62 protein-coding genes and 1 CRISPR repeat array (1 of these 63 running past the window's edge) are annotated in these 57,671 nt (G+C 44.3%); of the genes, 6 read left to right on the top strand and 56 right to left on the bottom strand.

The window, feature by feature from the left end; all coding sequences use genetic code 11:
- Positions 1-42: 42 nt before the first annotated feature.
- From ACYQ0Y_RS09445 to ACYQ0Y_RS09415, 7 genes are all read right to left on the bottom strand, one after another.
- Complete coding sequence (locus ACYQ0Y_RS09445) at positions 43-339, bottom strand: hypothetical protein (RefSeq protein ID WP_407884159.1); 297 nt, start codon at positions 337-339, stop codon at positions 43-45.
- Complete coding sequence (locus ACYQ0Y_RS09440) at positions 336-1,700, bottom strand: vWA domain-containing protein (protein WP_407884161.1); 1,365 nt, start codon at positions 1,698-1,700, stop codon at positions 336-338. The genes ACYQ0Y_RS09445 and ACYQ0Y_RS09440 overlap by 4 nt, the downstream gene beginning before the upstream one ends.
- Positions 1,701-1,709: 9 nt before the next feature.
- The gene (locus tag ACYQ0Y_RS09435; RefSeq protein ID WP_407884163.1) at positions 1,710-2,867 is read right to left on the bottom strand and encodes an AAA family ATPase; all 1,158 of its coding nucleotides are present in this window, start codon (positions 2,865-2,867) and stop codon (positions 1,710-1,712) included.
- A 167-nt stretch (positions 2,868-3,034) separates the two neighbouring features.
- A complete protein-coding gene (cydC, locus tag ACYQ0Y_RS09430; RefSeq protein ID WP_407884165.1) occupies positions 3,035-4,783 on the bottom strand; it encodes a thiol reductant ABC exporter subunit CydC in 1,749 nt (582 codons plus the stop codon).
- A complete protein-coding gene (gene cydD, locus ACYQ0Y_RS09425; protein WP_407884167.1) occupies positions 4,780-6,525 on the bottom strand; it encodes a thiol reductant ABC exporter subunit CydD in 1,746 nt (581 codons plus the stop codon). Before cydD ends, cydC begins: the two co-directional genes overlap by 4 nt.
- Before the next feature lie 48 nt (positions 6,526-6,573).
- Complete coding sequence (gene cydB, locus ACYQ0Y_RS09420; RefSeq protein ID WP_407884169.1) at positions 6,574-7,572, bottom strand: cytochrome d ubiquinol oxidase subunit II; 999 nt, start codon at positions 7,570-7,572, stop codon at positions 6,574-6,576.
- Positions 7,565-9,040 carry a cytochrome ubiquinol oxidase subunit I gene (locus tag ACYQ0Y_RS09415; RefSeq protein WP_407884171.1) on the bottom strand — a complete coding sequence of 492 codons (1,476 nt, stop codon included), beginning with the start codon at positions 9,038-9,040 and terminating at the stop codon, positions 7,565-7,567. The genes cydB and ACYQ0Y_RS09415 overlap by 8 nt, the downstream gene beginning before the upstream one ends.
- A gap of 388 nt (positions 9,041-9,428) precedes the next feature.
- On the opposite strand from ACYQ0Y_RS09415, the gene ACYQ0Y_RS09410 reads away from it, so the two are divergent.
- A complete protein-coding gene (locus ACYQ0Y_RS09410) occupies positions 9,429-10,382 on the top strand; it encodes an NAD(P)-dependent oxidoreductase (RefSeq protein ID WP_407884172.1) in 954 nt (317 codons plus the stop codon).
- 79 nt (positions 10,383-10,461) lie between these two features.
- Here the strand turns inward: ACYQ0Y_RS09410 and ACYQ0Y_RS09405 are convergent, their stop codons facing one another.
- The 44 genes from ACYQ0Y_RS09405 to rpsJ all read right to left on the bottom strand — a co-directional run bounded on the left by ACYQ0Y_RS09405 (position 10,462) and on the right by rpsJ (position 42,506).
- The gene (locus tag ACYQ0Y_RS09405) at positions 10,462-11,226 is read right to left on the bottom strand and encodes a hypothetical protein (RefSeq protein WP_407884174.1); all 765 of its coding nucleotides are present in this window, start codon (positions 11,224-11,226) and stop codon (positions 10,462-10,464) included.
- A gap of 129 nt (positions 11,227-11,355) precedes the next feature.
- Complete coding sequence (locus tag ACYQ0Y_RS09400) at positions 11,356-12,381, bottom strand: YncE family protein (RefSeq protein ID WP_407884176.1); 1,026 nt, start codon at positions 12,379-12,381, stop codon at positions 11,356-11,358.
- Between the two features lie 514 nt (positions 12,382-12,895).
- Complete coding sequence (locus ACYQ0Y_RS09395; RefSeq protein ID WP_407884178.1) at positions 12,896-13,816, bottom strand: restriction endonuclease; 921 nt, start codon at positions 13,814-13,816, stop codon at positions 12,896-12,898.
- Positions 13,817-14,090: 274 nt separating this feature from the next.
- Complete coding sequence (locus ACYQ0Y_RS09390) at positions 14,091-14,774, bottom strand: Fic family protein (RefSeq protein ID WP_407884180.1); 684 nt, start codon at positions 14,772-14,774, stop codon at positions 14,091-14,093.
- A gap of 239 nt (positions 14,775-15,013) precedes the next feature.
- Positions 15,014-16,765: a CRISPR direct-repeat array (repeat unit 36 nt; unit sequence GTTCTTCATCCCATTAATCTGACATACATCTGAAGC).
- Positions 16,766-16,801: 36 nt separating this feature from the next.
- The gene (csn2, locus tag ACYQ0Y_RS09385; protein ID WP_407884182.1) at positions 16,802-17,461 is read right to left on the bottom strand and encodes a type II-A CRISPR-associated protein Csn2; all 660 of its coding nucleotides are present in this window, start codon (positions 17,459-17,461) and stop codon (positions 16,802-16,804) included.
- Positions 17,461-17,769, bottom strand: coding sequence for a CRISPR-associated endonuclease Cas2 (gene cas2, locus ACYQ0Y_RS09380; protein WP_407884184.1), 309 nt, complete (start codon positions 17,767-17,769; stop codon positions 17,461-17,463). The genes csn2 and cas2 overlap by 1 nt, the downstream gene beginning before the upstream one ends.
- Positions 17,766-18,635: a type II CRISPR-associated endonuclease Cas1 gene (gene cas1 / locus ACYQ0Y_RS09375; RefSeq protein WP_407884186.1), complete on the bottom strand. Its 870-nt coding sequence runs from the start codon at positions 18,633-18,635 to the stop codon at positions 17,766-17,768. The genes cas2 and cas1 overlap by 4 nt, the downstream gene beginning before the upstream one ends.
- 192 nt (positions 18,636-18,827) lie before the next feature.
- Complete coding sequence (cas9, locus tag ACYQ0Y_RS09370; RefSeq protein WP_407884188.1) at positions 18,828-23,051, bottom strand: type II CRISPR RNA-guided endonuclease Cas9; 4,224 nt, start codon at positions 23,049-23,051, stop codon at positions 18,828-18,830.
- Positions 23,052-23,213: 162 nt separating this feature from the next.
- The gene (gene rpsI / locus ACYQ0Y_RS09365) at positions 23,214-23,606 is read right to left on the bottom strand and encodes a 30S ribosomal protein S9 (RefSeq protein WP_407884190.1); all 393 of its coding nucleotides are present in this window, start codon (positions 23,604-23,606) and stop codon (positions 23,214-23,216) included.
- A gap of 13 nt (positions 23,607-23,619) precedes the next feature.
- Entirely contained in the window at positions 23,620-24,063 is a 444-nt protein-coding gene (gene rplM / locus ACYQ0Y_RS09360; protein WP_407884192.1) for a 50S ribosomal protein L13, read from the bottom strand.
- A 128-nt stretch (positions 24,064-24,191) separates the two neighbouring features.
- Positions 24,192-24,968 carry a tRNA pseudouridine(38-40) synthase TruA gene (gene truA, locus ACYQ0Y_RS09355; protein WP_407884194.1) on the bottom strand — a complete coding sequence of 259 codons (777 nt, stop codon included), beginning with the start codon at positions 24,966-24,968 and terminating at the stop codon, positions 24,192-24,194.
- A gap of 24 nt (positions 24,969-24,992) precedes the next feature.
- Complete coding sequence (locus tag ACYQ0Y_RS09350) at positions 24,993-25,796, bottom strand: energy-coupling factor transporter transmembrane component T family protein (RefSeq protein ID WP_407884196.1); 804 nt, start codon at positions 25,794-25,796, stop codon at positions 24,993-24,995.
- Positions 25,796-26,659, bottom strand: a complete 864-nt coding sequence (locus ACYQ0Y_RS09345) for an energy-coupling factor ABC transporter ATP-binding protein (RefSeq protein WP_407884198.1) — start codon at positions 26,657-26,659, stop codon at positions 25,796-25,798. The genes ACYQ0Y_RS09350 and ACYQ0Y_RS09345 overlap by 1 nt, the downstream gene beginning before the upstream one ends.
- Positions 26,635-27,474: an energy-coupling factor ABC transporter ATP-binding protein gene (locus ACYQ0Y_RS09340; protein ID WP_407884200.1), complete on the bottom strand. Its 840-nt coding sequence runs from the start codon at positions 27,472-27,474 to the stop codon at positions 26,635-26,637. The genes ACYQ0Y_RS09345 and ACYQ0Y_RS09340 overlap by 25 nt, the downstream gene beginning before the upstream one ends.
- 9 nt (positions 27,475-27,483) lie before the next feature.
- Positions 27,484-27,996, bottom strand: a complete 513-nt coding sequence (locus ACYQ0Y_RS09335) for a hypothetical protein (RefSeq protein ID WP_407884202.1) — start codon at positions 27,994-27,996, stop codon at positions 27,484-27,486.
- A gap of 274 nt (positions 27,997-28,270) precedes the next feature.
- Positions 28,271-28,654: a 50S ribosomal protein L17 gene (gene rplQ / locus ACYQ0Y_RS09330; RefSeq protein WP_407884204.1), complete on the bottom strand. Its 384-nt coding sequence runs from the start codon at positions 28,652-28,654 to the stop codon at positions 28,271-28,273.
- A gap of 30 nt (positions 28,655-28,684) precedes the next feature.
- Positions 28,685-29,629 (bottom strand): DNA-directed RNA polymerase subunit alpha, encoded by a 945-nt coding sequence (locus ACYQ0Y_RS09325; protein ID WP_407884206.1) that lies wholly within the window; start codon positions 29,627-29,629, stop codon positions 28,685-28,687.
- Positions 29,630-29,706: 77 nt separating this feature from the next.
- The gene (gene rpsK, locus ACYQ0Y_RS09320; RefSeq protein ID WP_407884208.1) at positions 29,707-30,096 is read right to left on the bottom strand and encodes a 30S ribosomal protein S11; all 390 of its coding nucleotides are present in this window, start codon (positions 30,094-30,096) and stop codon (positions 29,707-29,709) included.
- Positions 30,097-30,128: 32 nt separating this feature from the next.
- Positions 30,129-30,494, bottom strand: coding sequence for a 30S ribosomal protein S13 (gene rpsM / locus ACYQ0Y_RS09315; protein ID WP_407884210.1), 366 nt, complete (start codon positions 30,492-30,494; stop codon positions 30,129-30,131).
- 24 nt (positions 30,495-30,518) lie between these two features.
- A complete protein-coding gene (gene rpmJ, locus ACYQ0Y_RS09310; protein WP_081495882.1) occupies positions 30,519-30,638 on the bottom strand; it encodes a 50S ribosomal protein L36 in 120 nt (39 codons plus the stop codon).
- Positions 30,639-30,668: 30 nt separating this feature from the next.
- Positions 30,669-30,884 carry a translation initiation factor IF-1 gene (infA, locus tag ACYQ0Y_RS09305; protein WP_017262672.1) on the bottom strand — a complete coding sequence of 72 codons (216 nt, stop codon included), beginning with the start codon at positions 30,882-30,884 and terminating at the stop codon, positions 30,669-30,671.
- 183 nt (positions 30,885-31,067) lie between these two features.
- Positions 31,068-31,736 carry an adenylate kinase gene (locus ACYQ0Y_RS09300; RefSeq protein WP_407884212.1) on the bottom strand — a complete coding sequence of 223 codons (669 nt, stop codon included), beginning with the start codon at positions 31,734-31,736 and terminating at the stop codon, positions 31,068-31,070.
- Between the two features lie 2 nt (positions 31,737-31,738).
- A complete protein-coding gene (gene secY / locus ACYQ0Y_RS09295) occupies positions 31,739-33,079 on the bottom strand; it encodes a preprotein translocase subunit SecY (RefSeq protein WP_407884214.1) in 1,341 nt (446 codons plus the stop codon).
- Positions 33,080-33,514, bottom strand: coding sequence for a 50S ribosomal protein L15 (gene rplO / locus ACYQ0Y_RS09290; RefSeq protein WP_407884216.1), 435 nt, complete (start codon positions 33,512-33,514; stop codon positions 33,080-33,082).
- A 32-nt stretch (positions 33,515-33,546) separates the two neighbouring features.
- Positions 33,547-33,732: a 50S ribosomal protein L30 gene (gene rpmD / locus ACYQ0Y_RS09285; RefSeq protein ID WP_407884218.1), complete on the bottom strand. Its 186-nt coding sequence runs from the start codon at positions 33,730-33,732 to the stop codon at positions 33,547-33,549.
- 14 nt (positions 33,733-33,746) lie between these two features.
- Positions 33,747-34,247, bottom strand: a complete 501-nt coding sequence (rpsE, locus tag ACYQ0Y_RS09280) for a 30S ribosomal protein S5 (protein ID WP_407884220.1) — start codon at positions 34,245-34,247, stop codon at positions 33,747-33,749.
- An 18-nt stretch (positions 34,248-34,265) separates the two neighbouring features.
- Positions 34,266-34,622: a 50S ribosomal protein L18 gene (rplR, locus tag ACYQ0Y_RS09275; protein ID WP_407884222.1), complete on the bottom strand. Its 357-nt coding sequence runs from the start codon at positions 34,620-34,622 to the stop codon at positions 34,266-34,268.
- An 82-nt stretch (positions 34,623-34,704) separates the two neighbouring features.
- The gene (gene rplF, locus ACYQ0Y_RS09270; RefSeq protein ID WP_407884224.1) at positions 34,705-35,241 is read right to left on the bottom strand and encodes a 50S ribosomal protein L6; all 537 of its coding nucleotides are present in this window, start codon (positions 35,239-35,241) and stop codon (positions 34,705-34,707) included.
- Positions 35,242-35,270: 29 nt separating this feature from the next.
- Positions 35,271-35,669 (bottom strand): 30S ribosomal protein S8, encoded by a 399-nt coding sequence (gene rpsH, locus ACYQ0Y_RS09265; protein ID WP_407884226.1) that lies wholly within the window; start codon positions 35,667-35,669, stop codon positions 35,271-35,273.
- Between the two features lie 88 nt (positions 35,670-35,757).
- Positions 35,758-35,943 carry a type Z 30S ribosomal protein S14 gene (locus ACYQ0Y_RS09260; RefSeq protein WP_407884228.1) on the bottom strand — a complete coding sequence of 62 codons (186 nt, stop codon included), beginning with the start codon at positions 35,941-35,943 and terminating at the stop codon, positions 35,758-35,760.
- Between the two features lie 17 nt (positions 35,944-35,960).
- The gene (rplE, locus tag ACYQ0Y_RS09255) at positions 35,961-36,503 is read right to left on the bottom strand and encodes a 50S ribosomal protein L5 (RefSeq protein WP_407884230.1); all 543 of its coding nucleotides are present in this window, start codon (positions 36,501-36,503) and stop codon (positions 35,961-35,963) included.
- A gap of 27 nt (positions 36,504-36,530) precedes the next feature.
- Positions 36,531-36,839, bottom strand: a complete 309-nt coding sequence (gene rplX, locus ACYQ0Y_RS09250; protein WP_407884232.1) for a 50S ribosomal protein L24 — start codon at positions 36,837-36,839, stop codon at positions 36,531-36,533.
- Positions 36,840-36,888: 49 nt separating this feature from the next.
- Entirely contained in the window at positions 36,889-37,257 is a 369-nt protein-coding gene (gene rplN / locus ACYQ0Y_RS09245) for a 50S ribosomal protein L14 (protein WP_017262660.1), read from the bottom strand.
- A 47-nt stretch (positions 37,258-37,304) separates the two neighbouring features.
- The gene (rpsQ, locus tag ACYQ0Y_RS09240; protein WP_407884234.1) at positions 37,305-37,568 is read right to left on the bottom strand and encodes a 30S ribosomal protein S17; all 264 of its coding nucleotides are present in this window, start codon (positions 37,566-37,568) and stop codon (positions 37,305-37,307) included.
- A gap of 27 nt (positions 37,569-37,595) precedes the next feature.
- Positions 37,596-37,796 (bottom strand): 50S ribosomal protein L29, encoded by a 201-nt coding sequence (gene rpmC / locus ACYQ0Y_RS09235; protein WP_407884236.1) that lies wholly within the window; start codon positions 37,794-37,796, stop codon positions 37,596-37,598.
- A gap of 2 nt (positions 37,797-37,798) precedes the next feature.
- Positions 37,799-38,221, bottom strand: a complete 423-nt coding sequence (gene rplP / locus ACYQ0Y_RS09230; protein ID WP_407884238.1) for a 50S ribosomal protein L16 — start codon at positions 38,219-38,221, stop codon at positions 37,799-37,801.
- Positions 38,222-38,223: 2 nt separating this feature from the next.
- Positions 38,224-38,886 carry a 30S ribosomal protein S3 gene (rpsC, locus tag ACYQ0Y_RS09225; RefSeq protein WP_407884240.1) on the bottom strand — a complete coding sequence of 221 codons (663 nt, stop codon included), beginning with the start codon at positions 38,884-38,886 and terminating at the stop codon, positions 38,224-38,226.
- 12 nt (positions 38,887-38,898) lie between these two features.
- Positions 38,899-39,246 (bottom strand): 50S ribosomal protein L22, encoded by a 348-nt coding sequence (gene rplV, locus ACYQ0Y_RS09220; protein WP_407884242.1) that lies wholly within the window; start codon positions 39,244-39,246, stop codon positions 38,899-38,901.
- Between the two features lie 16 nt (positions 39,247-39,262).
- Positions 39,263-39,541 (bottom strand): 30S ribosomal protein S19, encoded by a 279-nt coding sequence (gene rpsS / locus ACYQ0Y_RS09215; RefSeq protein ID WP_407879286.1) that lies wholly within the window; start codon positions 39,539-39,541, stop codon positions 39,263-39,265.
- 69 nt (positions 39,542-39,610) lie between these two features.
- Positions 39,611-40,444: a 50S ribosomal protein L2 gene (rplB, locus tag ACYQ0Y_RS09210; RefSeq protein WP_407884244.1), complete on the bottom strand. Its 834-nt coding sequence runs from the start codon at positions 40,442-40,444 to the stop codon at positions 39,611-39,613.
- A gap of 88 nt (positions 40,445-40,532) precedes the next feature.
- Complete coding sequence (gene rplW / locus ACYQ0Y_RS09205; protein WP_407884246.1) at positions 40,533-40,820, bottom strand: 50S ribosomal protein L23; 288 nt, start codon at positions 40,818-40,820, stop codon at positions 40,533-40,535.
- Positions 40,820-41,446, bottom strand: a complete 627-nt coding sequence (rplD, locus tag ACYQ0Y_RS09200) for a 50S ribosomal protein L4 (RefSeq protein ID WP_407884248.1) — start codon at positions 41,444-41,446, stop codon at positions 40,820-40,822. Before rplD ends, rplW begins: the two co-directional genes overlap by 1 nt.
- A 26-nt stretch (positions 41,447-41,472) precedes the next feature.
- Entirely contained in the window at positions 41,473-42,132 is a 660-nt protein-coding gene (gene rplC / locus ACYQ0Y_RS09195; protein ID WP_407884250.1) for a 50S ribosomal protein L3, read from the bottom strand.
- Positions 42,133-42,197: 65 nt separating this feature from the next.
- Positions 42,198-42,506, bottom strand: a complete 309-nt coding sequence (gene rpsJ, locus ACYQ0Y_RS09190) for a 30S ribosomal protein S10 (RefSeq protein ID WP_407884252.1) — start codon at positions 42,504-42,506, stop codon at positions 42,198-42,200.
- A gap of 427 nt (positions 42,507-42,933) precedes the next feature.
- On the opposite strand from rpsJ, the gene ACYQ0Y_RS09185 reads away from it, so the two are divergent.
- A complete protein-coding gene (locus ACYQ0Y_RS09185) occupies positions 42,934-43,494 on the top strand; it encodes a cysteine hydrolase family protein (protein WP_407884254.1) in 561 nt (186 codons plus the stop codon).
- Positions 43,495-43,613: 119 nt separating this feature from the next.
- Complete coding sequence (locus ACYQ0Y_RS09180; RefSeq protein WP_407884256.1) at positions 43,614-45,035, top strand: C69 family dipeptidase; 1,422 nt, start codon at positions 43,614-43,616, stop codon at positions 45,033-45,035.
- A gap of 96 nt (positions 45,036-45,131) precedes the next feature.
- Here ACYQ0Y_RS09180 and fusA read toward each other — a convergent pair whose 3' ends face one another.
- From fusA to rpsL, 3 genes are all read right to left on the bottom strand, one after another.
- A complete protein-coding gene (fusA, locus tag ACYQ0Y_RS09175; RefSeq protein WP_407884258.1) occupies positions 45,132-47,234 on the bottom strand; it encodes an elongation factor G in 2,103 nt (700 codons plus the stop codon).
- Positions 47,235-47,339: 105 nt separating this feature from the next.
- Positions 47,340-47,810: a 30S ribosomal protein S7 gene (gene rpsG, locus ACYQ0Y_RS09170; protein ID WP_407884260.1), complete on the bottom strand. Its 471-nt coding sequence runs from the start codon at positions 47,808-47,810 to the stop codon at positions 47,340-47,342.
- 20 nt (positions 47,811-47,830) lie between these two features.
- On the bottom strand, positions 47,831-48,244 hold the full coding sequence (rpsL, locus tag ACYQ0Y_RS09165) for a 30S ribosomal protein S12 (RefSeq protein WP_017262644.1): 414 nt from the start codon (positions 48,242-48,244) through the stop codon (positions 47,831-47,833).
- 271 nt (positions 48,245-48,515) lie between these two features.
- Between rpsL and ACYQ0Y_RS09160 the strand changes: the two genes are divergently transcribed.
- The 3 genes from ACYQ0Y_RS09160 to ACYQ0Y_RS09150 all read left to right on the top strand — a co-directional run bounded on the left by ACYQ0Y_RS09160 (position 48,516) and on the right by ACYQ0Y_RS09150 (position 51,364).
- Complete coding sequence (locus tag ACYQ0Y_RS09160; RefSeq protein WP_459935470.1) at positions 48,516-49,208, top strand: prepilin peptidase; 693 nt, start codon at positions 48,516-48,518, stop codon at positions 49,206-49,208.
- 116 nt (positions 49,209-49,324) lie between these two features.
- Positions 49,325-49,672, top strand: a complete 348-nt coding sequence (locus ACYQ0Y_RS09155) for an ArsR/SmtB family transcription factor (protein ID WP_407884261.1) — start codon at positions 49,325-49,327, stop codon at positions 49,670-49,672.
- Between the two features lie 12 nt (positions 49,673-49,684).
- On the top strand, positions 49,685-51,364 hold the full coding sequence (locus ACYQ0Y_RS09150) for an oleate hydratase (RefSeq protein WP_407884262.1): 1,680 nt from the start codon (positions 49,685-49,687) through the stop codon (positions 51,362-51,364).
- Between the two features lie 100 nt (positions 51,365-51,464).
- Here the strand turns inward: ACYQ0Y_RS09150 and rpoC are convergent, their stop codons facing one another.
- Entirely contained in the window at positions 51,465-55,106 is a 3,642-nt protein-coding gene (gene rpoC / locus ACYQ0Y_RS09145) for a DNA-directed RNA polymerase subunit beta' (RefSeq protein ID WP_407884264.1), read from the bottom strand.
- 39 nt (positions 55,107-55,145) lie between these two features.
- Positions 55,146-57,671, bottom strand: partial view of a DNA-directed RNA polymerase subunit beta gene (rpoB, locus tag ACYQ0Y_RS09140; RefSeq protein WP_407884266.1) — the 3' portion only. 1,092 nt of this gene lie beyond the right edge of the window; only the last 2,526 of its 3,618 coding nucleotides appear in the window; its start codon lies beyond the right edge, outside the window; the stop codon is at positions 55,146-55,148.

Here is a 57,671-nt window from a genome sequence, read left to right as displayed (position 1 = left end):
TGTGCACATTTCCATCCATGATAGCTCCCACCCGCTCTTTGACTAACCATCTTCTCGATTAAGCCAGGTCTTTGCCTCTGATGATAGAAATGGCGCCAATCGACGCCGAACTACTTGTCGCTGCGCAAAACTCACCAATTGATTAGTCGGTTGTTCCACGACTTTCGCTGCGGCTAATTGACTAGCAAACTGTAAATCCGCTACCGTGATGTAACTGACAAATAACGGATTATCCAAAACAATGGCTTGCCAATCATTATTCAGTATTGATCGCGCACGAAGATAACTAGGTTCAAGATTAACAACAGCCGCCCACTGTTTTTCAGAAAGCTGAATCACTTAATTTCACCCCCATCACGCGTTAATGGAAAAACCCAACCGGGTGGTGATTGAACACTCAGCTCATGCCCAGCCGTGACTAACCACAAAACTCGTGTAAAGCCTTCCGCTGTGATCACTGATTCTCCCTGTCCATCCGTTAACACTAATACGATTGGTGGCTGCTCCCACTTAACCTGACTGGCTAAATAATCAAATATCGCTTGAAAACGCGTACCACCACCTACCTGACGTCGAAAAAAATCTGTCGGTAATTTAATCTGACCGGCTGCTAATGTCACTGACCGTTGCACGTCAGCGTCAAAAAATAGAACCGTGATGGATGCTGGTGTCGCTCGCATAATCGCCTGCACCGTCGTTAAAAATGTTGTCAATGTGTCCAAGTCAATGGACGCTGACTCATCAACTGCAATGACCAGCTCAGCCACTCGTCGTTGTAATTGTCCTGGTAATTCCATTCGGTAAGGTTGCCGTCGATTAAAGCGCGCGTAACTGGTTTGTTGCCCCAAAGGCATAGAACCAGTAAGTCTAGCCAGCCACGCCTGCCACGGCTGGTTTTGCCATCGGTGCCTTAACCGGGAAATTTGCGCGGTGACGGTACTTGGCAGTCGACCTCGCTGCACGGACGTTGTTTGTGCAAGGGCCTGCCGTAATAAGCAGTAAATTTGCTCATTTGCCTGTTGATTATTATGGTGCGATAACGTCTGCCAAGTGCTTGGATCATCGACGAGTTGACTAGTTATCGACTTAATTTGGTCTAAGCGATGGCGACCATTCCTACGCTGTGAAACGGCGGTTGGCTGACGGCTGAGTGAATCATTGAACTTTGCTTGCTTGGCATCAGCTGAACTATCAGGATCAGCCGATTGAGAAGAACTTTCCCGTAAAGCCTTTAGATAAAGTTGTGAATCTGCATTAGCTGGTAAATGACGACCAAGCTGCTGATTCAACGCGGCTAACGTCCACGTTTGCGGTAAAGGATGATTCATCATTTGATTGACGGCAACATCGGTGGCGATTGCCACTGTAGCGACATCAGCTTCAAAGGCGTAACGCAGTGGATGTTCCCATAAGAGATGCAGACTGAGGTGTATCAACATCGCCTGGATTTCATCAACATTAACAACCGTCGACCAGCATCGATCGTTAATCAATAAGCCTAGTTGCGGTCCTTGCCATCCTAGAGCAAACAACGTACTGGCCGTACTTTCATAACGTCGTGGCAATTGAACGAGTAAATGACCATAAAATGGCTGTTCCCGCATGAAGGTCGCTAACAAATCGCTGACGAATGGTTCACTATCACCGGTTCTAACAGAATTCTGTTGTAAATGATGCAATTGCTGATCTAAATTTGCCATTGGGCGCTTTCAATCTCCCACATTTATACGTCGTAACACTAATTGTAATAATTGCCGGCTGGCCGCTTGATCGGCCGCCTGTAGCGCCGCCAACCATTTTGGCTGCTGACTTAGGGTAGTCGACACAGCAACTTGACCATCAATTGGCAACAATTGAATCAACGCTTGCAATCGCGCCGCATTCACAGACTGGCTTAGTGGAAAGTCTTCAGTCATCCCTGCCGTAACTAACAAAGCTTGTTGTTGAGCAACTGATAATTGGGTAAATCGGGTTTGCAAGGAGGCTGGTAAGGGGGAGTCCAGTTCTTCATAAAGTTCGGGAACTGTCAATGTTTGATTCAACCAGGCGTGGAAACGTGATCCGACCGTCTCGCCAAGATCACCTAAAATGACTTCAAATTGCACAGCTTGTTGGACAGGTTTAGATAATCCGTCTAATGCTCGTAAATTGTTAGCAACCCGCGTCCAAGCCCGAGGCGTCGGATACAAATCTGCGTCAGGATGTAACGGACGTAAATCATCAGGATATTCACGTAAATAATTTTGCACACGCCGATCAATGTTAGCTTGCCCCTGATCATTTATTTGCTTTGCCCACTGCAACCAATCGTCGAGATTTACTTGCATGACCAACCGCGTCGTCCGATCTTTAATTGCATCATCGCCGGCAGTCACTCCGTAGAAATGATCGTCAAACCCGTTCATCGTCGCATCCGGATTGGCTGCTAAAATCAATTTCACCTGTTGCGGCAAGGTAAGTGTATTGATTTGGCGTTGCAATACCAGATTCATCAGCTCACTTTGAACCGCTTGCGAACCACGATTGAATTCATCAAGAAACCAAATGATCGGTTGTTGCGGATGAGTTTGCGCATACTGAATCAATTCAATAAGCGTATGCGCATAACCATACTGCACATCCGCAAGTCGCCCATATGATGTGGTTTGAACAAAACTAGCTTCGGTTAACGGCGGCACTGGAATCGCGAGATCCCCCTTTTCAGACAGACTAACCACCGTCGTAAATAATTTAGCACCCATTGAGGCTGCCACATCAGCGACTAACGCTGATTTACCGATACCGGCTTCTCCCACAATGTTAGGAACATTGCCGGCTTCAATAATCGCAGGAATGACCGTTTTTAATGCTTGATAAGATAACGCCAACACTAAATCCTCCTCGTCTATTTCAGTCGTGTCCTCATTATAGTCGTTTCCAGCTTAAAGCACCTAAACAAACGACACAGGTCAACGGCCGCTTACAACAAAAAGCCACTAGAATTAGCAAAAGCACTAATTATAGCGGCTTAATAACCATTAACTGGCAGAATTTTTCAATCAGTCCGACCCTTATCTAAATTATAAAGGCGCCGGAATCGTGCACTCGTTTGATATAGCTCATGCGGCTCACCAGCCAGTTCAAACTGACCATCCTCCATAAAACGAACGGATTTAACGTGCGTAATCCCCTCTAAATGGTGGGTCACCCAGATAATTGTTTTATCGGCCAATAAATCAAAGACCGTATTCAACAACTCGTGTTCAGTAATTGGATCCAGGCTAACAGTCGGTTCATCTAAAATGATGATTGGTGCGTCCTGCAACAGAATTCGGGCCAATGCAAAGCGCTGTCGTTCACCACCCGAAAAACGCGCCCCAGCTTCATCTACGACGGTATTTTCACCATCAGGCAGACTGGCGACTAAACCATCTAATTCAACCGCCTTCAAGGCCGCACGCACTTGTTCATCCGTTGCGTTTAGATTTCCTAGGCGCACATTATTGAGAATCGTTGTATTAAACAAGTATGGTTGTTGATCTAGCACACCAAATAATTGACCACGTTGCTCCTGTAGCGCAGCAATCGGAATTCCATTGACGGTAACGGTTCCGTTAGTGGGGGTCTCATCGCCTAAAACCAATTTAAGTAACGTGGACTTGCCCGTCCCAGAAGGGCCAAGTAACGCAACTTTATCGCCGCGATCGATGGTCCAATTGAGATGGTCTAACACCGGTCGGCTAGCTGATTCATATTGAAATGAGGTCTCCTTTAGTTCGAGCGTTTCAAAATCTGCCACAGCTAACTGTTGTTGTGGAATCGTCTCAGGTACTGTTTGATCCAATTGATTGACACGTTTAATCGAATCTTGGTAGACCGGCCATTCTGAAACTCCTTGTGGCAATGAGGCGAAAGCATCAGTGGCCGGAAAAATGGCTAAGACAAAAGCTGCAATCCAATTGATGGCAAGATGCGTTGTATTAAAATAATTTCCCGCCCAGTAAATCATACAAATTGCAATGACACCGATAACGAGTTGTACAACTAAATCACGCCACCACTGAAATTTATCATCTGTATCTTGCAACTTTCCCATCGCTTTAATGGGCGTTAGCTGACGCTCCATAAAATCGGTCTGCCGCCCAGAGATCATCCAATCGCCGACGCCTAAGACAGCATCCGTCATTGCAGTATACAACTGTTGCTGGGTTTGCTTTTGCTTGAACTCGCGAGCACCATTCAATGCAACCGAAGCTAAGGGCATAATGATGACAATCACACCGAGCAATAGAAACATTAACCCAGCAAACGCCCAGCTAAAGGTACCTAATGCGATAATGACAAAAAGATATAACCCCCAGCCCACGATCAGTGGAAATACGGTGCGCAAATACAGATTTTCAATATGGTTAATATCTTCAGCTAGTAGCCCGAGAATGTCTCCTGTTTGATGACGCTGACGAATCGCGACAGCATCCCGTTCTACAGATTGATAAAGTTTCTTACGAAAATCCGAGACAATTCGCAACACCCAGTTATGACTGGTTAAGCGCTCTGCATATTTAAAAGATGGTCGTGCAATCCCGAAAGCCCGTACCAACACCGTCGTCGCATAAATCAGCATAATATTAAAAGGATGCTGTGCGGCCCGGCTAATTAAATAACCAGAGGTGAACATTAAGGCTGATCCGGTAATCGTCGTCAAAATTCCCAGTAGCAATACAGTCACTAACAAGGCACGATACTTACGTAGGTATGGCATGACCCATGAGTCATGACGAAATGTGTCAAAAAAACCCTTCATAATTCGTCACCTCCCATTTCTCGCCGTAATGCTGTAAAGGCCCCGTCTTTGGCTGCTAACTGAGCCGGCGTTCCCTGCTCAACGATCTGACCATGTTCAATAACCAAGAGATAATCCATCTCATTTAACCAGTGTAAACGGTGTGTCGCAAAGAACACTAAATGATTTTTAAAAACCGGCTTAATAGCTTCTTTCAGTTCAACCTCTGTTTCAATATCTAAATGAGCGGTTGGCTCATCGAAGAGTAAGATTCGTCGATCCTGATCTAGGAAGGCCCGTGCTAACGCGATTCGCTGAGCTTGACCTCCTGAAACACCCCGCGCACCTTCACCAATAGGTGTTTTCAAACCTTCCGGTAACGTTGCCACCCAATTCGTTAGTCCGGCCTGAGCGACAGCTCGTTCTACATCAGCCACACTCGCCGATGGTGTATAAAATTTAATATTGTCGACTAAACTAGCATGAAACAGATAGGGGGCTTGCGGGATATAAAGAAAACGTGACTGCCAGTTCGTTTGACTTAAATGTGGCACCGTGGTCCCATTAACTGAGATCTTTTGGTCATCGGACTGATCTGGTAATAAGAAACCACCCAATAGGTTAATTAATGTTGATTTTCCCGATCCGGAAGGGCCAATAATGCCAATTTTTTCAAACCCTTTGGCAGTTAACGAGACATCTTTTAGTGAATCCAACGTTTGACCAGCATCGTAACTAAAGTTGACATGTGATAACGTCAGCAAGCTATCTTCACTCCAACTGGGTTGTTGAGCAGGAAGCACGCCTCGATCGGTTGGCTCCGGTTGCGCTAAAATCTCTAAAACTGCCGTTAACGCATTTTTACCATTAAGAGTGGCATGATAATCATTAGCAAAATTACGGATTGGCAAAAAATATTCTGGTGCCAAAATTAATAAGGTTAACGCGGGAAATAATGCAATCCGTCCTGCGACCAGACTTAAGCCAAGAAAGACTGCCACCACGGCAATCGATAAAGTCGTAAAAAAGTCCAATGCAAATGTCGATAGGATCGCGATGGTCAAGGTACCCATCGTTTTCTTGCGATGATCTTCGGAAACCGCATAAATATTGTTGGCATACTTTTGGCTTAAGCCCAGTTGTTTGAGCGTTGGTAGCCCTCGTAAAGCATCAACAAAGTTATTTGATAATTGCGTATAGCTAGCGTATTCGCGATTCGCTTTATCACGTGCCGCATAGCCTAAAATGATCATAAATAAAATAATCACAGGGAAAATAAAAAGGAGAAATAATGCCTCAGGCCAACGTAAAAAGAACATATAAATTATCAAAATTGTGGGGATAATCATCATATCGAATATCTTGATGACGACTAACATTAAGTATGTCGTCACTTGATTCATTCCTTCTAACGCCATCGTGACAACATTCCCCGTTCCCTGCTTGGCAACAATGGCTGGTCCAATATTCACAAGTTTTTGCAACAATTGTTGACGTAGATTAAACACGGTTCGGTCAACCCATGGCTGCATAACTCGGTTTTTGAGCATTACCAATACTTGACGTAATGCAAACGCGCTGGCAAACAATAGAACAGGCATCAGAATGGTCGATTCTGGCTGCCGATTCCATAAATCAGTTAACGTTCGCGACAGAAATCGCCCTTGAAATAAAATACTAAATGCTTGCAGGACCACCAGCCCTGCAAGCATTAGTAAAATCTTGGTAATGCCAGGTAAACGAAACACACGTCGATCAATCATTAATTCTCGATCTCCTTAATTTCCTGGCAGTGACATTGCAATGAATGACTAGCTTGCTTTAATTCGTTTGTAAAAAACCCAATAACTCCAAATTTGGTAAGCCAAGACAAACGGCAAAATCCCAAATGCAACCCAAGTCATTAAGTTCAACGTATAAGCAGAGCTAGAAGCATTTTTGATCAGAATACTATTAACACCGTTATTGGCCACCATTACGCGTGGGAAGATCCCGACAAATAATAATGTCACGACAGCCGGCAACGTCAGTCCACCAGCGATAAAGGACGTTACTTCCCAATCACGCAAAGTCCCGATATAAGCAATCAAGCTTAATAGCACAATGATCGCTAAAATCGTCGTCGTTAAGACCGGTTTCTTTGTAAAGAAGTCTGTATAGACGTAAACCAAAATCGCGAAAACGACTTCACCAGCAAAAAGCACCGGATAGAGGACTTTACCATAAGATCGTGCCCGGTCACGCAATGATCCCGCGACTTTTAACCGCACAAAGTTTAGCCCATGCAAGTAACTCAATAGCGCGACCGCGACACCACCGACGATAGAGAACCAGTTCACGTAGTCGGTAAAGTGTCCAATAATATCGCCTTGAGCGTCGATTGGCATCCCTTTGACCATGTCCGTGAAGATCATGCCCAATAAGAATGGGACCGCTAACGAAGAAATCATCAACGACCATTCCCAGAAGCGTCTCCAAAAATCAGTGCGCATATCCTTACGAAATTCAAAAGAAACTCCGCGCATAATTAAACCAACTAAGACGAGTAAGAACATGACATAAAAGCCTGAGAATAAGGAAGCATACCATGCACCGAATGAGGCAAACATGGCACCACCTGCCGTTATCAGATAAACCTCGTTACCATCCCAGTGAGGACCAATTGAGGCCACTAAATTATTTCGTTCTCGATCGGTCTGCGCTAACGTGTGCATTGACATACCCACGCCAAAATCAAATCCTTCAAGGAAGAAAAAGATGGCAAATAGCAACCCAATCAGAATGAACCATAATAGTTGTAAGTTACTCATGGTTGAAGGCCCCCTTTGCATAAGGATCGACAGTTGTTTGACTGTCATCATCATCGTCCTCAACGTAGCTTGGATCCAAATCGTCAGCATCAGGGCCGCTGACCAGCACTCGATGGCTTAAAACAATCATCACAGCGCCCATTCCAGCAAAGAGTAAGAAGTAAATAATGTTGCTAAAGAGTAACGAAGCAGCTGTAACGTGTGGCGACACTGCATCAGCAATCGTTAACAGGCCATAAACGACCCATGGATAACGACCCAACTCAGTAATAAACCAACCTGCCGTATTTGCGATAAATGGAAGCCAAAGGCATAGTCCCAAAATGTATAGGAACCAACGATATCGCACAATTTGGTCGGATTTTTTGCGGTTGAAGTACAGTCCTAAAATGGCGACTAATGCAAAGACACCTGCCGAAACCGCCATCACACGGAAGCTGTAGAACAAAGTTCTCATTGGCACGAAGTAGTTCATATCCTTGCCAAATTTTTTGTCATACTTCTGATGTAATTCTTTGTTAATTGGGTTTGCCCCTTGTACGGCCCCACTAGTCTTATGGTAAGACAAAATACTTAAGACATAAGGAATTTCGATACTCCATTTAACCTGATGACCCTTCGTATCCATACCTTCCACAACTGACCAAGAGGCATGAGTCGCCGTTGTTTTGTAAATCCCTTCTGTGGCCGCGAACTTCATTGGCTGGTTTTTGATGATGTATTGCGTCTGTTGATCCCCTGCCGCAGTGACACCAACGGCAGCAACTAGTCCAACAATCAAACTAATCTTGATGCTCTTGCGCCAAAATTCAACATCTTTGCCTTTCAGTAACCGCCAAGCTGAAGAACCAGCGATAACAAATGCCGCTGTGATGAATGCCCCGAATAACACGTGCGGTAGTTCATACCACAATTGCGGGTTCTTAACGACATCGGCAAAACTAACCATCACTGCCTTAGTATTACCGTTGGCGGTCTTTAATGCGTAGCCAACTGGATCCTGCATGAAAGAGTTAGCAGCTAAAATCCAGACAGCCGATAATGCTGATCCCAACGCTGTTAGCCAAATGAACAAGCAGTGCCACACTGGCTTAAACCGATCCCAAGTAAACATCCACAGTCCAATGAATGTTGACTCCAAGAAGAAGGCCGCCAATGCTTCGATGGCCAATGGTGCACCAAAGATATCCCCCATAAAACGTGAATATTGTGACCAGTTCATCCCAAATTGGAATTCTTGGATAATCCCAGTCACAACTCCGACAGCAAAGGATAGAAGAAAGATTTTGCCCCAGAATTGAGTCATCTTTTTATAGATTTCCTTTTTCTGGATGACATAGTTGGTTTCCATGATAGCAACGACCACCGCCATTCCGATTGAAAACGGAACAAAGAAGAAGTGGAACACCGTAGTCATTGCAAATTGGAAACGCGCTAACGAAAGAATGCTCAAGCCAAATATTGTCATCGTACAGCGCTCCTTTAGAATAATTGCGAGTAAGTTCGCGACTTTGCTAGCTGGTGGAGCAATCTTGGACTAGAGCTTGCGCCACCAGCTGGCAAGTTATGTAGTGGTCAATTTGATTGTAGGCAAGTTAGCCGACAAATTTTCTCAAATGTAACCGCTCTCTGCTTTGATTATATCGAGTGATAAATGAGTTTTCAAACGATATTCGATATTTGTTCAATTTTTTTCAAATTCGTTAGCAAATTGTTGTTAACCAAATGAAATGCCCGGTTAATTTCTAGGCTGCTTGACGACGATTAGCAGGCCTTTTTAACGTCATTTTCTTTGCGTCTGGCCGATAAAACGACCATAATGATCCTGTATTCTAACTCAAAGGAAGTGCTTAACTATGGAACAACTATTAGCTCTATTTCCGCTCACCGATGCGCAAGTGACCTCAGTAAACGGTCTCGGCATCAAAGTCGTCACCCCCGCTGAGATTACTGAAGGCAGCGTTGATCCAGCAGGCATTACCATTATTTACGGCTGGGATCAAAAGCTAGGTCTACAGGTCGCTAATGCCGTGCACAGTCAATTAAAGTGGGTGCAAACTTTTTCGGCAGGTGTCGATTACTTACCACTTGATCAATTTGCCAAACAACATGTGCTCGTCACTAACGCCAGTGGCATTCATGCTGCCGCCATTGCCCAGTCAATTTTAGGTTATATTTTTTACTTTACTCGCGGTCTATGGACGGCCGAGCAGCGACGATCACAACGATTATGGCAACAATCTGCTGATCATCAACTTGTCGCCGATGAATTCAGCGTGCTCATTTTTGGAACCGGTCATATTGCTGTCGAGACAGCTCGCCTACTAAAAGACATGGACGTGCATGTTGAAGGTGTCAATACAACCGGGCATGCTGCTAATCACTTCGATCAAACATATGCCTTCAATGATCCTTCTGAAGGGATTGCCAAGGCTGACATTATCATCAACATCATGCCTGGAACTAAAGAAACGGACAGCTACTTCAACCAACAATTCTTTGATCAGTTAGAAAATAAGTTACTATTTATTAACGTTGGCCGCGGTAGTGCGGTGATCGAAGCTGACTTAGAAGCTGCTTTGGCAAGTGGTCGATTAAACTATGCAGCTCTTGATGTGACCGCCCAAGAACCATTGCCTAAGGACTCGCCATTATGGACCAATGACCATATTTTACTCACGCCCCATATTTCTGGCATTATGGATCATCTGGACCAACGTCTGTTCCCAATTCTACAAGAGAATTTGCAGACATTTGTCAAGGATGGGTCGCTCGTTCGTAACCAAGTCGACTTAACCGCTGGCTATTGATCTTTTAAAGCCATATAAAAAATCCCACCAAGCTTCCGGCGTCTTCCGGCAAGCTTGATGGGATTTTTTCCATTTTAATCTATACGAGCAACGGCAGCATTGTCATTACCGAAATCAACACGGTAAGTCCCACGCCAATCAGTAAAAGCAGCCAAAAATTACGGTACTTTTGAAAATGAAACAGGCTAGTAATAATCGGAATCAATTGAAGAATCTGGGTGGGTATGAAATACAATGTTATTGCAACTAAAATCGTCACGACCACTAAAGTTGTCACGATTCGTTGAACAAAGGGATGTCCTACGATGAGGCGCTGAACACCTTGATTAATTGCTAACCAAAAGATGCTTGCAAAGCTGAGTAACACCGCCATGTCCGCCACATCAAGGAGAATTGAAATAATGAGTGCCTGCCACAGTTTGTCTGGGTAAATTAAGCCCGCTAGATCTTCGGCTAAAGCATCCCGCAAAAAGGTGTATGTCAATAAATATAGCGGTAGCCACAAAAGTCCGCCTACGACTAAATCGCCTATCGCGCTTAAGCTAGCCCGCCACTGTGGCCGCTGGGTCACGCTTCGCCATTTAAATGGGCGCAGAATCAAACGATCCATCAACCATAAAAGCCCGATTGATAAGCTAATTCTGATGAGGGTCAACAACCAACCAACCCACATGCTAATCGAGCTTAGATGCACCAAAGATGGGCTCATCAGCCGAGCAAAGCTATTATTCGTATTGAATAAGGTTAAGTAGGTAATGACGATCGTGAGGCCCCACAGCAAAGCGAGCATGACCGATCTGATTGGCAATTCAATTAGATTGCCTTGATTCATCTTCACTTTCATTAATGATCAGCCCCTTTCGTTGTATAAGGCGGCAATTTTCGCACGTCAAAGGAGACAACACGTCCAATACGAGTGCTTTCATGCAACGAATAGGCTCGGGCACCAGATTCAAAAATCGCATACATGCGGTCACCTTGAATGGTAATCTGCTCTAAATGGGCAGGTAATCTGCTCTAAATGGGCAGGCATTCTGACTCTAGCAACCGCTTGAGCAGGTGTGAACCGCTGGCGATGTAAATTTTTATGGTAAATATACAACCAAGAATCCTCTGGGCCAAAAGACTGGGATAAGTACACGTTGTCTTTATAGAAACTCAATCCTTGAATTTTTCCGATTGTTTCTTGCGATGTTAAGCGTTGGAAAACACCATCGAATAGCCCCTGAGCTTTAAATCGGCTCTTTAGAGTATGAGAATTAGTTTCTACATCATGGACGTTGAAACGTTGTACGGTACTATTACCAAACGGGCTGAAGAAGCCAACCCATAAATACCCATTTTGATAGGCTACCAATGAAGCACGCTGGATCGTCGGCAATAGGGCCGAATGCTGATAAGCAATTGGGCGATTGGTCCTAGCCTTATACCGATCGATGCTGGTTAGTTTAATTGAAAATAACTGAGCGCGTCCGTCTTTTGCCCCGCAAACCCACAGCACCTTGGCATCTGGTTGATAGGTAATGCCGCCAACGTGCGGGCGCCCTTGCAGAATTACTCGTTTAATGAAACTACCAGTCTGACGATCTAAGATGTTTAATACCGAATTCCCCCGATTTGAGTGATCATAGGCAGTCGTGATCACATACTTGGGCGTGACTGTCACCCCTTGAGGCGTCATAAATTGACTCCGTATCGGCACAAACTGATGCCCTACCGGTTTCAAGGTTTCCTGTTCGGTTAACCCAGGGACTAAGTATGTTCCCTCAGCATTTTGGCCTGGATAAGCATCCAAAGAGGCGCGAATCAGACCAGGATACCTTTCTAAATCTTGCCGCAAGTTTGCCAAACTAAAACGACTGCGCATCTGAGCGTTAGCTGCCTTTGTTACAGCCTTCGGTGGTCGCAATGGTCCCAAAATGGTCCATGTCGCGATACTGAGTAGTAATAAACTGGCAATCGCGACCAACTGTCCTTTCATATGATGACTGTTGCTCATCCAATTCCCCCTCGATCGTGTCATGAAAATAGAATACCGATCTTTTTAGGTAGGGGCGATTAATGGTGCTTGCAAAAAAAAGCAAAGTTGCTAGATACTTGCTTAATGAAATCAGCTATCGGAAAATCAGGCAATCTCGATTGCATCTTTTTTTCTCATGTCTATCATAATTAAATTCACCATAATTTCGTTAACTAAGGCTACATTTAGTCTTTTATAAATCCGCTTTAACGAACTGCCGCGCTTAAAATCAACTATTATAAATCTGCAAAAAGTAATCCCCAAAAAATATGTATAGAACCAATTAAGGACTGAAGCTCACAATATTGGCAAATTAACGGGAATAGATGTACTCAAATATTTTCATGTAATGCATTGAAAATAAAATCCAAAGCAAACATTTTTCCTCTGATATTTTGATGTTCGCCTATTTTTGATTTCGGAAAAGCACTCCTTATCAAGCCAACTTAATGGATTACGCATTTATCCACGACCAAAACAGAACACACTTATCTTATTCAAAATAATAATCTTTCAGTTTATACGTATGAACTTCCGTTATAAACAAGTGATATTTTTCCACCAAATCTGCAATCCGATCACCATCTATTAAAGTCACTGGGTGACTACCGATAATTGCTTTTTTTCGAGCGGGAATAGTGAAGGACGATGTTGTGATCAAAATGCCATACTCAGCATTTTCTGCATCCATTGCACCTTTAAACGCATCAATAGTTTGCTCTGTAACCTTATTCTCATTGGCATAACGTTTGGCTTGAATGGCTACACGTGTCGTTCGGAACTCGTCAGACTCAAAATAGCCGAACCCATCTAATCCATGATCCCCGCTCACCACTACCCCCTTAACTGGGTCTAAACGAACACCCATTTGATTAACTAATGCTCGAGAAAAGTTCTCAAATTTTTTTGGACTAAATTTTTGAAGTTGATTGATCAATTCCTGCTTCCATTCAATATTTGCGAGGTCTCCATCATCATCAATACTTTCAGTTAGCTCAGGGGCGCCACCAGAAAGCTCCTCAGATGCTTGCTTCTCAGCTATCATTTTTTCTTGGCGAACCCTATGTTTCTCCTGCCAGTACTCCGTTATTGTGTCAAAATCAGCTTTTGTCGGTACCCGACAGGATGTAATGATCTCACCTTTCTTCGTTAAAGTAATGTCTCGATTACGCTCAATCGGTTGGACATAACTTAAAACTTCCAATTCTTTTAACCCAAAGTTAAAATCAAAAGCGAAGGGTTTGTACATTCTCCCATTCCGTGACGTAACGGTATAGTTAATATCTTCATAGGTAAAATCTACTTCTTCAATATCTGCCATTACTTCTTTAATCCGGGTCTTAGAAGCGGTCCCCCCTAATTCCTGCAGCGCACTTAATATGCCGGGTTTAGCATCTCTTCGTTCATACTCCATGTTTCTTCCCTCTGAGTTCCCAAAAATAATATAGTTTTATCAAATTTTATTCTGATGTGCTGAATGTCTTCCACAGACTCATCCTTTAAAAAAATTCCTTTTTCTTCATATCACCTAAATTAGAGCCCAGTTGAGTGTACAAGCGACAAATATTCTAACCTTATCAAATTCTAGGCATCTATTAAATTAATTCAACCTAGCATTGGATAAGATTGTGCTCGTAAAGAACCTAAGTAAAGGACAACTTTGACTGTTTCCGCTTGTAGTAATAACCCTATTTACGCCTACTAATGGAGTGAGCAGATGTACCATACACCGCGTTGTCGTATAGCCACTGTTTAATATCAATATCACGCCCACTTCGATAATATTTTTGAAGCAAGGAACCATACCAGTGCATTTTATTTTCAGGAATGGCCAAAATACCAGCCCCAGCATCGATCATTAAAGCGTTGGCCGATACAATTGCCGTCCGCTTATTGCCATTGGCAAACAGTTGCCAGCGAGATAAATAAAGATTTAAATCTATCGCATTTTCCGTTGCTGATTGGCCTTGTTGGCTAATTTTTTCAATGTCATTCAACGCGTCATGCTCATTAGGAATGGGGGGCACCCATAAATCATTGGTGAGTGGCACCTGAACACCCTCAGTACGGATTTGGCCTGCGCCCAGATGACTACTCCGAACCGCATTATTGATAGCCAAAACATCTTTGGCAACAAAGACGCCTTGACGTTTAATCACAAATTCATAAGCACGTTTCAGACTGATTACTGTGTCGATATCTTCAGGTCGCACACCACTAACCTCAAGATTATTCACAATCGATTCGGTTTGAGGCATAGTAATCGGTAAATCTTCAAACTTACCAGTTGTGAAAACCATTTGTACTAAGTTCCGTTCAACTAATTCGATTTCACTTTCACGATCATAAAAGTATTTGTCTGGAAAGACCATATTGTAATTTCCCCTTTCAATTGATCTTTTTAGCACCAGTTTCTAACTATTATAAAAGCCAATAACTCTGCTACGCATCAGTAGTACCATCCTAGGTCATCACTTATGACATACAGCGGACAATCGAAAAATAATTCATGTTTTAGAACTCAATATTCTTTCAGAGTCTGCTAAAACCCGTTATTTATTCAACCGTTAAATTGGCAGTTTAAAAATTGAACCAATCAGTAGGTAAAAAGATTTCTCATCCCATTAATCTGACATACATCTGAAGCGAATCAAGTAAGGACTTAAATTTAACAATTGTTCTTCATCCCATTAATCTGACATACATCTGAAGCCTTTCTTGCTAGAAAAAATCAAGGACAACAGTTCTTCATCCCATTAATCTGACATACATCTGAAGCCACTTGTTTAACTCATGTTTAGCTGCCTCAGTTCTTCATCCCATTAATCTGACATACATCTGAAGCTTATTGAGGTCTTGACCCCAGATGGTTTCGGTTCTTCATCCCATTAATCTGACATACATCTGAAGCGAGCAGCTGACGATGTCATCAGTCAGATCAGTTCTTCATCCCATTAATCTGACATACATCTGAAGCTCATTCTTGTTGGCCCGTAGCATTGCTAGTGTTCTTCATCCCATTAATCTGACATACATCTGAAGCTGACATGCAAGTCTTCGCTTGACGTGCCACGTTCTTCATCCCATTAATCTGACATACATCTGAAGCTTGACATGACCCTACCGCCGGCACCAATAAGTTCTTCATCCCATTAATCTGACATACATCTGAAGCGTTGATTGATCTGCTTGATCTTGCTTAGCGGTTCTTCATCCCATTAATCTGACATACATCTGAAGCGAGACTATCCAGAGACTACAACAGAGACTAGTTCTTCATCCCATTAATCTGACATACATCTGAAGCTCTAACACGCTCTCCGTGTGGTCAACCGACGTTCTTCATCCCATTAATCTGACATACATCTGAAGCAGGCTGATATTACCGAACTCAAGGCTAAGCGTTCTTCATCCCATTAATCTGACATACATCTGAAGCCATCCTCGTTCACATCAACCGCCATCCTTTGTTCTTCATCCCATTAATCTGACATACATCTGAAGCGCAAGATCAAGCTCACGTAAGGACTTTTAAGTTCTTCATCCCATTAATCTGACATACATCTGAAGCTACTTGTAACTACACTTGTTCACTTAGCAAGTTCTTCATCCCATTAATCTGACATACATCTGAAGCTTAGCTAAGCTTGTCCGTTTGGTTGACGGCGTTCTTCATCCCATTAATCTGACATACATCTGAAGCAAGTCAGAGAATATTCAAAAGGTAGCCGATGTTCTTCATCCCATTAATCTGACATACATCTGAAGCGCTCTGTCAAAGAACTAAATACTGTCATGAGTTCTTCATCCCATTAATCTGACATACATCTGAAGCTGGGTTATCAATATGCCACCCTGTGATAGAGTTCTTCATCCCATTAATCTGACATACATCTGAAGCACCGTGATCCACACCATCCACAAATTGACGGTTCTTCATCCCATTAATCTGACATACATCTGAAGCATTAATCGTGCTTTGAAGCGATTTAACAGCGTTCTTCATCCCATTAATCTGACATACATCTGAAGCCCCATGCCCGTTTTATAAGCAACAGCCGCGGTTCTTCATCCCATTAATCTGACATACATCTGAAGCTTTGGGGATGATGATTCATGACTGAAGTGAGTTCTTCACCCCATTAATCTGACATACATCTGAAGCTTTTTCTTTGTATATGTTGCCATTTTAAATGTTCTTCATCCCATTAATCTGACATACATCTGAAGCTCGGGTTCGCCATCTGGGGAGCCTATTTTTGTTCTTCATCCCATTAATCTGACATACATCTGAAGCTATAACAACGCCATTTTTTCGCACGTCGAGGTTCTTCATCCCATTAATCTGACATACATCTGAAGCAGACCACGCGTTCGCATACTCGTCAGGTACACAGCGCTAGAATTGGACGAAATCCTCGTCAATAGTCGTTTTCCAAATGTAATCAGACGTTTCAACATCATTAATTTGCCTCTCAATGAATAAAACTTTAACACCAAGTGAACCTGCATATTCTGCTAGTTCCGTTAATTGATCGGTTGTTAAGAAAAACCAAACGTCAGTTAGCACTAAGAGTCGGTGATCGTTTAATTCATTCATAATTGTTATCACTGCCCCTATTTTATCATACGGTGATAACGTCTGGGGCAGATCAATCATGATTGATTGATCCTTAATCGCCGTTTTTGAATCCCACGTATCCTGGATCTTTAATGGCAGGTTGTTCTCAAAGATAACTTGAGTTAAAAGTGTCTTTTCTTGGCAATCCAATTCGTACAAATTTCGCAATTCTTCCTCGTCTAAGCAATCAATCAGCACCTTAACAGCTTGACGGTTGAAAAAAGCATTTATATCAAATGAACCATTTAGGCTGCCAAAATAAATCAGCGCCTTACTACAAACCAGCTGTTTACCCGCATCACTACAGACGATTTTTTCATCATATTCGCGTAAATGGCTCGTGATTTCCCACAACGTATTCGCATTCGTAATGGTTAAAAAGTTCAATCCCGCTTGTAGCTTAATTGGCTCAAACGGATAATAAGTTAGTTGATCCATTAAATAACCACCACCTTTAAGTCTTGATTGCCAATCTCAGTATTCGGCGTACCTGCCATGAACTTCATCGACGCATATTGACGCTCTGTGACCGTCAATGTTTGGATCAAGCCATCTGCTGGTGCGACTCGTTCTAGCAGCTCAGCGGCCTTTTTATTCACAGTAATACGAACATAAATACTTTCTTGCATCATAATAAATCCTTCAGATAAAAGTGCTTTTCGAAACTGTCGATAATTTTTACGGTCTTGCGCCGTTTCGGTCGGTAAATCAAACATTACCATTAATCGCATAATTCGATACCTCATAGTTCAAACTCCCAATGTGGCAAACTGGTCTCATCGTTAAGATAGCCAACACTATCACGAACCATTTCCGTACAAACACTCGCGACTAACGCCTCATGGCCATTGAAATTGATTGGGTCTGACAGTAAGCTAATCAATTCAACTTTGATATCCAACGACAGCGGTTCCTCTTTATGCCGTTGAACCACTTCATCGACTAAGGGACGCAACGGTTCCATCAAGTCGCTTGCCAGATTATATTGATTTTCTGTGCTATCATGATGAATACCAAAATTGGTCAAATATCCCAAAGCGTTTATTTCTCTGGAAAAGGCAGAAAGTAATATTGAGTAACCATAATTGAGCATTGCATTAACCGGTTGCTCTTCATCCCGCCGTGTAAAACCAGTATCGATTAAGCGTGTGAAATATAATCTTGCCGCCACCGCCTCCCGATTAGTCGTATCGCCTTCGTCAACACCATCTATTAATTCGGTGAACTGTTCGCAATCTTGCTTTAAGTCTTGCAGAAGCTGCTGCTGGTTTTTCATTTTATTTCTGATGACCTGTTGCCATAATTTTTGGCGATGATCTTCTTTCCACACCATTTGCTTCTTTAGTCGTGAATTACGCTGATGATTATTGTAATAACCGTCAATTTCACCAATTGGTGATGACTTGTCATCAGTAAACACAATCTTAACATCATGTCGAAGCAGCATCATCACTGCATAACTGGTGATAACCGCCCGTGTCGTCCCAATAATTAGACACTGTATGTCATCTAAAGGGATTTGATGAACATCTGTTTCAGTTTTAACAACCAGATGATTCATTTTGTAGGATAATTTCGAATGTTGGGTAATTAATACATTTCGCCATGCCATTTTTCATCAACCTTTGCTATAATATATTTGTGGTCAACGTCAGACCACATTTAATGGGTCTCCCGCCTATTAATCTGACATACAGAATTGAAGTAAAGCAAAGCTTCGGCTGAGCTCACCACTTTTTATAAAGGGCCGTATGGCCACTTACATATAAAAACAACCCCCGCTACCTACTAGCGGGGGTTGCTTTTACTTTATGCCAGCTTGTTTTGCTAACTGTTCAATTGTAATTCGTTTTTCAAATAATCCAGTTGGAGATTGGAACACCAACATGTCGGTTGGGTTCAGCTTCCCACTCCATTGTAAACGTCCGTCTGTTTTCAAGGTTGAGATTCCATATTTTTTCCCGTTAAGCTTTCCTCCGATTTGACTCAACTGACTGCTCAGTCTACTACGATCCGCGTGAAGCAACGAAATTAAACTTCTCAACGTTTTTACTCTCACTTCGCGGGGCATGTTAATAAAATCATCTTTATTTTCAACTAAAGCAATAGCTATGACTTGATGCTTAGGCAATAAAAATCTTTTATTCATGGCTCTTGAAATGGAATCAAACAAAGACAATAACTGTTCTTCTGATACCTTATTTTCATTGTCGATTAGTGCAAGTTGATTATTTTCCTTTATGGTTAGGGCCAACTGCTCAGCGTTATGAATCTCAGCGTCCGAGGCGATCCTGATCTTGGCATAACTTGGATATGTCTCATCGTCAGAGACATTTCTCAGCAACAGCTGCTCATAAGGAACATGCTTTTCAAGTAACAAAGCTTCTGGATATTTTTTCTGTAGCCATTGCTTAGCCGCATCATTTTGCACTTCCCAGTCACTCGTGAGAAACATCGGAATTGAAATGACTCTATATGCCTTTTTAAATTTGATGATTGCGGAATAAGCAATATTTATATTGTTATACCCGCCATACAAAGCAACATCACGATTCTTTTTAGTTGGAAATTGTGGTTGCTTTGTGCCACTGCCTCCAGCTTTAATAATCATTTGGTCATAAAAAGCCCCTGAATCGTCTGTTGTCTTCAATGTCACCAGCATCTTTTTATACTTCAGTGGGCCATCGACCAGATACTTGAAATCATCTTCATTCCAAACGATTTCACCAGTTTCAACATTAGTCGAAGCCACCAGCTTGTGTCCACGCGTCGCTGCGGCCATGGATCCTACCACAAAACTAAATGGATTGATGCGTTCTTCTTCACGTTGGGCGGTTGCCTCTTGATCTGTCAGTTCAAATTTAAACTTGCTTTGTTCTTGCACGTGTTCCCGCGCCGCTTTAATTCGTTCTTTCGTGTACTTATTATAATAATTACCCATCTGATCGCTCAGACGTCCTTGATCAAAGAATCCTTTACGATCGATATATTTGCCAACTGTTGCAATCATTAAGGCATCATGGGCATGATGATAATCATTAAGGTCACGATTCTTGCGCAGATCTACGTAACGGCGCATGTCGCCAGTTAGAGAGGCCGGTAGCGCGACAACTTGAGTCTCTTTGAAATGGGTGCCAATTAAAGCGGCGACATTTTTGATAATTTGACGCGTCTCCACTAATGAACGGGCGATGAAACGCTCTCTTTGCATTTCACCAATTTGTGCACGGGTTAAGGCATCAAACTTCTGTTGGCTAATGAATCCTGTAGCCAGTAGTCGACTCCAAAATGGCCGCATCGCCCGGCGAATCTCTGTCGGCACCGTCCCAGCGTCTGACTTCGTTCGGTTGGTCGTTCGATCCACAAGCACCATATTGTCCAATGAATTTCGTTTCGTAAACGCTTGTGGCACAATGTGGTCAATGTCGTAATCTTCTAAATGATCAATATCTAGCACATGATCCGGTCGATACATATCTTTTCCTTGCTGCAGGAAATAAAGGTATAGCCGATTTCTTTGTAAGGCATTATTGTCCTTATACTCGGCACTAATTTCATCAAACCAAGTCTTTAGCACCTTGTCGCCGCTGTACAACTCGCTTAATTGCCGAGCACGGGGGCGCGTTTGTTGGCTGGCCTGGGTCTCACGCGCAAACTCCAAATAAATTTTATCTGGTTGTTGCCCGGTAGCCCGCACAAGGTCATCCAAAATTCGAAATGATTGCGCAATCCCACGTTTGGTCTTCTTATCGCCGGGTAGCTCTTGAATTTCATCGTACACGTTATGGGCCGCTTCCGGTGCTTCATTTTGCGCTTTAATCCAAGCAGCCACACCGAAACGGTCATCCACATTACCAACCACTTCCATGAAGTTTAGGTCAGTTTGATAAAACACATCAAGCAAGGTTTTCGCCCCTTGATCGTCATCAAACGTGCGATTATTAATTCTGTCGACGTGGTTAACAATATGACTGGTCAATAGCTTCTTAGATAAACGACCCCAACCGGTGTAATGCTTTTTAGCTAACGCAGTGACATGTTCAGCTGATAAATAACTCAATAAACTCAATTGTCGTTTTAAGGCAACCTTATCTTCAAAAACGGTCTGTAATTTAATAATTTCGTCTAACTGATCATTACTTAATTCAGTTATTTGATCGCCTAATACCTGCTTTAAGTCTAAATAAGCACTCAAACTATTACTAAATTTGGTCTTTTGACTTAATCCGACAACTTTAACAGATTGACCGGTATTTTCCGTGATAAAGGTTTCTACATTCTTAACAGTCACATTTTTCTGTCGCCTAAATAGTTGGTTGAAGATCGCTTGCTTCAGTTGAACATCCAATCGATGCGAGCGCTGTTCACGATTTTCTTCGGCAACCTCTAGGCGAATATTATTTAATTCTTGCAATACGGTAAATGTCTGATATGTTACGGAATTGGCTGGTAAGGTGGGTTCCCCAATCAAGTAAGTATCCGTACCGATCAATCGATCGATAAACGCATTTTCTGTCGCATCAGTATCTACAACATCTGACAGGTTCCATGGTGTGATCGTGGCATCTTTCTTTTTAATAAGCCAGTGATTCTTTTCTTCACCAGCAAACTGGGTATCACTTTGAAGCTTGCTGACGAGCGGTCCAACATAGTAGGGCACCCTAAAATTGATCAGTCCGGCAATCTTCGTATCCGTTCGATCTGCTTGCGTGTATGTTTCAGCCAAGAATGGATAATACTGCTTTTGATGATCAATAATCTGACGCACTTCGTTCAGATGCAGTTGATGCGGAATTGAGCCATTCTCCTTCGTCCGTTGACGCGGTAAAAATTGTCCGTCTTCAATTTTCTGTAAGTAGTCAGCTTTTTGTGGCAAATCCGAGTCCAAAATTAACTGGGTAAAGAAGGCTTTCGGCGCTTTTAACTTGTCGTCAGAGTCCGCAGCTAGCCATAATCGATAATTCTGATCAAAGGCGTCGCGATCTTGCTTGCGTAACTCCTTTAGTGCTTCACGTTGTTGATGGTGATCATCGTATCGTTGAACCATCGCGGCTGAGATTGTCTTTGCATCACCAAGCAGCATCTTTAAGGTCAAGCCATTAAAGACCTTTTGCAAGGCCAAGACGAATTCATATTGTTCTGGTGCTAACAGACCGTCTACTGTGGCTAATTTATCGTCAATGTCCCCGTCACTAAACTTAAATTTATATGGTTTCTTATCGTCGGCGGTCAAGCCTTGAAGGTTAAAAACCGTCGTCCAATCGATCTGATTACCAACTAAGCCACTAAAAATTGTCTTAAAACAGCGTTTGGCCAGTTTAATGTCACCAGTAACTTCCATGTCAACAAGTGCTTGTTCAACTCGACCTGAATTACCAAGTTTGTCATTCGTCAAAATCGCCGATAATTTAATAGCATCAAAGGTAACTGAAAATTCAGGCATCATTTGTTCAACAAAGGTCGTTAAAAGTTGAACAAGATTCGCGACATCAAACGAGTCCGCCGCCGAAATTTCACCCTCGCGTAAAAAATGGCCGCGATATTTAACCGCGTGATGAATGGCCAAATAGATTTCCCGCAAATCATGTTGCTTGCTATCCTGCATTAACGCCTGACGCAAGTGATAAATCGTGGGGTAATCATGATAAAACGCCGAGTCCGCCGCCGTCGATCCAAACAAGGCTCCGTTCGCAACACCAGCCGCTTCATTCACTTGTGGATTGTGCTCATCAGTAGGATGAACCCAAGAATATTTTGACCGTTCTAAAAAATTCTCGTCAACTTTAGCTAATTCCGGTGCAAACATATCCCGTAGTAACTTTAAGCGCCATCGACGTCGAGATAATCGACGCCGAGTCGAGCGAAATAAACGTCTTTCCTCTGCCGTTTCCGCTGAATCAAACAAACGGACGCCTAACAGATGATTCCCTTTTGCCCGCTTTAATCGATAATCATCATCGATTGCGGCCCACCCCACTGAACCAGTCCCGATGTCTAAACCAACTGAATACCCATTGTGATTACTCATAATTTTAACCCCTCAACTATTGATCTGCTTAAAATTCTACGCAATGTTAACGCTTTCCACAAGTAGCAAATGATTATAGCATGCTCGCTTAACGTAAAATAATCGTAAAAAAAGCACATCCCCAATACGGAGATGTGCTTTCCCAATCCGATAATCCAAAGATTAACGCTTTGAGAATTGTGAAGCCTTACGAGCCTTCTTGAGACCTGGCTTTTTACGTTCTTTCATGCGTGCGTCACGAGTTAATAACCCTGCTGACTTTAATGGCGCACGAAAGTCAGGATCAACCGTCAACAATGCACGGGCGATCCCATGGCGAGTAGCACCGGCTTGACCGGAGAAGCCACCACCATTGACGTTAACTAAAACATCATAGTTACCAGTCGTTTCCGTTGCAGTGAATGGTTGTAACACCACTTCACGCAAGTTAGCGAATGGAATGTATTCAGTAATATCTTTATCGTTCATTGTGATTTTACCAGTGCCGGGTACCAAACGAACCCGCGCAACTGAGTTTTTCCGACGACCAGTGCCGGCGTATTGAACAGTAGCCAATGTGATTTCCCCCTTAGATTAATTTCGTGATGTCTAAAACTTCAGGTTGTTGTGCAGCTTGATCATGTTGGTCACCTGCATAGACGTGAAGCTTAAGCAGTTGTTTGTGACCAAGCGTTCCTGCTGGCAACATACCCTTAACGGAAGTTTCAATCAACCGAACTGGGTTTTGTTCACGTAAGTTACCTGCAGTGCGTGACTTCAAACCGCCTGGGTGATTCGAGTGGTGGTAGTACATCTTGTCTGATGCCTTCCGACCCGTTAAACCAACCTTGCCGGCGTTAAGAACGATCACAAAGTCACCCGTATCCACATTAGGGGTAAACGTTGGCTTGTTTTTGCCACGTAAGATTGAAGCAACGACTGAACTTAAACGTCCCAAAGGAACGTCTGTGGCATCAACCACATACCATTTACGGTCTACTTCACCTGGTTTTGCTAAATAAGTTGTACGCACGGTATTTTCCTCCAATTTCTTGTCTGTTTGACACTCGATAAAACTTTCCGGGGCTTATCGTGGGGCAAACAATACCAAGTAACAGTGTACTGTTCAGACCCTGCCCTGTCAATGACAAATCAGTTACATCACCTATTTTCATCCAGATTACTCGGATAAATGACTTCTTCTAAATACAAGCCACTGGCCGGTGCCGTTTCTCGGGCCAGTTCGCGGTCTTTAGCAGCTAGTAACGCTGGCAGTGAATCGGCTGCTCGTCGCCCATTACCGATTTCCAACAATGTGGCCACCATGATCCGCACCTGATTGTATAAAAATCCATTTCCATAGAAATCGAAAACCACTTCATGATCGGCTGGCCGATTAGTCACTTGAATATCATAAATCGTGCGAACATTTGATTTAGCCTGGCTTCCGGAAGCAACGAAACTGGTAAAATCGTGTTCGCCAGTCAAATCTGGTAGGGCTTGACGAATTCTATTCACATCAAGTGGATACTTATAATGTCCCGTGTAATTTCGTTTAAATGGGTCAACGAAGGCCGTAGTAGAGACAATATATCGATACCGTTTACCATGAGTTGAAAACCGCGCATGAAAATTATCATCCACCTCGGTCACTGTCTTCACGCTCATGTCCAAAGGAAACATGCTATTCAAGGCCAAGCGTAAATTAGCTGCCGGGATCGGTTTAGGTAGATCAAAATGAACTACTTGCCCATGCGCATGAACTCCTGCATCTGTCCGTCCAGAACCATAGACGGCAATCGCTGGTAGCGGATTTTTCGCAATCCGATTCACGACGTCCACTAAAACAGCTTCCACCGTGCGCTGATTTGGCTGCACTTGGAAGCCGGCAAAATTGGTACCGTCATACTCAATCACGACTTTATAACGTTGTGACATGAAGCTAGTTGACTCTCCTTTCAATTAACCCAAATGTCGTAAGAAAACGAGCACAATATTCAAAACGATAACGACGATCACAGCACCAGTATCAAAACCATGCCAATGAATCACCCGATAGCGGGTACGATGCTCACTACCTTGATAACCGCGCGCCTCCATAGCCGTCGCTAAGTCGTCTGCTCGGCCAATTGCACCAACGAAGAGCGGAATAAGTAAAGGGACAATGGCCCGGAGACGTTTAATCAAACCACCATTGTTGAACTCGACACCACGGGCCCGCTGGGCGTTCATGATCGTTTGCGCCTCGTCAAGCAACGTTGGCACAAATCGCAGAGCTACCGACAACATCAACGCAGTTTGCGCAACCGGAAAATGCACCACCCGTAGCGGACGTAACATCGACTCGACACCATCCGCAATCGCCAGTGGTGCGGTGGTTAATGTGAGCACCGTGGCCACTGTAATAATTAAGAGAAAGCGCAAGAAGACTGCAGTAGACAGTTCAATCCCTGTTTGGGTAATCATCAATACGCCCCAGTGCCAATAAACATGACCTCCAGGTGTAAATAATAATTGCAATAATGCGGTAAAAACGATCAGCCAAATCAATGGGCCAATACCACGAATAAAGTAGCTTAAACTAAGCCCCGTCAACCAAATCAGCCCACCGACAAATGCAAAGAGTAGTACATAGGTCGTCCACGTCGTTGTTAAAAACGCCATAACGATCAAATACAAAGCCAATAGTAATTTGGCACGTGGATCTAATCGATGGAGCCAAGATTGTCCGGGAATATAACGCCCTAATGTAAGTTGCTCTAACATTATGCGTCCCTCCTCGGTAATTGACCTGTCAAAGCGTCAGCCAAGTCGGCCTCTGTCAGTGGTAATGAATCAAATTGAAAACCACGATTAGCTAAACGCAGTGCAAATTTAGCTGCCGTTGGTAATTCCAATTCATGTTCAGTCACCCACTGCTGGTCGCTAAAAATATCGGTCGGTGTCCCAAATTTAACCAGCTGGCTGTGTGCCATCACCAATGCATGATCTGCATAATCAGCGACATCATCCATCTGGTGAGTTACCAACATAATCGTCAGATGTTGTTCCGTCTTTAATCGCGCAAACATCTGCATCATTTCTTGTCGACCACGCGGATCAAGTCCGGCCGTCGGTTCATCTAAGACCAATATATGAGGCCGACTAGCTAAGACGCCAGCAATCGCGACCCGGCGCATCTGACCACCAGATAGCTCAAATGGCGACCGCTCTAATAAATCGTCACTTAAGCCGACATCACGTGCAGCTTTGTGAGCAAGTTCAGTCGCCTCCGTGTCAGAATAGCCGAAATTCAGGGGGCCAAATGCAATGTCTTTAGCCACCGTTTGATCAAACAATTGATTCTCAGGAAATTGAAAGACCATTCCCACGTGCTGGTGCAACGTTTTTAAATTTCGATTGGTTGTTGCATTTGTCAAAGTAAAATCATCGACGGTCACTGTACCGCTCGTGGGCTTTAACAAACCGTTTAAATGTTGTACCAGTGTACTTTTACCACTACCCGTATGTCCAATGATCGCCGTAAACGATTCATCCGGAATCTGAAAGGAAATGTCTGACAGCCCCACTGCTTCAAATGGTGAATTTGGCTGGTAAGTAAAGTCTACATGGTCGAATGAGATTGCCATAACCAATCCTCCATTTCATCATCCGTCAAATAACCTGTCGGGCTAGCTAACTGCCGTTGTGCTAACGCGCGGCTTAACTTTGTTGTAAAGGGTTCATCTAGTCCTGTCGCCTGCAGCAACGCATCATTGCTAAAAATCGTCGTTGGTGTTCCCTGGGTGATCAGCTTACCATCATTCATAACCAACAAACGCTGTGCTTGCGCCGCTTCGGCTAAATCATGGGTAATCGAAATAATGGTGGGCGCCTGTCCAGCCTTACGTAGCTTTGTTAGCACGGCCAACACGGTTTGGCGGCCGTGAGGATCTAACATGCTAGTCGCTTCATCTAATACGATAATACTAGGATTCATCGCAATAATCCCAGCTAACGCAACGCGTTGTTTTTGCCCACCTGATAGTCGGCTCGGTTCCCGATCAGCAAAATCAAGCATATCAACTTCACTAAGTGCCGCCTTAACGCGCTCCTGCATCTCTGTTCTAGGCACACTGGCGTTTTCCAAACCAAAAGCAACATCGTCAGCAACCGTGGCACCAACAAACTGATTATCTGGGTTCTGAAACACCATACCGATGTGCTCGCGCACCAACCATACCGACTCTGGGCTTAGTTCGGTACCAGCAACAGTGATTGAACCTTCCTCATATCCGATCAGGCCGTCAATTGCTCGTACCAATGTACTCTTGCCACTCCCGTTGTGACCAACGATCGCAATCCATTCTCCAGCTGCAACTGAAAAAGACACATGATCTAATGCTAACTGATCTGCTTGCGAATAACGATAGGTTAATTGTTCAACCTTTATAATATCTGCCACAGTAAATCCTCATTTCCTCATGCTCGCCTGATTATGTACCGTAATTTTAAAGACCTCACCCGTATGCGCTGCATGAATTAATCGCGTCATATACTTTTGATACAATGAAAAAAATGCTGGATCCGCCCCAGCTCGCTTTAAATCATTAACATTTGGGTTATTTAGCAGCTGTTGGTTCCATAACTCCACACTGGCACTCGTCAATGGATTAAAGAGGCCAAACGCATCAAGTTGGTCGAATTCCAAATAAATCAGATGCCCTTGATCATCGACTCTAGCGTAAGCAGTCACACGATACCCATGAACGTAATGCGTCTCATGTAATGAATAGTGTCCAGGTTTAAACGCTTCTTTCGGCAATAACTTAGCCGCTTTTTCACTTAGATGTCGAAGCTTTGATTCATAAGCAGCATGTTCGCGTTCAGCGTTAATTGTCGTAATCGCGGTTGCTCCTAATGCTAGAGTTGCCAAGATTAAGACAACTAACCCTGTAATCAATTTTGCCCGACGCCTCTGCACCATTACCACCTCATTATGAAACGCTGAATACCGCACTATTTTAGCGAAAAGCCGGCCGCCATGCAAGCGCTGTCGCAAATGCCCCCTCATTTTGGATACAAAAAAATCACTTAGTACCACGGTGCGAGCATCAGCTCATTCAAGCTAGACTGGGCGAACGCGATCGCCATCATCATAACGCTTTATACCATTGGTACTAGTGATTATTTTGAATATTCAAATACTAAGGTGACCCGTCGATCAACTTAGGACAGCTATTCCCACTGTCGCTTAATGATTAGTCAACGAATTCCAAGATGACCATTTGTGCTGCATCACCACGACGCGGCATGGTCTTGTACATCCGTGTGTAACCACCATTACGTTCTGCAAACCGTGGTGCTAATTCATCAAATAACTTCTGCAAAGCACTCTGTGCCTTAACATTGTCACCGTCTTCTTTAACATCAGCGATTACGCCACGGACAAAGCTAGCAGCTTCACGACGTGCGTGCAAGTCGCCTTGCTTACCCCAGGTAATCATTTGGTCGGCAGTTTTACGAACTTCTTTAGCGCGCGCTTCAGTCGTTTCAATTCGACCGTTAACGATCAAACTAGTCGTTAAATCACGCAATAAAGCTTTACGTTGAGAACTGGTACGCCCTAATTTGCGGTAGCTCATGCTGAACCCTCCTTCTATCAATAAGTCTGACTAGTCTTCTTGTTTCAAAGAAAGACCAAGGCCAGCTAATTTTGCCTTAACTTCTTCAAGTGACTTACGACCAAGGTTACGAACCTTCATCATGTCCGCTTCTGTCCGATCAGTTAACTCTTGAACCGTGTTGATTCCAGCACGCTTCAAACAGTTGTATGAACGTACAGACAGATCCAACTCTTCGATGGTCATTTCGAGCATCTTTTCCTTGTGTGTCTCTTCTTTTTCAACCATGATTTCAGCATTTTTTGCCGTATCGGTTAAATCAACAAACATCGCAAGGTGTTCAGTTAAGATCTTGGCAGCTAAACTAATGGCTTCACTTGGTGAAATGGAACTATCGGTCCACACATCCAAAGTTAACTTGTCATAGTCGTCACGCTGGCCAACACGAGTATTTTCAACTTGGTAGTTTACACGTTCGATTGGGGTATAAATGGAATCGATTGGTAACACGCCAATTGGCATATCATCCTGACGAGTTTTATTTTCATCAGCTGAAACATAACCACGGCCCTTGTTAGCAGTTAAGTGCATATGGAAAGTGGCACCGTCTGCTACTGTGCAGATGTAAAGATCCGGGTTCATCACTTCAACATCAGCATCCGTTTGAATGTCACCTGCTGTGACAGTCGCCGGACCCTTGACATCAATGTCCATGCCCTTTTCTTCGTCGGTCGCCATTTTCAAAGAAACTTTCTTCATGTTCAAAATGATCTGTGTAACATCTTCCACGACACCTTCAACAGTAGAGAATTCGTGGAGTACACCATCAATTTGAATACTAGTGACAGCCGCACCAGGCAATGATGAAAGTAAAATTCGTCGTAGCGAGTTGCCAAGGGTCGTTCCATAGCCACGTTCTAGTGGTTCAACAACGAACTTCCCATAGTTATCACTTTCATCGATTTTGTGAATGTTTGGCTTTTCAAATTCGATCATTCTTTTGTTTACCCCTTTCAAAACTCGTCTAATTTAATCAATGAACGTCCATCACTCCAACAAAGTGATGTCATCAATTAAACACGACGACGCTTTGGAGGACGAGATCCGTTATGTGGAACTGGAGTTACATCGCGGATTGAAGTCACTTCAAGACCAGTTGATTGTAAAGCACGGATAGCGGCTTCACGACCAGAACCAGGTCCTTTAACGGCAACTTCAACCGTCTTCATTCCATGTTCCATTGCGCCTTTTGCAGCGGCTTCAGCAGCCATTTGAGCAGCGAATGGCGTTGATTTACGACTACCTTTAAAGCCAAGAGCACCAGCTGAAGACCATGCCACAGCGTTCCCTTGCACATCGGTAACCATAACTAACGTGTTGTTAAACGTTGAGTGAATGTGCGCAACACCTGATTCAACGTTCTTTTTGACACGACGCTTACGTGATGTTTTTCTACCTGCCATAAGAAATGCTAACCTCCTTTATTTGAAATGAATTACTTCTTCTTGCCAGCAATTGCTTTAGCTGGGCCTTTGCGAGTCCGTGCGTTGTTCTTCGTGTGCTGTCCGCGCACTGGTAAACCACGACGGTGCCGCATGCCTCGGTATGAACCAATTTCTTGTAAGTTCTTGATGTTCAAGCTGACTTCCCGGCGAAGATCCCCTTCAACCTTATAGTTGTCAACAATTGCACGAATTTTATCTTCGTCTTCAGGCGCTAAGTCCCGAACTCGAATATCTTCGCTAACACCAGCATCAGCCAAAATCTTTTGCGCTGATGTATTACCGATTCCGAAAATGTAAGTTAAACCAATCACGATTCGCTTGTCCCGTGGAAGGTCAACACCTGCAATACGAGCCATAACAATTACCTCCTTTTTTCTGAATTATTTACCTTGACGTTGCTTATGCTTTGGATTTGCAGAGCAAATCACCATGACACGACCGTTACGCTTAATCACACGGCAGTGTTCACACATAGGCTTTACTGATGGTCTTACTTTCATGATTTTTCCTCCATAATTATGAGGCGACGATTACTTGAAACGGTAAGTAATCCGACCCTTTGTCAAATCGTACGGTGACATTTCAACGGTGACCTTGTCACCAGGCAGAATCCGAATATAATGCATTCGGATCTTACCTGACACGTGAGCCAAGATTTCATGACCGTTCTCAAGTTCTACTTTAAACATCGCATTAGGCAATGTTTCTTTAACAGTGCCTTCGATTTCAATTACGTCACTTGCCAAACAGAATTCCCTCCCCTTATGAACTTTAATTCTTGCGATACGGTGGCAAAAAAAGACGGAAAAACGGCGAAAACAACCGTTTCCACCCTCTTGGCGCACCACTCTGCGCAAACCATACCAAGAGATTTTATCACATTCTTAAGGGTCCTGCAAATAATGGGTTTGAACTTGTCAACCCCAAAATTACGATTCACTGACAGACTGTAAGACAGTGGAGACGTCCTCGAAAACATCGTCGATTTTACGTTGGCCATTGATCGTGTGCAAGACACCCTGGCCTTGGTAGTAATCAACTAAAGGTGTATTCATCTTAATATTGACAGCCAACCGGTTTTTAACCGTTTCAGGTTTATCATCATCACGCTGATAGAAGTCATGGGACCCACAAACATCGCAAGTACCTTCAACCTTTGGTGGATTACTGATTCGATTATAAGTTGCGCCACAAACTCGACAGATAAACCGAGCAGATAAGCGATCAACTAACACTGCAGAATCAACATCAATGTTAATCACGGCATCAAGGTGACGTTTCGAGTCGGCAAGCATTTGATCTAACGCAGCCGCTTGATCAAGATTCCGTGGATAGCCATCCAACATGAACCCATTTTTCAAGACGTCTGGTTGACTCAAACGTTCACGAACGATCCCGTTCGTAACCTCGTCGGGAACCAATTCACCTTTATCAATGTAAGCTTTGGCGGCTAAACCCATTTCAGTTTCATTCGCCATTGCTTCCCGAAAAATATCCCCCGTCGAAATGTGCGGAACTTGATATTCATCGTCGATCTTTTGCGCTTGGGTCCCTTTACCGGCACCAGGCAAGCCCATCAGAATCAAGTTGAGTGCCATGATTAATCCTCCTGTTCTTCCGTTGCTTCGTGGGCGGCCAACTGATCATCTTGAATGAAGCCAACGTATTGACGCTTCATCATCAGTCCGTCAAGTTGACGAATTATGTCAATTGCAACACCGACCACGATCAATAGTGACGTTCCGCCTAACCCGATTGATTCATCTAATCCCCAAATATCACTAGCTAGTAATGGAATTAGAGCAACCAGGCCAAGGAACAGTGACCCGACAGTACTTAACCGCATCAACAAATGTGAAATGTAATCTTGTGTATCATGTCCCGGCCAAACACTGGGAATATAGCCACCTTGTTTCTGCAAGTTCTCAGCCAATTTTTCAGGATTGACCTGCACAAAAGCGTAGAAAAAGGTGAACAACACGATAAGAACCGTGTATAAGATAGCTCCCTGAGTTGTTTGCATGTTAAAAATTTTGGACATGATTTGATACCAGTCATCAGCCCCATGATTCTTCTGGAACGCCAGCAAAACCGTTTGTGGAGTTGAAATTAAAGAACTGGCAAAGATTACGGGGATCACCCCGGCAACATTAACCTTCAAAGGCAAATAACTACCGGATCCAGCCGAAGTTGCGCGTCGTGTGTACTGAATTGGAATTCGTCGTTCAGCCTGCTGGACCCACGTAACAAAGACAATAATAATAATTACGAGAACTGCAATGGCGGCTAAGAACAACGCCCCACGCCATAACTGGCTTTTAGCAACGGAGGTGATGTTTTCACGCCAGAGTTGCTGAACTCCAACTGGTGTGCGTGCAATAATCCCAGCAAAGATCAGCATCGAAACACCATTTCCTAAACCACGTTGGGTAATCATATCACCCAACCAAGTCGCAAACATCGTTCCACCGGTTAACAGAACCCCGATCATAATAAACGTTTGTGGATTTGGCGTTTTAACTAAGTGCATGGGACTAAGAGCGTTGAATCCTGCCGTAATTCCAATGGACTGGACAAAAGCCAAAACAATCGTTAAATAACGAGTCGCTTGATTTAACTTACGCCGACCTACATCCCCTTGTTTACTCCATTCAACAAATCGCGGCACAATATCCATTTGAAGTAATTGAACCACAATCTGCGCCGTCACGAAGGGTGAAACCCCCATGGCGAACAACGAATAGTTCGTTAATCCACCACCGGAAAAGATATTCAGTACATTAACAAGCCCGGAGCTTGCGACTGCTTGTAAAGCACGTGCATTAACCCCGGGAACGGTAATGTAACAGCCTAACCGATAGACGATTAAAACAAACAAGGTGAAGAAGATCTTATTTCTGATTTCACGTGTCTTGAAAGCATTCGAAATCGTAGAGATCAACTAGATCACCTCAGTCTTACCGCCGGCTGCTTCAATTGCAGCAACTGCTGCGTTTGAGAATTTGTTAGCGTGAACCGTAAGTTTCTTTTCAACGGCACCGTTGCCAAGAATCTTAACGCCACTCTTTTCGTTTTTCACCAAACCTGCTTCAACGAGCGCTGCTGGCGTAATGTCAGCACCATCATCAAAACGGTTTAATGAAGCTAAGTTCACAATAGCGAATTCCTTGCGGCTGATGTTGGTAAAACCACGTTTAGGAATCCGACGGTACAGTGGCATTTGGCCCCCTTCAAACCCGACACGCGTCTTACTACGCGCCTTTTGGCCTTTTTGACCACGGCCAGAAGTTTTACCGTTGCCAGCAGACACACCGCGACCGCGACGCATCCGCTTACTACGTGAACCTTCGTTTGGTTGTAATTCGTTCAACTTCATTTCGTTGGCACCTCCTTACACGTAAATTGAATTTACTTAACTTCTTCAACAGTGACTAAGTGCGCAATCTTCATGATAGCGCCGCGAGTCGCGTCGTTGTTTGGCCGAATAACAGAACTGTTAACTCGTCCAAGGCCTAAGCCATACGCAACGTTACGAACTTTTGGCTTCTGGTGAACGGCACTTTTCACTAAAGTAATCTTGACTTGATTAGCCATGAGTTACGTCCTCCTTATTCAGCTAAATGTTCGACAGAAACGCCACGTAATGCAGCGACATCTTCAGCCCGCTTTAAGTCCTTAAGTCCTTCAAAGGTGGCACGCACAACGTTAACAGGTGTGCTTTCACCAAGAGACTTACTGGTAACATCGGCAACACCGGCTAGTTCCATAACGGCACGAACGGCGCCACCAGCAGCAACCCCAGAACCTTCAACAGCTGGCTTCAACATCACTTTTGAACCTGAGTAAACACCCAGTACTTCATGAGGTAACGTTGAACCAACAACTGGCACTTCAACTAAGTTCTTGTGGGCTGCTTCAACTGCTTTACGAATTGCTTCTGGCACTTCTTGTGCTTTACCAGTACCAAAACCAACGTGACCATTGTGGTCCCCCACAACGACTAAGGCAGAGAACCGAAGACGACGACCACCTTTAACAACCTTAGTGATCCGGTTGATTGAAACGACGTTATCTTCTAAATCTAACTTGCTTGGGTCGATAAAAGCCATTGGTTAATTCCTCCTTCTCTAGAATTTAAGTCCGTTTTCACGAGCGGCTTCAGCCAATGCTTCTACCCGACCATGATATAAGTAACCGCCACGATCGAAGACCACATCCGTGACCTTCTTGTCGTTGGCACGTTTGGCAACCAATTCACCAACGGAAGCTGCTTTTTCCGTCTTCGTGGTTCCCTTAACGTCTTTATCCAACGTTGAGGCACTTGCCAGCGTCACACCCGCTACGTCATCAATTACTTGCGCGTAGATGTTTGAATTAGAACGAAAAACGTTCAAGCGTGGGCGCTGCGCAGTACCAGAAATCTTACCACGCACACGTGCATGACGACGTTGGCGTGTTTTGTTTTTATCTGGTTTAGAAATCACAACAATTCACCTCATATTTTATTCGCAGTGAGTCTGTGCACTGCGACACCTTAAGCAAAAACAAATGAATAAGCTGATGTGCTTACTTACCTGTCTTACCTTCCTTACGACGAACCTGTTCGCCTTCGTAACGAATCCCTTTACCTTTGTAAGGCTCAGGAGGACGAATGCCACGAATTTCAGCGGCATAGTCGCCGACTTGTTGCTTAGAGATCCCGGACAAAATGACCGTCGTGTTGTCTGGAACTTCAACACTGACACCTTCACGACCATCAAATTCAACAGGGTTCGAGTAACCAACATTCATGATGAGCTTCTTACCTTGCAACTGTGCACGGTAACCAACCCCAACTAGTTTCAGCGTCTTCTTGAAACCATCTGTAACCCCTTCAACCATGTTGGCGAAGTTGGCACGGGTCGTCCCATGAATAGCTTTCACTTTGCTATCGTCGCTAGGACGTGTGAACGAAACTTCCGTCCCATCAACTTTCATAGTAATAATATCAGCAAATGTCCGCGTTAATTCGCCCTTAGGCCCTTTAACGGTCACATCATTGCCGTTTTGTTTAACTTCAACCCCAGCGGGTAAAGTTACAACCTTATAACCAATACGACTCACGATTTACACCTCCAATCCTTATTTAGTGATTACCAAACGTAAGCGAGCACTTCGCCGCCGACGTCTTTTTGACGAGCATCTTTATCAGTGATCACACCTTCAGACGTGGAAATGATCGCAATACCAAGGCCATTTAAAACCTTTGGCACTGAATCAGCTTTCACGTATGAACGTAAACCAGGCTTAGAGATCCGCTTCAAACCAGAGATGACACGTTCGCCATCCTTACCGTATTTGAGAAAGACACGGATAATACCTTGCTTATCATCGTCGATGTATTCAACATCGCGTACGAAACCTTCATTCTTCAAGATTTCGGCAATGTCGCGCTTAATCTTTGATGCAGGCACTTCAACTGAATCGTGGCGAACCATGTTCGCGTTACGAATCCGTGTCAGAAAGTCTGCAATCGGGTCTGTCATAGACATCGATATTTGCCTCCTTTTAGTATCGATATAAACAAATGAAACGACTTGAAAGGAATCCAAATCGAATTTTCTCAGTAAAAATCGAAGCCTACCAGCTTGCTTTCTTCATGCCAGGAATTTGACCCTTATGAGCTAAATCCCGTAGGCATAAACGGCAAAGATGGAACTTACGGTAAACTGAGTGCGGACGGCCACAACGTTCACAGCGGGTGTAAGCCTGCGTTGAGAACTTAGCTGGGCGTTCGCTCTTAACAACCATTGATTTCTTGGCCATGTATGTGGCGCCTCCTATTACTTGGCAAATGGCATCCCGAGCTGACCTAACAGTTCACGGGATTCTTCATCAGTGTTAGCAGTCGTGACGATAACAATATCTAAGCCACGAACCCGGTTAACATTATCGTAATTGATTTCAGGGAAGATCAGTTGTTCACGAACCCCTAAGGTGTAGTTCCCACGTCCATCAAAGGAGCGGTTAGAGACACCATGGAAGTCACGAACACGTGGTAATGACACATTGATCAACTTGTCTAAAAAGTCATACATCCGTTCACCGCGCAAAGTTACCTTAGCACCAATGGACATTCCTTCACGAAGACGGAAGCCAGCGATTGATTTCTTAGCCTTGGTGATAACTGGTTTTTGACCAGCAATCAAGCCTAATTCCTCAACGGCTTCGTCTAAGTTCTTTGAGTTAGTGGTCGCATCACCAACCCCCATGTTCAGCACAATCTTGTCGATGTGTGGGGCTTGCATGCTTGACGTGTAGTTGAATTTTTCAATCAAGGAAGGTTTAATTTCCTTTTCGTAGCGTTCTTTCAAACGATTAGCCATTCTAAACGTTTCCTCCTTTCCCAAAAGTTAAGCGATTGTGTTACCAGATTTCTTGGCAACTCGAACCTTCTTGCCATCTTCGACTTTAAAACCAACTCGAGTTGGTTCTTTAGTTGATGGGTCAATTAACATAACGTTAGAAACGTGAATTGGGGCTTCAACATCAACAATCCCACCTTGTGGGTAGTCGTTGTTTGGTTTTTGGTGTTTCTTCACCATGTTGATGCCTTCCACGACAACGCGGTCAGACTTGACAAGTGTTTGCTTAACAGCGCCCTCTTTGCCTTTGTCTTTACCGGCGATAACGCGTACTTGATCTCCAGTCTTTAAGAACATTCTGCTGTGCACCTCCTGTTCAACTTATGCATTCAGCTTGATTACTTGATTAAAGCACTTCAGGTGCTAAAGAAACGATCCGCATGAAGTTGCCTTCACGAAGTTCACGAGCAACTGGTCCAAAGATCCGTGTGCCACGAGGGCTCTTGTCATCAGAAATGATGACTGCTGCATTATCGTCAAACTTAATGTAAGAACCATCAGTCCGGTGCATACCAGAAACGGTCCGTACGATAACGGCTTTTACGACATCACCTTTTTTTACAACGCCACCTGGTGTTGCTTGTTTAACAGTAGCGACGATGATGTCACCAATATTGGCTGACTTCCGTGTTGAACCGCCAAGAATCTTGATCGTCAAGATTTCACGGGCACCCGAGTTATCAGCAACTTTTAAACGACTTTCTTGTTGAATCACGGTTTTATCCTCCTTCCGCAACTAATTAGAATACGTAGAAATGGTTATTACAGGATGACGGCCTTTTCAACGACATTCAAGAGGCGGAAGTGCTTGGTCTTAGACAACGGCCGCGTTTCCATGATCCGTACAATATCGCCAGTTTTGGCTTCGTTGTTATCATCTTGCGCAACGAATTTCTTGGTGTATTTAACCCGTTTACCATAAACTGGGTGGTTCTTGTAAGTATCAACAGCGACAATAATCGTCTTGTCATTCTTATCAGAAACCACGTGGCCCTGGTAAACCTTACGTGCGTTACGTTCAGTCATAGGTTAACTTCTCCTTTCGTATTCTAATTACTTGCTTTGGCTTAATTCTTGTTGACGGAGAGCCGTCTTCAACCGGGCAATATTCTTACGAACTTGCTTCAATCGAGCAGTGTTTTCTAATTGACCTGTTGCCAATTGGAACCGCAAATTGAATAATTCGTCTTTGTAGCCCTTTTCTTTATCAAGCATTTCAGCAGTGGTTAATTTGTTAATGTCAGTCATTTTCATAATTATTCGCCACCTACTTCTTCGCGCGCTACGATTTTCGTCTTAACGGGTAGCTTGTGACTAGCAAGACGCAATGCTTCGCGAGCGACGGCTTCAGATACACCGCCAACTTCAAACATTACCTTGCCGCGCTTAACAGGAGAAACCCAACCTTCAGGTGCCCCTTTCCCGTTACCCATACGAACACCGACACCCTTTGAGGTGTAGGACTTATGAGGGAAAATCTTGATCCAAACTTTACCACCACGCTTCATGTAACGGTTCATTGCAACACGAGCCGCTTCAATCTGACGGTTAGAAACCCATGATGAAGTTGTGGCTTGTAAACCAAATTCGCCAAAAGCAACGGTCTTACCACCCTTAGCTTCACCACGCATGTGACCGCGGAATTCCCGACGGTGCTTAACCCGTTTAGGTACCAGCATGATTATTTCCCTCCTCGTTGATTATTTGTTGACTTCTTGGCAGGAAGGACTTCACCACGGTAGATCCATGTTTTTACACCGATCATCCCATAAGTGGTCCGAGCTTCATCCCAAGAATAGTCAATGTCCGCCCGCAATGTATGCAACGGAACCGTTCCTTCTGAGTAGCGTTCTTTACGGGCGATGTCAGCGCCGTTTAAACGGCCTGAAACCATCGTCTTAATTCCGTGTGCACCTGCACGCATGGAACGTTGAATCGCACCACGCATTGCACGACGGAAAGCAACCCGCTGCTCTAATTGCTTGGCAATTGAATCCCCAACTAAGTGGGCATCCAAGTCAGGCTTTTTGATTTCAATAATGTTGATATGAACTTGCTTGCCAGTTAAGCTGTTTAATTCCTTACGGAGTTTTTCAACTTCTGACCCACCTTTACCGATAACCATCCCGGGCTTTGCAGTGTGAATGGATAATACCACTCGACCAGCAGCCCGTTCGATTTCAACGGTTGAAACAGATGCGTCGGCAAGTCTTTGATCAATAAACTTACGGATTTTCACGTCTTCGATTAACCAAGTTGCGTAATCTTTGTCCGCGTACCACTTGGCTTCCCAATCGCGGATAACACCGACACGAAATCCATTTGGATTTACTTTTTGACCCACGCTCGTTCCCTCCTACTTTTCAGATACGACTACTGTGATGTGGCTTGTCCGCTTGTTGATTGGTGATGCGGAACCCTTAGCCCGAGGACGGAACCGCTTTAAGGTTGGTCCTTCATTAGCAAATGCTTCGGAAACAACTAGATCAGCACGATCTAAGTCAAAGTTATTTTCAGCGTTTGCAACAGCAGACTTCAAAACTTTTTCTACGTCCGCAGATGCACCACGAGGCGTGAATTTTAAAATGGCAAATGCTTCATTGACGCTCTTGCCGCGAATAAGGTCAACAACTAGGCGAACCTTACGAGCAGCGACACGAACAGTCCTTGCAGTTGCTTTTGCAGTTGTAACTTGTTCAGCCATTGTTCAGTCCTCCTAATTATTTACCAGTTACCTTGTCGGAACCGGCGTGCCCACGGAATGTCCGTGTAGGCACAAATTCGCCAAGTTTGTGACCAACCATGTCATCAGAAATGAACACGGGGACATGTTTCCGTCCGTCATAAACAGCGATTGTGTATCCGATGAAGCTAGGAAAGATCGTTGACCGGCGTGACCAAGTTTTGATCACAGTTTTCTTTTCAGAATCGGCTTGTGCAGCGATTTTCTTCAGCAGATGTTCATCGGCGAAAGGTCCTTTTTTAAGACTACGACCCATCGTGTGGCCTCCTCTCAGTTAGCGGTTAGCTAACGCGTTCATGTTATTAACGACTAATTATCGACGTGCTTACTTCTTCCGACGGTCACGCACAATCAGCTTGTTTGATAGAGCCTTGTGGTTCCGCGTCTTCTTACCAGCAGTCTTCTTACCCCATGGTGACATTGGCGATGGACGACCAACTGGCGCTTTACCTTCACCACCACCATGTGGGTGATCGTTAGGGTTCATAACTGATCCACGAACATGTGGACGTTGACCAGAATAACGCTTACGACCAGCTTTACCTAAGTTGATCAATTCGTGTTGTTCATTACCAACGGCCCCGATCGTGGCACGACCAGCAACTAAGACCATCCGAACTTCACCGGAAGCCAAGCGAAGCATGGCATACTTGCCTTCTTTACCCAATAACTGGGCTGAAGCCCCAGCTGAACGGGCAATCTGACCACCCTTACCAGGCTTCAATTCAATGTTATGAATAACAGTCCCGACTGGAATATTTACCAGTGGTAAAGCATTCCCAACTTTGATATCTGCTTCTGGACCAGATTCAACAACAGTGCCAACTTCCAGACCCTTCGGTGCTAAGATGTATGACTTTGTGCCGTCCTCATAAACCAATAAAGCGATGTTAGCAGTTCGGTTTGGATCATATTCGATCGCCTTGACCGTTGCTTTGTAATCATCTTTAATTCGTTTAAAGTCGATAATCCGGTAGGCGCGCTTAGTACCACCGCCACGATGGCGAACCGTCATGTGGCCTTGGTTGTTACGTCCTGCTCGGTGACTTTGTGATTCCAATAGCGACTTTTCAGGGGTCGTTTTGGTAATCTCACTAAAGTCGGAGCCGGTCATGTTACGACGACCGTTAGTGGTTGGTTTATAACTCTTAATACCCACTATACTTTCCTCCTAAGATTTTCGTGCCGTGGCTGGTTGTCCCTTGTGAGGAGCCGAACACCAGCGGCGCATAGATTTGAAGCTGAGATTATTCTTCGTTAAATAGTTCAATTGCCTTTGAGTCAGCGCTCAAAGTAATGATCGCCTTACGACGTTTCTTTGTGTAACCACTGTAACGACCCTGACGCTTCAAGTGACCTTTGACATTCATAATGTTAACTTTAATCACTTTTACATCGAAGATTTCTTCGATCGCGTGCTTAACCTGAGTCTTGGTTGCACGAGTGTCAACGTCGAAAACGTACCGTTTGTCATCAATGTCGGCCATTGAAGATTCGGTAATAACTGGACGTAAAATCACATCACGTGCTTCCATTATGCGAGCACCTCCTCTACCTGAGAAAGAGCAGATTGGGTAATCACCATCTTGTCGTTGTTAACAACGTCCAAAACATTGACGCCTTTAGCCGTTAGTACCGTAACATTAGCCAAATTGCGTGCAGACAAAGCTGCGTTTTCGTTGTCATCTTCAACCACAATAAGGGTCTTTTCAGCAACTTTCAGGTTGTTTAAAACTGAGGCAAATTCAGCTGTTTTAGGTGCTTTGAATTCTAAAGCATCAACAACAACCAAGGCTTTGTCTAACACCTTTTGTGACAAAACAGACTTCATTGCCAATTGACGCACTTTTTGTGGCAACTTGTAGGCGTATGAACGTGGAGTTGGTCCAAAGACAATTCCACCGCCACGCCATTGTGGTGACCGGATTGATCCTTGACGAGCACGACCAGTCCCTTTTTGACGCCATGGTTTTTTACCACCACCGGAGACAGCACTGCGGTTTTTAACGGCGTGCGTGCCTTGGCGCAAAGATGCACGCTGCATCAATACGGCATCGGTGATGACATTGTTATTAGGTTCGATACCAAACACAGCATCATTAAGTTCAACTGTGCCTGACTTCTTTCCGTCTTGTTTAAATAAATCAACGCTGGTAGTCATAGCTGTTTGTCCTCCCTTCCCTTAAATTATTTTTCACTGTGGCGGTTGTTCTTCTTCAAGCCGGCCTTAACAGAGCTTTTGATTGTCACAAATGATTTGTTAGCACCAGGAACGTTACCTTTAATCAACAAAACATTGTTTTCAACATCAGTGCGAACAACTTGCAAGTGTTGCATGGTTACTTTGTGGTTACCCATCCGTCCTGGAAGTGGCTTACCCTTGAAAACACGGTTGATAATGGCACCCATTGAACCTGGGCGACGGTGATAACGAGAACCGTGAGCCATTGGTCCACGATGCTGTCCGTCCTTTTTGATGTTACCTTGGTACCCATGTCCTTTAGTGATACCCGTGACGTCGACTGTTTCGCCTTCTGCGAAGACGTCAGCCTTGAGCTCGTCACCGACTTTCATGTCTCCTAGCTCAACATCGCGAATTTCACGAACGAAGCGCTTAGGAGCCGTTTTTGCTGCTGCTACATGACCTTGTTCGGGCTTGTTAGACAGAACTTCACGTTTGTCATCGAACCCTAACTGAATTGAGTTATAACCGTCATTTTCAACAGTCTTAACCTGCAAAACTACGTTAGGAGTTACGTCGATAACTGAAACTGGGATTAATTCCCCATTTTCGGTGAAGACCTGCGTCATCCCGACCTTTTTCCCTAAGATTCCTTTTGTGGTCATGAGTACACCTCCAATATATTGTATTTAAGTATTCATATGGTGATTACTCACCAGATAGAACCGAATTAAAGCTTGATTTCGATATCAACGCCGCTTGGTAATTCAAGCTTAGTCAATGAATCAACTGTCTTAGCAGTTGGGTTGACAATGTCAATCAAACGCTTGTGAGTCCGAATTTCGAACTGTTCACGAGACTTCTTGAACTTATGTGGTGAACGTAGCACTGTGAACAATACCCGTTCAGTTGGTAACGGAATTGGTCCTGAAATTTCAGCACCAGTCCGCTTAGCCGTTTCCACAATCTTGTCAGCTGACTGATCAAGGATCCGGTGCTCATAAGCCTTTAAGCGAATACGAATTTTCTTACTTGCCATAAATGTTCCCTCCTCACGTCTATTTTTCGAAATAGGCTAGCTCCATGGAAATTACCGCCACACCTCCGTGGCAAAGCGGCCGGGTGTGTCGCAACCTTCCACATCATCGCTCGCTTGATGTCATGCAAATCAGAACACAATTGTCCCTTGTTTCGCACAAGCACTTAACTACTATACCAGCAGAAAGCTGTAATGACAAGGGTTTATTAAAAACTGTAAATTGCATTTTGATGACAAAATTGGTGCCGTACAATCAGCAATTAATGTAACATAACACGATCCCATTATTTAATCCCCGGGTTCCGTCAATTTTCAACTTATTTTGGTCATTCAGCCTAAAATCCTTTTCTTTCCTAAAGGTAACCCCTTATACTAGTTTTGTTCAGTTGCGATTACCTATTTTTTACTGCTCAAGGAGGAAAATGTCATGGATTTTGGCAAGCAGGCCCTACTCATTATCGACTATACGAATGATTTTGTCGCCGAAAAAGGGGCATTAACGACCGGCACACCTGGCCAACAGATCGCCCCCGCAATTTTATCACTCGCCAATCAATTCTTGGACAATGACAATTACGTCATTTTCCCAACTGATTTACACGATGGCGTTGATCCCTATCACCCTGAAACCAAGCTTTTCCCGCCGCATAATCTAAAAGGTACCTGGGGCCGACAACTTTTTGGCGATTTAGAAACTTGGTACCAAGAACACCGTGACAACGACCACGTCTATTACTTCGATAAAAATCGCTATAGCGCCTTTGCTAATACAAATCTGGATAATTATCTACGCAGTCGTCAAATAACCAATCTAACCGTCGCCGGCGTTTGCACCGACATTTGCGTCCTGCATACAGCTGTGGATGCGTATAATCTTGATTACCGGCTCACCGTTCCCCGTCAAGCCGTGGCTTCCTTTGACCAAGCTGGGCATGAATGGGCACTGCGCCATTTTGAACAGACCTTAGGCGCTAATGTTACCGATTAATGTTCCACAGAATGCTTACGCTTCCCTTTTATATAGAAGAAACACAAAAAATAAAGGTCACCAAAAGTGTTATGCTGACAGAGAATCCTGTTTGTCATTACAATTTGGAGGCTTTTATTATGTCTTTATCTGAATTAAGCACATGTACGACTATTTTGGTTGGCCGGTTGGCTAGTTATGATGGTTCAACATTGATTGCTCGCAACGAAGACGCAGGCACCGCTGTCGATCCTAAAAAATTTGTTGTCGTCAAACCAGGTAATCAACCACGTGATTACCACGCTAAACTTAGCAAGTTTACTTTAAAACTTCCTGACAACCCGCTACGTTATACCGCAATTCCCAACGCGGTTGCCACTAGCGGCATTTGGGGCGAAGCTGGCATCAACGCGGATAATGTGGCCATGAGCGCGACCGAAACAATCACCACTAACGAACGTATATTAGGTGCCGACCCGCTTGTCACAAATGGCGTGGGTGAAGAAGATTTGCTCACTGTTACCTTACCGTACATTCATTCAGCTCGTGAAGGCGTAAAACGCGTGGGCGAAATTCTGAAAACCTATGGCACTTACGAATCAAATGGGATCATTTTCTCAGATGTTAATGAAATTTGGTACATGGAAACAGCAGGTGGTCACCACTGGGTCGCGCAACGTATTCCCGACGATGCCTACGTGGTGGCCCCCAATCAGACAGGCATCCAAGAAATTGACTTTGATGATCCTGATCACTTCATGTTTGCCGATGACTTACAACAATTTGTTAAAGATAATCACTTAAATTTGGGACAAGGCTTCAACTTTCGTGAAATTTTCGGCTCACATTCCCAATTGGATCATCATTACAACACACCTCGAGCTTGGTATGCACAGCGTTATTTCAGTTCAGACAGCGTTACCGATCAAGATCCAATGAGCGATAGCTTACCTTTCATCAGCTATGCGGACAAAAAAATCACCATCGAAGATATCAAATATGTTCTCAGCTCACATTATCAAGATACCCCCTATGATCCGTTTGCACTGGGTGCTTCCCGAGCAACCGCACCGTTTCGACCGATTGGTATCAATCGCACGCAAGAACTATGTGTGCTGCAACTGCGCCCTAATTTACCAGCTGGTCGTTCGGCTATCCAGTGGGTTGCCATGGCTGCCAATCCCTTTAACACATTAGTTCCCTTCTTCACCAATGTTAATGACACCCCCGCTAGTTACCGTGACACCACTAATAGTCTCGACAGCCACAATGCTTATTGGGCAAACCGCTTGATTAGTTTGATCGTTGCCGACCATTTTCAATTGCTCATCAGTGACGTCGAGAGTTACCAAGAAAAGACACTTGGCTACGGTCATCAACGAATCGCCGAACTAGACCAACAATTAAACGGTCTGACCGGTGATGAGCTGACTGAAGCATTAACAAGCGCCAATCAAATCACCGCCGACCACGTAATGGCTGCAACTGACGAACTGCTCACAACATTGGTTGCCAAAGGAGGCAACCAAGTTCTTGGCGCCTTTACTCGCGAAAATTACTAATAATTTAGCCACCAAGTCGTTTCGATAAAAAAAGAAGCGGTTCATCAAGCAACGACAGTCGCCTTGATGAACCGCTTTTTTTCTAACTAAGAATAATTAGTCTTCTGGGTGGTGGTTACCACCATTTTTCTTGATAATTTCTTCTTGAACAGCCTTTGGCACAGCTGAGTAATGATCAAATGTCATGGTAAAGGTCCCACGGCCTTGGGTTGATGAACGCAAGGTTGTTGCATAACCGAACATTTCAGCTAAAGGTACAAAGGCATGAACTTCTTGGGCGTTCCCGCGTGCTTCCATACCATCAACCGTCCCACGACGAGCAGTTACGTGACCCATGACGTCCCCAAGGTTGTCTTCAGGTGCAACAATGTCAACCTTCATGATTGGTTCCAAGATAACTGGCGCAGTCTTCTTAGCCGCTTCACGCAAAGCTAAGGATGCGGCAATCTTAAAGGCAGCTTCAGAGGAATCGACATCATGGTAGCTACCATCGTAAAGCTTAGCCTTAACGTCAACAACTGGGTAACCAGCAATCATCCCATTGGCCATCGCTTCTTGAAGTCCTTGGTCAACTGATGGAATGTATTCACGAGGCACAACCCCACCAACGATAGCGTCATCGAATTCGTAACCTTTACCTGTTTCATTAGGTGTGAATTCAATCCAAACGTCACCATATTGACCTTTACCACCAGACTGACGAATGAAACGACCTTCGACTTGGGCAGACTTCGTAATTGTTTCACGGTACGCAACTTGAGGAGCACCAACGGTAGCATCCACCTTGAATTCACGTTTCATCCGGTCAACAATGATGTCCAAGTGAAGTTCACCCATCCCAGAAATTAATGTTTCACCAGTCTCTGGGTTTGTTTCGGCACGGAAACTTGGGTCTTCTTCAGACAGCTTTTGCAAGGCATTATTCATCTTGTCTTGGTCGGCTTTAGTCTTCGGTTCAACAGCAACTTGGATAACTGGGTCGGGGAAGACCATTGATTCCAAGTGTAATGGGTGGTCAACATCAGTTAGTGAATCACCAGTGGTGGTGTTCTTTAAACCGATGGCCGCTGCGATATCCCCAGAAAAGACTTCAGGAATTTCATTTTGCTGGTTAGAATGCATTTGTAGTAAACGTCCAACCCGTTCACGCTTATCTTTAGTGGCATTTAACACGTAAGAACCTGATTCCAATGTCCCTTGATAAACCCGGATAAACGTCAAACGACCAACGTAAGGATCAGTGGCTACTTTAAATGCTAAGGCAGCAAAGTCTTTATCGTCACCGGCAACTAGGTCTTCTTCTTCACCGGTTTCTGGATCAGTCGCCGTGTAAGGCTTAACATCTACTGGTGATGGTAAGTAGTCCACAACGGCGTCCATCAACATCTGGACCCCTTTGTTCTTGTAAGCTGAACCGGCAAGAACTGGGAAGAATTCGTTAGCTAAGGTTGCCCGACGAATCCCAGCTTTCAATTCTTCCTTACTAATTTCTTCACCATTCAAGTACTTTTCCATCAAGTCGTCGTCTGACTCAGCGACAGCTTCAACCAATGCATCGCGACGCTTTTGCGCTTCTGCAGCGTATTGTTCTGGAATATCAACTGTGTCCCATTCCGTCCCTAAAGCATCTTCGTCGTACAAGTCGGCCTTCATTTCGATTAGGTCAATAACCCCTTCGAAATCATCTTCAGCACCGATTGGCATTTGGATGGCGTGAGCGTTAGCTTGTAACCGATCCCCCAATGAATCAACGGAAAAGTCAAAGTCGGCCCCCATTTTGTCCATCTTGTTTACGAACACGATACGGGGAACATCATACGTTGAAGCTTGACGCCAAACCGTTTCTGTCTGAGGTTCAACCCCAGCTTGCGCATCTAGGACCGCAATCGCACCATCTAACACCCGCAAAGAACGTTCAACTTCGATCGTGAAGTCCACGTGCCCTGGAGTATCAATGATATTGATTCGGTGATCCTTCCATTGCGCGGTTGTCGCAGCGGAAGTAATCGTGATCCCACGTTCTTGTTCTTGGGCCATCCAATCCATTTGTGAAGCCCCATCATGGGTTTCACCAATTTTATGAATCTTACCCGTGTAATATAAAATCCGTTCAGTCAACGTCGTTTTACCGGCATCAATATGGGCCATGATCCCAATATTACGCGTCTTTTCCAACGGAAATTCACGTTTGTTAGCCATTGTTATCTCCTTTAAATTACGTTTAACAACCCTTTACCCCAAAAATGACACCGCATGAAATGATGGGTGTCAAGGCGTACTACCAGCCTAAGGGGCCAGGGATGATTACCAGCGGTAGTGAGCGAAGGCACGGTTGGCTTCTGCCATCCGGTGAGTGTCTTCACGCTTCTTAACTGACGCACCAGTGTTGTTGGCAGCATCCATGATTTCACGTGCTAAACGCTCTGTCATGGTGTGTTCACCACGTAACCGTGAGTATTGCACTAACCAACGTAGGCCTAATGTGCTTCGACGTTCAGGACGAACTTCGATTGGCACTTGGTAGTTAGAACCACCAACACGGCGAGCCTTAACTTCCAATACAGGCATAATGTTGTTCATTGCTTCTTCAAATACTTCTAAAGGTTCATTACCGGTCGTTTCCTTGATTTGATCAAAGGCAGCGTACAAAATTGTTGAAGCTGTCCCCCGCTTACCGTCTAACATCAAGCGGTTGATTAAACGGGTAACCAGCTTTGAGTTGTAAATTGGGTCTGGCAACACTTCACGTGCTGGAATATGTCCTTTACGAGCCATCGTCTATCTTCCTTTCTTGATTAAGCCTTAGGTTTCTTAGTACCGTATTTAGAACGGCTCTGCTTCCGGTCAGTGACACCGGCAGTATCGAGCGCACCACGAATGATGTGGTAACGAACCCCAGGCAAATCCTTCACACGCCCACCACGAATTAAGACCACACTGTGTTCTTGCAAGTTGTGACCGATACCTGGAATGTAAGCCGTAACTTCAATCAAGTTAGACAAACGCACACGGGCATATTTCCGCAAAGCTGAGTTAGGTTTCTTTGGTGTCATTGTACCGACACGAGTGGCAACCCCACGTTTTTGTGGTGCTGCATTATTAGTTTGTTCCTTCTTGTAGCTGTTGTACCCGAAGTTTAAAGCTGGGGCATCTGATTTTGACGTTTTAGATTTTCGACCACTACGAACGAGTTGGTTAATCGTTGGCATCTAAAAGTCCTCCTTCCAAATTTTCGTTTCAGTTTAAGTCCACACATCCAGGCGGTTCTTTTTTGACTATTAAAAAAAGAAAACCCAAATCTGTTTTCCACAAATGATTGCTGTTTAAGTTCCAGCCGCCATAGATGGCAGACACTTTCACAAAAAAGCACCTTTAATAGAATATCATCACACCTACTCATCGTCAAGGTTTCTCAGCGGATTTCACATTGTTTTTCAGTCAAGTTCCGTATGTCTAAATAAAAAATGGAGAGTTTTTTCAATGACGTTCATTACGACCAGCCTTATCTTTGTCATGAGTAGCACATTGGCATCAACTGTGATGTGTGTGACCAACCGCCATTTAACGCATCAACCGATTTTGCTTGCCCGCTCCCAATGCGACTATTGTGCCATAACCTTAATTTGGTGGCAACTATTGCCTTGTTTGGGATGGTTGTTACAAATTGGTCGATGTCACAATTGCCGGCAAAAAATCTCATCGCTCTATCCATTAGCAGAATTAATGACGGGAGTAGTCGGTGTCTTATCCTATGAGACACGAACGCCTCAGCAATTTTTGCTGCAATTATTATTCATTTTAATCCTGCTCGCCTTAAGCGTTACTGATGCAGTCCAACTGCAAGTACCAGTGCTTGGTTTGCTCGGTTTGCTTTTAACTGGTCTATTATTAAATCCCCCCACTGTTTACCATTTGTTAATGGTCATCATTTGCTATCTCCTTCTTAACAAATGTCGCTTCACTGATCAATGGTTGGGTAAAGGCGATTTAGATTTTTTTGCGATCAGTTGGTTAACTTTCGATTTTCAAACAGCAACTTTAACCATCTTTATGGCTTCCATAATGGCCCTCGCCAACAATTTTCGGCGAGACGGTCAAACGAGGCTTCCCTTCTTCCCCTATTTATGGGTAGCGACCGGTTTAGTTATCCTGTGGCAAACGTCTCATCAGTGATAGGTCAACGGTCCAAATTTTGGTGACATAGAGGTAATGTAAGCGATTGCAACAGTTAGAACTTGGCGTTACAATATTCATGAAGTTAAATGTATCAATGAAGGCTGGTAGTCATCATGTCTGAGGACAGTTCTAACACAGAATTAACACCCGCACAGCAACAAGCTCTGACAGAATTTATTGATAACTTGGACCTACTCAACACCCTTGCCGACCCTAATCGACAACGTCTCATTATCCTGTTGGGTGCACACGTACAAGGTGGGCTGACTGTTACCGAATTGACGGCGCAAATGAACCTGTCTCAGCCAACGGTCTCGCATCATCTAAAAATTTTGCGACAAGCTGGTTTGGTTGCCATTACCCAGGAAGGTCTTCATCACCGGTATTATTTAACTTTCGATAACGCATTATCACAAGTTGAACATCTCTTAACCACGATCAGAAACAGTAATCAACTGTAGGAGGTTGTCAAAATGGCACAACACGCATACATGATTGGAACTGGTATTGGGAACTTATCCGCTGGTTTATATTTGATTCGTGATGGTGGCTGGCACGGCGACCAAATCACCATGTATGGATTAGAAACCCATGGTGCTAACGATGGTGCCCCCACTAGTGACTTCGAAACAGAATACGGCAACTCGAAGTTAACCAACCATCACGGCTTTTTAGCCAAAGGTGGCCGAATGTTAAATGAAGAAACATACGAAAATTTGTGGGACATTGGTCGCTTTGTTCCCTCGTTAGATCAACCAGGCAAATCCATCACCGAAGAAATTCTAGACTTTGATCATGCGCACCCGACCCACGATGTTGCTCGTTTAATGGATAAGGTCAACGGAATTCATAACAAGGGTGACGAGAATGATTACCGCCATATGCAATTTGACAATCGTGACCGTTACCTGTTGACGAAGTTGGTAATGCTACCTGAAAGCAAGGAACAGCAGTTAAACGATGTCGGAATTGATGAATATTTTGCTAGTTCACCACATTTCTTTACAACTAACTTTTGGCACATGTGGCAAACAACTTTTGCGTTCAAACGTCAAAGTTCGGCCATGGAATTACGGCGATACATGAATCGAATGATTCTCGAATTTAGCCGAATTAATACATTGGCAGGCGTGACTCGGACGGCCTACAACCAATATGAGAGCATCATCTTGCCAATGCGCCAATTTTTACAAGACCAGGGTGTCACTTTCATTAATAACCGCAAAGTCACACAATTAACTTTTAAAGACACGCCGTTACGAGACGACATTATTGTGACTGGTTTTGATTATGAAGAAATTGACGGTGATCATCAGGCCGGCCACGTCGACGTCAATGAAACTGACTTTGTTTTCGATACAAATGGCTCAGTAACCGACAGTTCATCCATTGGCGATATGGATACACCCGTTAAAGAGAATCCTGAGTATGCCCCTAGCGCTCAATTGTGGAAACAAGCAACGGACCATTTCTACAACTTAGGCCACCCCGACAAGTTCTTTAATGATCGGGGACAAAGTGAGTGGTTAAGCTACACTGTTACTAATGACAATCACTATCTCCTCAACCAAATCACCCGCATCACTCAACAACAGCCAGGCAATGCGTTAAACACTTGGATCGATAGCAACGGTCTAATGTCAATTGTGGTCCATCATCAACCACACTTCCATGCACAAAAGGAGAATGAAACAACCTTTTGGGGGTATGTCATGTATCCACGGCGTAAAGGTGACTATGTTGATAAAACATTCATGGAAATGACTGGACGTGAAATTCTAATTGAGTTGATTGGCCATCTGAACGAAGTCGACGAAGGTCAAGATAAAATTGGCGATCATCTTGAAGAAATTATGTCCATCACTGAAAATGTCGTACCAGTATTTATGCCATACGCTAGCGCACTATTTAATCGACGTGCAGTTGGTGATCGACCGAAAGTCGTTCCCGATCACAGTCACAATTTAGCTTTCATCAGTCAATTTGCCGAGTTACCATTTGACATGGTCTTTACTGAACAATATTCCATCCGCTGTGCTCAAGTTGCCGTTTATAAATTCCTTGGTATTCCAGACAGTCAACTGACCCGGATGCATCACTATGAAAAGGATCCTAAAGTCATGGCCAAAGCACTGCACACTATGTTGCGCTAAAAACAAAAAAGGAGCTTGTTCAAAATGCCAATTTGACATTTTGAAACAAGCTCCTTTTTAATTTCGTCGGAAAGAACTCAGTTCATCAGCCGCAGCTCACTTACTTTGCATCTTCCTCACGCATTTTCTTTTCTAAATCACTGATGGAATAGACACCTTCAGTACCAGTTGATTCAGCTTCTTTAGGCTGAATCTTACGATAATCTGGCATTCCAGTCCCAGCAGGAATAATCTTCCCGATGATGACATTTTCCTTCAAACCGACTAGCGGATCGTTCTTCCCACGAATAGCAGCATCCGTTAGCACACGAGTTGTTTCTTGGAATGACGCAGCTGATAAGAAACTATTTGTCTCCAAAGCAGCTTTCGTAATCCCCAAGATTACAGGACGGCTAGTCGCTGGAATCCCACCAGCGATCAGTGTATTAGTGTTGGCATTCTTGAAGTCGGCAATGTCCATCAACGTTCCAGGAAGCATATCCGTATCACCTGGATCCATGACCCGAACTTTCCGCATCATTTGGCGAACCATAATTTCGATATGCTTGTCGGCAATCCCTACCCCTTGCATCCGGTAAACCCGTTGCACTTCACGGAGTAAGTAATTTTCAGTCGATAGAACGTCACGAACCTTCAATAATTCCTTCGGATCAATTGATCCTTCATTCAGCGCAGAACCACGATGGATAAAGTCCCCTTCAGCCACGCGCATCCGCGCCCGCAGCGGTAACGTATAGGTGCGCGTCTCCGCTTCACCCTTAACCGTAACCTCTTTAGTCCGTTCAGCCGGGTTTTCTTCAATTGAGACAACGGTCCCAGTTACTTCAGAAATCTCAGCTTTACCTTTAGGATTCCGCGCTTCCACAATTTCTTGCACACGAGGTAGCCCTTGTGTGATATCGTCACCGGCAACCCCACCAGTATGGAAGTTACGCATCGTTAACTGCGTCCCTGGTTCACCGATTGATTGAGCAGCAACCGTACCGACGGCTTCCCCAACTTCAACCTTATCACCAGTTGCCATGTTCCGACCATAACAACGCTCACAAACTCCATGTTGCGTGTTGCAAGTAAAGGCTGAACGAATCACAACCTCTGTCACACCTGCATCAACAATGGCTTGTGCTACATCTTCGTCAATCATTTCATTGGCGTTAACTAAAGTTTCACCTGTTTCTGGGTGCTTGACTGACTTCATCGCATAACGACCAAGAATCCGGTCGTACAGTGATTCAATCATTTCATTTCCATTCGTAATGGCGTGGATTGTTAAACCACGATCCGTGCCACAATCCTTTTCACGAATGATGACATCTTGCGCGACATCAACTAATCGACGAGTCAAGTAACCAGAGTTGGCAGTCTTCAAGGCCGTATCGGTCATTCCTTTACGAGCCCCGTGAGTAGAGATGAACATTTCCAACACTGACAAGCCTTCACGGAAGTTTGAAACGATTGGCAACTCCATCGTCTGACCGTTAGGCGCTGCCATCAGACCACGCATCCCAGCTAATTGAGTAAAGTTCGAAATATTACCACGGGCACCAGAATCACTCATCATGAAGATTGGGTTATTCCATTCCATGGAATCAACCAACTGTTCTTGAATATCATCTTTAGCAGTGTTCCAAACATCGATAACCCGCTGGTAACGTTCATCATCGGTGATTAGTCCACGACGGAATTGCTTTGAAATCGTGGCAACCTGTTTGCGAGCTTCAAGAACGATGTCATTTTTCGTCTTTAACGTTGAAATATCTGCAATCCCGACCGTCAAACCAGAATTCGTGGACTCGTAATAACCAAGATCCTTCATCCGATCCAACAACAGTGAGGTTGCTGTTACCTTGTACCGCTTATACACTTCAGCAATGATATCCGCTAAGAATCCCTTCTTAAACGGATCATTCAATGGCCGATTGCTCAAAACCGTCTTTAAGTCTTCACCAGGTTCCAAGAAGAAGCGATCATCAATCCCATCCGTCAAATTAGCAGCAGTAGGTTCATTTAGATAAGGGAAGGCTTCTGGCAAGATCGCATTAAAAATCATCTTACCAACCGTCGTGATCATAACTCGTGAACGTTGCTCCTCGGTAAAGGGCTTGGTCGACATTGAAGCTGTTTGGACTCCAACACGACTATGCAGGTGAACGTACCCATTTTGGTAAGCGACACGGGCTTCGTTCAGATCTTTAAAGATCATCCCTTCGCCTTCACGTCCCGCTTCCTCAGTCGTTAGGTAGTAGTTCCCAATCACCATATCTTGTGATGGTGTTACCACTGGGCGACCATTGGCAGGTGCCAGAATGTGGCCCGCTGCTAGCATTAGCAATCGTGCTTCAGCCTGAGCTTCATCAGATAGTGGCACGTGAATAGCCATCTGGTCCCCGTCAAAATCGGCATTGTAGGCTTCACATACTAATGGGTGAACTCGCATCGCTTTACCAGAAACCAAGACTGGTTCAAAGGCCTGAATACCCAAACGGTGCAAGGTAGGAGCGCGGTTCAATAACACCGGGTGTTCCTTGATCACGTCTTCTAACACATCGTAAACATCGTTATCTTGACGATCAATCTTACGACGAGCGTTCTTAATGTTTGAGGCGAGTTCACGCTTAACTAATTCTTTCATGATGAACGGCTTAAAGAGTTCCATAGCCATTGGAACTGGCAAGCCCATCTGGTTCATCTTCAACGTTGGTCCAACATCAATAACAGAACGACCGGAGTAGTCAACCCGCTTACCCAGTAAGTTTTGACGGAATCGTCCTTGCTTACCTTTCAGCATGTGTGACAGTGACTTCAACGGACGATTACCAGGTCCAGCTACTGGACGACCACGACGACCATTATCAATTAAGGCATCGACGGCTTCTTGTAACATCCGCTTTTCATTTTGAACGATGATGCCAGGTGCGTTTAAATCGAGCAACCGCTTTAAACGGTTGTTACGGTTAATCACCCGTCGGTACAGATCATTTAAATCGGAAGTGGCAAAACGTCCACCTTCCAGTTGAACCATCGGTCGTAAATCCGGTGGAATAACCGGAACAACGTCCATTACCATCCAATCAGGCCGATTGCCTGACTGAATGAAGGCTTCCAAAATGTCCAAACGACGCACAGCACGTGTCCGCTTTTGACCAGAGGCCTCTTTTAATTGGACCTTTAGTTCATCAGCTTCCTTTTCTAGTTCAACGGTCGCTAATAACTTACGGATCGCTTCGGCACCCATTTCAGCTTGGAATTCATTACCGTATTGCGCCTTCTTCTCGCGATATTCACGTTCAGACAGCAACTGTTTACGTTCCAAAGGTGTGTTACCTGCTTCCAAAACAACATAGGAAGCAAAGTAGATGATTTCTTCTAAGGCCCGTGGGCTCATGTCTAAGACAAGTCCCATCCGGCTAGGAATACCCTTGAAATACCAAATGTGGGTCACTGGTGCGGCTAATTCAATATGGCCCATTCGTTCACGACGAACCTTGGAACGGGTCACTTCAACACCACAACGGTCACAAACGACACCCTTATAGCGAATTCGTTTGTACTTACCACAGGCACATTCCCAGTCTTTTGTTGGCCCAAAAATTCGTTCATCGAACAAACCGTCACGTTCAGGCTTTAATGTTCGATAATTGATCGTCTCAGGTTTCTTAACTTCCCCATAAGACCAGCTGCGGATTTTGTCGGGCGAAGCAAGCCCAATCTGCATGCTTTCAAATTTGTTGACATCAATCAAAGGATTGACCTCCCTCTCATATTCAATGGCGACGACAAATTATTCGTTAGTCGTGTGCTCAGACTCATTTACGGGTGTCGACGTTGGCTCGCTGACCGGTGCACTAGGTTGATCCGTTGGCTTTTCATCCACCGGATGTTCTGCAGCGTACTTGCTTAAGGCATCAACGTTAACCACGTCATCTTCATCATCATCCATATCACGCAGTTCGATTTCCTTTTTGTCGTTGTCTAACACTTTCATGTCTAAGCCTAAGGCCTGCAATTCCTTAACCAACACACGGAATGACTCTGGCACTCCTGGCTTTGGAATTGGCTCGCCCTTAACGATCGCTTCATAGGTCTTAACTCGGCCAACCACGTCATCAGACTTGTACGTCAAAATTTCTTGCAACGTGTATGCAGCACCATAAGCTTCCAGCGCCCAAACTTCCATTTCACCAAAACGCTGGCCACCAAATTGTGCTTTACCACCAAGAGGCTGTTGCGTAACTAAGGAGTAAGGTCCGATTGAACGCGCATGGATCTTATCATCAACCATGTGGGCTAATTTCAGGTAGTTCATGACCCCAACGGCAATTCGGTTGTCAAATGGTTCACCAGTCCGACCATCATACAATACATATTTTGCATCAGCTGGCATACCAGCTTCTTTAACAGCGTCCCAAATATCCTGATCTTGGGCACCATCAAAGACAGGTGTTGCCACATGAATACCTAATTTACGAGCAGCCATGCCTAAATGCAGTTCAAGCACTTGACCAATGTTCATCCGAGAAGGCACACCCATGGGTGACAGCATGATATCAATTGGTGTCCCATCAGACATGTAAGGCATGTCTTCTTCTGGAATTACAATTGAAACGGTCCCCTTGTTCCCATGACGACCGGACATCTTGTCCCCAACTTGGATCTTCCGCTTCTGGGCGATGTAAACACGGACCATCATGTTGACACCTGGTGACAATTCATCCCCATTTTCACGAGTAAAGATCTTCACATCTTGGATAATTCCGCCACCACCATGCGGTACATGAAGAGAAGTATCCCGAACTTCACGCGCTTTTTCACCAAAGATCGCATGTAACAGACGTTCCTCAGCTGATAATTCGGTGACCCCTTTAGGGGTTACCTTACCAACCAAAATGTCACCATCATGAACTTCGGCTCCGACCCGAATAATACCTTGTTCGTCCAGATCCTTTAATGAATCCTCACCAACGTTAGGAATTTCGCGAGTCATTTCTTCTGGTCCAAGCTTTGTATCACGAGCTTCTGACTCATATTCTTCGATATGAATCGACGTGTACACATCATCTTTCACTAACCGTTCTGAAATGGCGATGGCATCTTCAAAGTTATAGCCATCCCAAGTCATGAAGGCGATCAATGGGTTTTGCCCAAGGGCTAATTCCCCACCTTCCATAGAAGGACCGTCCGCTAAGATTTCATCAGCATCGACATGATCCCCAGCCTTGACAATTGGTCGTTGATTGTAGTTCTTCCCACCATTTGAGCGGCGGAATTTCATCAACTTATACGTGTCTAGCGTGCTATCTTCACGACGCACACGAATCTGACGGGCATCCACGTACTCAACTGTACCAGCTGCCTTACTAATCAAGGCAACCCCGGAGTCATGCGCCGCTTTGTATTCAATCCCCGTCCCAACCAATGGAGCATGAGGATCAAGTAACGGCACCGCCTGACGTTGCATGTTGGCACCCATCAAAGCCCGGTTAGAGTCATCGTTTTCCAAGAATGGAATACATGCAGTGGCAACAGCCACGACTTGCTTGGGCGAAACGTCCATGTAGTCAACATTATCGATCGAAGTTTCAATGTTTTCATCCTTAGAACGTGCCAAAACCGTGTCGTCAACAAAGGAACCATCATCATTTAATGTCGAGTTTGCTTGGGCAATAACAAAATTATCTTCTTCATCAGCTGTCAAATAGTCGATTCGGTCAGTAACTTTGTGTGTGTCCCATGAAACGCGCCGATAAGGTGTCTCAATAAAACCATAACGGTTAACCTTGGCGTAACTAGACAACGAGTTAATTAGCCCAATGTTTGGCCCTTCAGGTGTTTCAATTGGACACATCCGACCATAATGAGTGTAGTGAACGTCTCGGACTTCATAACCAGCCCGATCACGAGTTAATCCACCAGGCCCAAGAGCAGATAATCGGCGTTTATGGGTCAATTCGCCCAATGGGTTGGTTTGATCCATGAATTGTGACAGCTGTGAACTACCAAAGAATTCTTTGATGGAAGCAACTACTGGTCGAATGTTAATTAATTGTTGTGGCGTAACAGTCGCGGAGTCTTGAATAGACATCCGTTCACGAACAACCCGCTCCATCCGTGAAAGACCGATCCGGAACTGATTCTGTAATAACTCACCAACTGAACGAATCCGCCGATTGCCTAAGTGATCGATATCATCCGTTGAACCAACACCTTCTTGCAAGTTGAAGAAATAGTTGATTGATGCAACGATGTCAGCCGGTTGAATCGTGTGGTTCTTCAGGTCAATATGACCATTGCCAATCATATTCAAAAC

This window comes from Furfurilactobacillus curtus, assembly GCF_054657915.1.
Note: the sequence above shows the minus strand (reverse complement) of the source record. Positions and strands in the feature narration are given on the sequence as shown.

What these genes read in the sequence shown, in the direction of transcription:
- ACYQ0Y_RS09260 (WP_407884228.1), bottom strand. Translation starts at nt 35,943, where the DNA reads ATGGCCAAGAAATCAATGGTTGTTAAGAGCGAACGCCCAGCTAAGTTC.
- ACYQ0Y_RS09325 (WP_407884206.1), bottom strand. Translation starts at nt 29,629, where the DNA reads ATGATCGAATTTGAAAAGCCAAACATTCACAAAATCGATGAAAGTGAT.
- rpsG (WP_407884260.1), bottom strand. Translation starts at nt 47,810, where the DNA reads ATGGCTCGTAAAGGACATATTCCAGCACGTGAAGTGTTGCCAGACCCA.
- rplE (WP_407884230.1), bottom strand. Translation starts at nt 36,503, where the DNA reads ATGGCTAATCGTTTGAAAGAACGCTACGAAAAGGAAATTAAACCTTCC.
- rpsJ (WP_407884252.1), bottom strand. Translation starts at nt 42,506, where the DNA reads ATGGCAAGTAAGAAAATTCGTATTCGCTTAAAGGCTTATGAGCACCGG.
- cas2 (WP_407884184.1), bottom strand. Translation starts at nt 17,769, where the DNA reads ATGAGGTATCGAATTATGCGATTAATGGTAATGTTTGATTTACCGACC.
- rpsS (WP_407879286.1), bottom strand. Translation starts at nt 39,541, where the DNA reads ATGGGTCGTAGTCTTAAAAAAGGACCTTTCGCCGATGAACATCTGCTG.
- ACYQ0Y_RS09395 (WP_407884178.1), bottom strand. Translation starts at nt 13,816, where the DNA reads ATGGAGTATGAACGAAGAGATGCTAAACCCGGCATATTAAGTGCGCTG.
- cydB (WP_407884169.1), bottom strand. Translation starts at nt 7,572, where the DNA reads ATGAGTAACTTACAACTATTATGGTTCATTCTGATTGGGTTGCTATTT.
- rplD (WP_407884248.1), bottom strand. Translation starts at nt 41,446, where the DNA reads ATGACTACCAGCGTTGATTTATTTAAACAAGACGGAAAGAAGTCAGGC.
- ACYQ0Y_RS09390 (WP_407884180.1), bottom strand. Translation starts at nt 14,774, where the DNA reads ATGGTCTTTCCAGACAAATACTTTTATGATCGTGAAAGTGAAATCGAA.
- cydD (WP_407884167.1), bottom strand. Translation starts at nt 6,525, where the DNA reads ATGATTGATCGACGTGTGTTTCGTTTACCTGGCATTACCAAGATTTTA.
- cas9 (WP_407884188.1), bottom strand. Translation starts at nt 23,051, where the DNA reads ATGAGTAATCACAATGGGTATTCAGTTGGTTTAGACATCGGGACTGGT.
- ACYQ0Y_RS09400 (WP_407884176.1), bottom strand. Translation starts at nt 12,381, where the DNA reads ATGAGCAACAGTCATCATATGAAAGGACAGTTGGTCGCGATTGCCAGT.
- rpmD (WP_407884218.1), bottom strand. Translation starts at nt 33,732, where the DNA reads ATGGCTAATCAAGTCAAGATTACTTTAGTGAAAAGTGCCGTTCACCAG.
- rpsH (WP_407884226.1), bottom strand. Translation starts at nt 35,669, where the DNA reads ATGTCTATGACAGACCCGATTGCAGACTTTCTGACACGGATTCGTAAC.
- ACYQ0Y_RS09345 (WP_407884198.1), bottom strand. Translation starts at nt 26,659, where the DNA reads ATGGCAATCTCATTCGACCATGTAGACTTTACTTACCAGCCAAATTCA.
- truA (WP_407884194.1), bottom strand. Translation starts at nt 24,968, where the DNA reads ATGTCACAACGTTATAAAGTCGTGATTGAGTATGACGGTACCAATTTT.
- rplX (WP_407884232.1), bottom strand. Translation starts at nt 36,839, where the DNA reads ATGTTCTTAAAGACTGGAGATCAAGTACGCGTTATCGCCGGTAAAGAC.
- rpsM (WP_407884210.1), bottom strand. Translation starts at nt 30,494, where the DNA reads ATGGCTCGTATTGCAGGTGTTGACCTTCCACGGGACAAGCGAATCGTG.
- rplQ (WP_407884204.1), bottom strand. Translation starts at nt 28,654, where the DNA reads ATGAGCTACCGCAAATTAGGGCGTACCAGTTCTCAACGTAAAGCTTTA.
- ACYQ0Y_RS09185 (WP_407884254.1), top strand. Translation starts at nt 42,934, where the DNA reads ATGGATTTTGGCAAGCAGGCCCTACTCATTATCGACTATACGAATGAT.
- ACYQ0Y_RS09180 (WP_407884256.1), top strand. Translation starts at nt 43,614, where the DNA reads ATGTCTTTATCTGAATTAAGCACATGTACGACTATTTTGGTTGGCCGG.
- fusA (WP_407884258.1), bottom strand. Translation starts at nt 47,234, where the DNA reads ATGGCTAACAAACGTGAATTTCCGTTGGAAAAGACGCGTAATATTGGG.
- ACYQ0Y_RS09160 (WP_459935470.1), top strand. Translation starts at nt 48,516, where the DNA reads ATGACGTTCATTACGACCAGCCTTATCTTTGTCATGAGTAGCACATTG.
- cydC (WP_407884165.1), bottom strand. Translation starts at nt 4,783, where the DNA reads ATGAAGGGTTTTTTTGACACATTTCGTCATGACTCATGGGTCATGCCA.
- rplV (WP_407884242.1), bottom strand. Translation starts at nt 39,246, where the DNA reads ATGGCTGAACAAGTTACAACTGCAAAAGCAACTGCAAGGACTGTTCGT.
- rpsK (WP_407884208.1), bottom strand. Translation starts at nt 30,096, where the DNA reads ATGGCAGGTAGAAAAACATCACGTAAGCGTCGTGTCAAAAAGAACGTT.
- ACYQ0Y_RS09335 (WP_407884202.1), bottom strand. Translation starts at nt 27,996, where the DNA reads ATGGTGCAGAGGCGTCGGGCAAAATTGATTACAGGGTTAGTTGTCTTA.
- ACYQ0Y_RS09405 (WP_407884174.1), bottom strand. Translation starts at nt 11,226, where the DNA reads ATGAAAGTGAAGATGAATCAAGGCAATCTAATTGAATTGCCAATCAGA.
- rpmC (WP_407884236.1), bottom strand. Translation starts at nt 37,796, where the DNA reads ATGAAAATGACTGACATTAACAAATTAACCACTGCTGAAATGCTTGAT.
- rpmJ (WP_081495882.1), bottom strand. Translation starts at nt 30,638, where the DNA reads ATGAAAGTAAGACCATCAGTAAAGCCTATGTGTGAACACTGCCGTGTG.
- rpsQ (WP_407884234.1), bottom strand. Translation starts at nt 37,568, where the DNA reads ATGACTGAACGTAACGCACGTAAGGTTTACCAGGGCCACGTGGTTTCT.
- ACYQ0Y_RS09415 (WP_407884171.1), bottom strand. Translation starts at nt 9,040, where the DNA reads ATGACAATATTTGGCTTGAGCATTCTTTCGTTAGCGCGTTTCCAATTT.
- cas1 (WP_407884186.1), bottom strand. Translation starts at nt 18,635, where the DNA reads ATGGCATGGCGAAATGTATTAATTACCCAACATTCGAAATTATCCTAC.
- rplW (WP_407884246.1), bottom strand. Translation starts at nt 40,820, where the DNA reads ATGGAAGCACGTGATGTGATTTTACGTCCAGTTATTACCGAATCTTCA.
- ACYQ0Y_RS09150 (WP_407884262.1), top strand. Translation starts at nt 49,685, where the DNA reads ATGGCACAACACGCATACATGATTGGAACTGGTATTGGGAACTTATCC.
- rplC (WP_407884250.1), bottom strand. Translation starts at nt 42,132, where the DNA reads ATGACCACAAAAGGAATCTTAGGGAAAAAGGTCGGGATGACGCAGGTC.
- csn2 (WP_407884182.1), bottom strand. Translation starts at nt 17,461, where the DNA reads ATGGATCAACTAACTTATTATCCGTTTGAGCCAATTAAGCTACAAGCG.
- rplP (WP_407884238.1), bottom strand. Translation starts at nt 38,221, where the DNA reads ATGCTGGTACCTAAACGGGTTAAGCACCGTCGGGAATTCCGCGGTCAC.
- ACYQ0Y_RS09350 (WP_407884196.1), bottom strand. Translation starts at nt 25,796, where the DNA reads ATGTTAGAGCAACTTACATTAGGGCGTTATATTCCCGGACAATCTTGG.
- rpsL (WP_017262644.1), bottom strand. Translation starts at nt 48,244, where the DNA reads ATGCCAACGATTAACCAACTCGTTCGTAGTGGTCGAAAATCTAAAACG.
- ACYQ0Y_RS09155 (WP_407884261.1), top strand. Translation starts at nt 49,325, where the DNA reads ATGTCTGAGGACAGTTCTAACACAGAATTAACACCCGCACAGCAACAA.
- ACYQ0Y_RS09300 (WP_407884212.1), bottom strand. Translation starts at nt 31,736, where the DNA reads ATGGCACTCAACTTGATTCTGATGGGCTTGCCTGGTGCCGGTAAAGGG.
- ACYQ0Y_RS09440 (WP_407884161.1), bottom strand. Translation starts at nt 1,700, where the DNA reads ATGGCAAATTTAGATCAGCAATTGCATCATTTACAACAGAATTCTGTT.
- rpsE (WP_407884220.1), bottom strand. Translation starts at nt 34,247, where the DNA reads ATGGCTTTTATCGACCCAAGCAAGTTAGATTTAGAAGATAACGTCGTT.
- rplO (WP_407884216.1), bottom strand. Translation starts at nt 33,514, where the DNA reads ATGAAGTTGAACGAATTACAACCAAACGAAGGTTCACGTAGTAAGCGG.
- ACYQ0Y_RS09410 (WP_407884172.1), top strand. Translation starts at nt 9,429, where the DNA reads ATGGAACAACTATTAGCTCTATTTCCGCTCACCGATGCGCAAGTGACC.